Source organism: Virgibacillus salarius (assembly GCF_039521925.1).
Lineage (GTDB): Bacteria > Bacillota > Bacilli > Bacillales > Amphibacillaceae > Virgibacillus > Virgibacillus salarius.
Genome location: NZ_BAAACY010000110.1, coordinates 1 through 57,671 on the forward strand (window position 1 = coordinate 1; position 57,671 = coordinate 57,671).

The window sequence follows — 57,671 nt, forward strand, 5'->3', positions numbered from 1 at the left end:
CCAGCCAATCAGCTGCATAGTATAAACTCTAACTTTTGGGGGTAACCACCTTATCGTTCGTTTTTTGATTAAAGTCATTCATTTAGCACCTGAAATAAGCGAGACTCCGGCGGGAACAGCACGAGTCCGAAGATCCACGTGGTAACGTGTTTTTCTTTACCAAGTTAGCTGAAGCCGTGCCCGCGGAAAGAGCGTATATTTTCACGGTGCGGCGATGATACTGATATTGATAACATGATTATTCGTATTTTGAGTAAAAAAGTTGTGTTTTGTCCCAGACTCTCCTAATACATGTACATTAAATTATTCAGCGGATCCTACATCAGCCCATTTGTATTCATATGTTGCTCCAAACGGATTCACAAAAACACCTTTTACTTTCGGAGAAACAAGCTGTGCTCTCGAAGCCTGATAAATCGGCGCAATAGCTGCGTCCTCAAAAAGGATTTTCTCAGCCTCTAAAAAGTTCTCATAACGAGCTACATTATCTGTAGCTAAGGAGGAAGTAGTTGCATTCACTAAGTTATCGTATTCTTCATTAGAATACCCCATCATATTATTGCCACTATCTGTTGTCCAAAGATTCATATACGTGAATGGATCAAGGAAATCTGGACCCCATCTAGAAACTTGAATTTCATAATTCATGCTTGTATCCAGATCAAGCCGCTGCTCTTTAGGTACTTGCTTTAACGTAACGTTAAGACCTGGTAAGTTTGTAGAAAGCTGATTAGCAATATACTCAACCATTAACTTTGTTGTTTCATCATCGTCTGTTAACAGTTCAAGTTCAACAGAATCTTTACCAATCTCTTCTAAACCTTTTTCCCATAATTTCTTCGCTTCTTCAATATCATACGTCACAAGGTCTCCATTAACTTTTCTGAAGTCTTCACCAGTTTCAGGCATTGGCGTGAAATCAGCTGGAACCAGACCATTAGCAACAATGGATCCATTATTTAAAATTTCGTCAACAAGCGCTTGTTTGTTGAATGCTTTACTGATTGCCTTTCGAATATTTACATTTGCAGTAACATCCGTTGTCGTTTGATTAAATTTAATGAAGTAAACGAATGTATCAGGAGTAATGACATAATCATCATTTGTACTATATTGATCAACTAAATCTGAAGTTAAATCAACACGATCAATCTTTCCTGATTCATATAAATCAACAGACGTTTGAGGATCTTTTACCACTTCAAAGTTAATATTATCCATTTTCACAGTATCGGCATCCCAATAATCTTCATTTTTTTCAAGCTCCCAAGAACTACTAGTACTTTTCCAATTCGTTATTTTATATGGTCCATTAGCTAGAAGTGTATCGGAACTAGTAGCAAAATTATCACCTTGCTCTTCAACAAACTTCTGGTTTAATGGCAAAAAGGTACCGAATGTTGTTAAAGATTCAAAGTATGCTGTAGGATTCTCTAGTTCTACTACTAGTGTATAATCTCCATCAGCTTTAACACCCAACTCTTCAATAGGCTTGTCTCCAGAACTAATTGCAGTTGCATTTTTTATGACACCATTCATCATATATGGACCATATTCTGATCCGGTTTCTGGATTAACAGCCCGCTGCCATGAATAAACAAAATCATGGGCAGTAACAGGGTCTCCATTTTCCCAAACTGCATCCTCTCGTAAAGTAAACGTCCAGGTAAGTCCATCGTCACTTACTTCATGGTCAGTTGCGATCCCTTCTACGGGTTGCGCATTCTCATCTAATCGATAAAGCCCCTCCGTCGTGGCTGCTAAATATATAAAAGATGATTCATCAGTTGCAAGTGAAGGGTCCATTGACGGGATTGCTTCGGGGTTAATAAAATTTAATACCTTTTCTCCTTCTTTTTCTTCATTCGTATCTGCTGTTGCCTCATCTGTTTCCTCTTCAGATGTCGATGCGTCCTCACTCTCACCGGAGCAGGCAACAATTACGCTGATTAATAGACCAAATACGAGGAATAATATCCAGCTTCTTAGCCTCATAATAAAGCCCCCTTTTATTTTTCTAGTGATGCAGAAGCTAGTAAAACTTACTAAGAATTATACCTTTAACTTAAGAAAGTTGTAAAGTATTTTTTAGAAAATTAATTTATTTATGATAATTAATAATAAACTATCAAAACACAAAATTACATTCAGCTGGTAGAATTTCTAAACAACTTATAATAATGTTTGAGAATTTTCACCAAGAGTAACGAAAAAAAGACGTAACATGATGTGGAATTAGAAGAGCTCGTAGCATATGAAAATGACCACTTACTTCGTTCTCGACCAATTTTTTAATTGGGAAAGAAAAATAGAATTGCTACCAAAATAACTGAACAGGTTTCTCTATTGTCACTTGTGTAAAAGCGAAGTGGGAGTCGAACAAACAGAGACATACAGAACAAAAGTGCAAGCGCCCAAAAGAAACGTTGCGACTGGAGTCAGTCAACGGAGATGAAGGAATCACGGTGTGCTTGCGGGGCGATCATGACTTTTCGTAGGACGATTCGTGAAGTCACCTCGTTTCTGGGTGCTGGAGCTGGGCGCGACTCAGCACGCCCCTATTTATCCAGATGGGACAATTTCATCATTTCCTAGACTATAAAAAAGCTTGCAAAGAAACAAAAAAGTTTCTCTACAAGCTTCTGATTTCTTATAGTAATCCGATTTATCATTATATTCACTTGTGATTCGTTTTGTTTACGTAATGACGAATATGCTTGTTTATACCAGCTAAAGTGATATTGGCAGGGTCGGCAGTGATGTCTAATTCTAAACTAGAACCATCTGTCGGTAACGTATTGTTAAAAACTTCTTCGTATGCTTCAACAGATAGCTCTTTTCTTGATGATAGTAGATGATCATGTTGATCTATTAGTAAATGTTCACGAAAATTCGGCTGTATTATCCCTGTAAAGAATTCACCAACAGCTCCTGATCCATAACTAAACAATCCGATTCTCGAACCTGCTTCTAAGCCTTTATTCTGCTCAAGCAGTGAAAGGAAACTTAAATACAAAGAACCGGTATAAATATTACCAACATGCTTATTATACAGCTTACTGTATTCCAGGTTTTCTAAAAGACGTTCTTTATCTTCTGTTGTTCCTTCCTCATATATCGTACGTAATGCTTTTAAACCCATCTTTGTATATGGTAAATGGAAGCAAATGGCTGCAAAGTCAGCTAACGTCAATAATGATTTTTTCTTATAATCTTCCCATACTTCTTCGAAGAAAGAAATATATTTTTCATTAGAAAGCTTTCCATCTACCATAGCTGTATCCGAATATACTGGGCGCCAAAAGTCCATTACTTCAGATGTTAAATATGCGCTTTTGTCCTCTAACGCAAGAATCGCCGGATCAGCACTAACCACTATTGCAACTGCACCTGCACCCTGGGTAGCCTCACCACCAGTATTCAATCCATATCTAGCAATATCAGATGCCAACACTAACACCTTACTATCTGGATTTAAGGCGATATGACCTTTTGCTAACTGTATTCCAGCAGTAGCTCCGTAACAGGCTTGCTTTACCTCAATTGTTCGTGCATGTTGGTTTAATCCGAGTAATTCGTGAATATACACACCTGCTGCTTTTGAATTATCAATTCCAGATTCTGTACCGAATATAATAAAATCGATGTTTTCCTTATCTTTATCATCTAGTATATTCCAAGCTGCATTAGCAGCCATTGTCACTGAATCTTGTGTAATTGGAGCAACAGCCATCTTTTCCTGACCAATTCCAATCGTAAATTTTTCTGGCTCCACGTCTCTAGCCACAGCTAATTTATTCATATCTACATATAAATGTGGTGTGTAAAACCCAATTTTGTCTATACCTATCTTCAATGTTCTACTCCTTTACTAACTAATGTCATTTTTATAACCATCGTATTCGTTACATTAGTGATTCTCTTCACAATCGTTTCCTTTATTATTACCAACACCATAAATGATAATATAATCTAACTACAAAAACAATCATCGTGTATTAACGGTTTCGTATTTTAATGTAGATATATTAATTAATATTCCAACAGAAATTAGCATAAACAGCAAAGAAGAACCCCCATAACTAATAAAAGGAAGCGTAATCCCTGTAACTGGTAACATTCCAGAAACTGCTCCAAGATTTAATATAGCTTGAATAATTATTTGAAATGTCAAGCCCAGAGCTAATAATTTGGGAAACATATGTCTCTGTTGAAAAGCTATATGAATGCCTCTATAGAAAATCATTAAATAAGCCGCTAGCACTATAATTAAACCTACTATGCCGAGCTCTTCCACTATAATTGCCATAATAAAATCCGTGTGAGCTTCAGGTAGATAACCTAATTTTTGAACACTATTCCCTAGTCCATTACCAGTTATTCCTCCTGCTGCTATTGCGATATAGGAGTTTATGAGTTGATACCCATCAGTAGCAGCGGTTTCAAATGGCTGTTGAAAAGATGTTAAGCGTTGCAACCGATACGGTGATGTGTATGCAAAATAACTTACACCTAAGATCGCAATAGTACCTAGCGCGACTAAATGTATAAATCTAACTCTAGAACAGAATACAATAATTCCACAGGAAAATAGAATTAGAGAGGCTGTTCCAAGATCTGGCTGTAATAAGATAAGCATAAATACAGTTGCTAATAGCAGAAGAGGTGGAAGAACACCTTTGCCAAACTTGTGAATATACGATTGTTTTCTCGCATATATATAGGCAAAATATATAACCATTGAAACTTTGATAGCTTCTGTTGGTTGAAAGACAAATCTACCTATTGAAATCCATCTTTGTGCATAATTCCTTTCTATTCCAATACTAGGAATTAATACAAGAACTAAAAAAAATATAGATGATATAACTAGCAATGGAACCATTCTATTTATCCGATGCAGTGGTATAAGTACGGTGACTATCAAGAATAAGAAACCAATTAACACCCAAAGAAACTGTCTAACAAAAAAATGAGTACTATTATGATAAACTTCATACCCAATCGGATAACTAGCACTATATACCATTACTAAACCAAATGCCGATAACAAAAGAACAGTTATTAATAAGAGATAATCCATTTGCTGTATTTTTTCTTTCATTTAATCACCTTGTGTCAATACATTTTTTCCAAATACATAGCGACGATTAGATCTGATTCGGATACTAGCTATTATTCCTAATGCAATTAAATTAGTTAATAAAGCACTACCACCATAGCTGAGAAAAGGAAGTGCAATACCCGTTATTGGCATCAAACCAACTGTCATAGCAATATTTTGGAAAATTTGAAATGCCATTAACCCACTAATACCAATACAAAGATAAACACCAAACAAGCTACCTGAATGAAATGAAGTCCTCATAATTTGGTAAATTAGTAGAAAATACAATAATAGCAATATACTTGCACCTATAAATCCAAATTCCTCACCGATAACCGTAAAGATAAAATCAGTGTGCGCTTCTGGAATTTGCCCATTTTGGACTTGCACACCCTGGTTAAACCCGTTTCCTGTTAATTGCCCAGAACCAATACCTAGGATAGCCTGCTTTAATTGATAACCATAATCGGATGCAAATTCATTCGGATTCAACCAACCATAAATTCTAGATAATTGATGATCTTGAAAAAAACGAGAAAACAACTCAAAATTCAAATAGTATAAGGTTATTAGTAGAATAATTAAAGCAATTAAGCTAACGGTTAACAATAAAAGCATAGCTGTAGAAATATGGGAGACAAATAAAAACGTCAATGTAGAGGCTACGATCATTAAGCCCGAACCTAAATCTGGTTGCATTAATACGAAAAATAATGGTATTACCGTTGCGATGGAAACCTTTAATACAACTGGAATACTAGCAATGAATGATAGACGTTTACTACCAGCCTTCTTTAAAAGAACAGCAATATAAAGAATTAAAAATAGTTTCATAAACTCAGAGGGTTGTAACTGAAAGATCCCCAAATCTATCCATCGCTGAGAACCATTTTTTACTGTACCGAACAATTGGACATAGACTAACATCAAAACCCCAATAAGGTACATTGGAAAAGCCCATTTTTCTAGTAATTCATAGTCAAACCAAGCAACCATGATCAACATAAGAAATCCAACTATATACCAAAACAATTGTCGTTTTACAAAGTAAAACTCATCTGCCACTGCATACTGACCAGACCCACTATACACAGCCACCAGACTAAATAAAAATAAACAGATTAAGATAATAATTAAAAAACGTATACGGCTAAACGTAGTGTCCTTCATGAATTTAGTTACCTTTCATAGATAATAGAGTTTATGTATTCTCCTAAACACCAGTAAATGATTGATGCTCCCTGTCGCTTCCCATTCAAAATAGTTAACATAGTAACCTTATCCATTGTTGACACTTTACTAAATGGGCTAACTGATAGAAATTGATCATGAAAATAATGACCATGCCGAAAATTGCAATTGTCCGCTGCCATGAATTTATTCCTCCCAAGCGTATCTTCATTTAGCTTATCTTCATGATGACATAATGTCAACAAAAAATGACAATAAGTCATCAATATAGAATTTGAGATAAGAATTTAGCCAAAGAGAAAGCCGAACTAGATTCGAAACGTTTTACCCGCTCTCATTTGAATCTAGTTCGGCTTTTTGGTTGTAAAAATATTTTACATATTTATAATTTTTCCCTATCATTTTTCTTTAAAAGTGAAGACTTTAGGATAAGATATATCTCATCTCCATCGTGTTCTTATACACCGCGTTTATTCCCCCAGAGAAAGGTATGTAATTGAGGGAGCACCCGCACATCTTTTAAGATGTTGTTTGTCATTACACGTTCAATAAGCGCTTCGTATTTCTGAAGTAAGTGCTCCATCAATTTATCTGAACTTTCCATACCAATTTCATCATTTCCTACTTGAAGAAATAATTTAGCCTGAGGATACCTTTTATGAATCTGTTCAGCGTATGTTAAGTCACCCTCATCAAATATCACAATTTTTAAGCTATATTCTCCTTTTTGTCGATGTTGTAACGAATCAATTATAAAATCTAACGTTTGATAATTGGTTTTCATCCCTGAGCTAGGAGGCTTTGGTGATAACGTTAGATCATCAATTTTAGTAAACCACGATTGCCATCTACTTCCCTGTGTCTCAATAGCAACTTTTATTTGTTCGTGATGGAGTAAATCAATCAAGCGACTCAATTGGCTAAGTAACGCTGGGTTGCCACCTGAAATCGTTACATGGCCGAATTGATCTCCACCCTTTTGATATAAGGTTTGCATTATTTCCTCTGCTTCCATCATTTTAATGAGATGTTTCTCTGATCCGTCCCATGTAAATGTTGAATCACACCATGAACAGGAATAATCGCAACCAGCAGTTCGTATAAACATGGTCTTTCTTCCAATAACCATTCCTTCCCCTTGAATGGTCGGTCCAAATATTTCAATTACTGGTATTTTCATCTATATTCTCCTTTGGACGATAAACACAATAACTAGAAGGCGTTTCCCGTAAATACACTTGGATACAACGCGGAGAATGCGAAAAACCATCTAAATATTCCTGTACTAATTCATAAATCGTCCGAGCAACAATTTCTGTTGTTGGAAAGGTATTAGGACACACATTTGAAAAAGCAATATCTTCATTCATAACACCGTGATCAAAGCGTTTATGAATCAAATCCTTTATTTCTTTAAAATCAACTAAAAATCCTGTGTGGTTAAGCGTTTCACCAACAATCGTAATATTTGTAAAATATGTATGTCCGTGCATGGACTGACATCTCCCAGTGTCTTGATGTGGAATATAATGTGCTGCTGCAAAATGAAAGTCTTTGTTAATTTCATAGGAATAGTTATGATGTGGAACAGGATAGATTTGTTGTATCATTTTGCTTGCTCCCTCTTCCGATTAGTTTCATATTTTTCTAACCCATTTTTTCTTAATTTACATGCCGGACATTCCCCACATCCACTGCCTTTGATTCCGTTATAGCAGGTCAACGTATTATTTTTCACAAATGAAAAAGCCGCTAGCTGGTCACTTAACTCCCACACCCCTGCTTTATCCAACCACATAAGCGGTGTATGCAAAACAAATTGTTCATCCATTGCTAAATTTATTGTTACATTCAGTGATTTAATAAAAATATCCCGACAATCTGGGTAACCACTAAAATCCGTTTCACAGACACCAGTTACTAAATGTTTGGCATCTATTTGCTTAGCTAAAATTGCTGCGAACGATAAAAACATAAGGTTTCTTCCAGGGACAAAGGTAGATGGTAGCTCTCCCTCATTTTCTGTTATCTCGATATCTTTTCGAGTTAACGCATTTGGTGCTAACTGATTTAACAAACTCATATCCAACAGATGATGTGTAACTTCCAAGTGTTCACAAATATTTCTCGCAACTTGTAATTCTTCGATATGGCGCTGACCATATTGAAATGTTACTGCTTCTACATGTTCAAACTTTCTCAGCGCCCAAAACAAACAAGTAGTACTGTCCTGGCCTCCACTGAATACAACTATCGCTTTTTGGTCGTTCATCGACGCTTCTCCTCCTCGACAAAGAAGAGTGTTCGTTAACTAGCATTTCCCATCAAAAAAACAACACTAAGAAGGGTGTTGTTTTGGTCTCCTTAGTTTTTTATAGAGGGATGGAATTGCGAACCTCTCCTGTATTTTTACAGATTTCTTAATTAAGTTGCAGCTCTAGTTTACCATTCATAAACTAATTATGAAAGATACTTCTTTCTTTCACTATAAATGTAGCTTGAATAGGTTCATTACTATTTGTATAAGTCACAGAAGTTCGGCTATAAAGCAATGCCCACTTCTGAAGAATTTAGAGCTTTTAATTTTCCGTAAGCAATGATCGGTTATTTTCAACGAAGGGATATATGTATAGCAATACTTTTGCATTTTAGAAGATCTTTAATATATTTTATTTCATTAAGCTAGGTAATATCGTTACTATTTGCGGAAATACGATTAACAATACGATGCAAATGATCATCCCAATGATCATAGGCACAGCTCCTCGGAAAATTGTCTGTACTGGAATATTAGTCGCGACTCCTTTAATAACAAAGATACTAATTCCTAACGGGGGTGTTAATGATCCTATATTGATTGCCATCACCATAATAATTCCAAACCAGACACCATCAAATCCAAGTTCCATAATAATCGGATAAATAATTGGAAGCGTTAAAACGATTAAGGATAAGCCTTCGATAAAACATCCTAATATAAATAATACAATTAATATTAAGATCAGAATTACATATGCGTTAAGTTCTAACCCACTCACAAAGGAAGTAAGCTTCACAGGTAGTCTGCTAATTGTGAGAAACTGACTAAATAATGTAGCTCCGATAAGTATTAAAAAGATATAGGCAGTTAACCGTAACGATTCATTAAATGATTGCTTTAGTTTATTCCAGTCAAGTCTTCTAGATAAAAAAGCGAAAATAATTGCACCCATTGCTCCTACACCCGCAGCTTCGGTTGGTGTAAAAACACCTAAGTAGATTCCACCAATACTAATTAAGAATAAGCCTAAAAATGGCCAAACATTTTTTAATGTAAGTAATTTCTCACGAATTGTTGCTTGTTCAGATCTCGCAGGTGCTAATGTTGAATTACGCCGAACAAGAATTGCAATAATAATCATAAAGATAATGACCTGAATGACACCAGGAATAATACCTGCTATTAATAATGCCCCAATTGCTTCCCTTGTTTGAATTCCATATAAAATTAAGATCACACTTGGCGGAATTAATATTCCAAGTGTACCACCTGCTGCTACACAAGCTGTCGATAGACTCGGTTGATATTTAAATTTTTCCATTTCAGGAAGTGAAATTTTAGAAACGGTTGCAGTTGTCGCATTAAGTGAACCAGAAATGGAAGAAAAAATGGCTGCAGTACCAATGGTGGCCATTGCTAATCCTCCCCGAAGATGACCAACCCAACTGTCTACAGCTTTGTATAAATCCTTTCCCAATCCCGTGTATGAAAGAATCATGCCCATCAAAATAAATAATGGAATAACACTTAACGAATAGGAACTCGCCGTGTCAAATGGAGTCCTACCGAGCTGAGCAAATGCCACATCCCAACCTCTTATTAATGTTGTACCTGTCAAGCCTACAAATAAAAGAGAAATACCTACGGGAACCTTTAGTAATAACAAGACAATCAATGCAATAATACTAATAAAACCGATTATTTCAGGACTCATTTGAATGAACCACCTTTTGCAAATAATGAATAGCATGCAGAAATGCGGTTAGCGCGAATAACATTGTCCCTATAACTGCTAACATGGCGATCGGAAAAAGTGGAATACGTAAATCACCTGTTACCGTATGAGCGTAAAAGAGACGAATTGCATATTCACAGGTACTCCATGCTACAAGTAGCATTAAACCCGTGATTAACAAATTAATGACAGATTCAAATATCCACTGTATACGAGTTGAGAATCGCTCAATTACAAAGTCAATTGTAATATGTCCCTCTCTGACATGTGTGTAAGCTAGGCTTAAGAAGATGACAAGTGATAGACCTAGCTCCGTAAAGTCGACCGTACCCGTGATAGGAGCTTTAAGAATCCATCTACTGAGTACATCTAATGTAATCAAGATCGCCATCAATAATAGAATGACTTGAGCAATATAATGAATGACTCTACTTAATTGCTTCATTATGCTGTCCATCTAATCACCTTCTTTCTACTTCTTTAGCTCCGCTTTTAATTGAAATGCTCGATCATAAATATGTTGACCGGGATAGCCCCTATTTTCCATGTCATTTATCCATGCTTGAACAATTGGGTCCAATGCCTTTCTCCATGGAATTAATTGCTCCTCTGTTAAATCAATTACCTCTGCTCCATTTTCTTTTGCTAATTTCCTTCCTGTCTGACCGTCTACATCAAAAACACTTCCACTTTCTATAGACGCTTCTATTCCTGTAGCTTCATTTATGACCTGTTTTTCCGAATCTGTAAAACGATAATATGCTTCCTTATTCATTACCGAAAAGAAAGGAGTTGCAGAGAAGTTGCCAATTGTGATATAAGCCGCTATTTCATGTAGACGATAATTATAAAGCGCTTCCAAAGGAACCATCGCTCCATCGATAACACCTCGCTCTAGTGACTCATAAACATCTCCCATTGGCATAGATACAGGTACAGCTCCTAATGCTTCCAAAATATCATTAGCTAACGGAGATGGAGATCGAACACGTAAACCTTTTACATCTTCAGGTGATTCAATACGGTGATTTTTCGTAATTAACTGAGCAGGTTCTGCGGTAAATAAAAATAATGGTATCGTATCAGCATGCTCCTCCTGAATACTTGGAAATTCTTCATAGAGATTTGCTATTATTTCCGAACCATGGACAGCTGTTTCCGCCAAAAAAGGTAGTTCCATAACAGACATCAATGGAAACCTCCCAGGAGAATATCCATGAACGCTTAATGCAATATCTGCTTCTCCCGTAACAGCCATATCATATTGTGATCCTGCCACTCCCAATGCATTGGAGGGATATAATTCATAGGTTATGTCTCCATCTGTCTTTTTTTCTATTTCATTACCTATACCTTGTAACACCTGAGTCTGAACCGGATGACTCCCGGGTAAAAAATGAGAAATAATTAAATTATGTTGTGATCCAGTGGAAGCTATTCCTTCAGAACAAGCTGTTAGTAAAAGCAATACAATAATCCCAATAAAATATCCAAGCTTATCAAACATCATTTTCCCTCCAAGGAATAAATTCAGCCATCATCCTTTTGATAACGCTTCCATTTGGTATACAAAACTATATATAAGATCATATATAATGTCAATTGTGAATTATCAGAATTTTTTCTCTTTCGATTAGAAACGTAACGACTGGCGAGGCAACGGAGATAAGGAATCACGGTGTGCTTACGAACCGATGATGACTTATTGTAGAGCAATTCATGAAGTCACCTCGTTTCTGAGCGCTGAACCTGGACCCGGCTTGACACGCCCATATTTATCGACATGGGCTAATTTTTTAATTTCCTAGACTATGTAAAAGGAGCTGTCTGTATTCGTCAGCTCCCTACTTACATAACAGGAATATGAGCCTTTTTTACAAGCACGGTTTTCATCTTGTGAACAAGTACATACTCCACCTTATCTGTTCCCATAAGCATTGCCATCGTGTATAATTACCAGCAAAAAAATCGATCCAATAACACCTTGCATATTATATAAAGGCATCTCCATGGATTTGGTTACGTTGATGTTTAAATGCTTCCTTTGTATTTAATTTATGCATACGAGCTACCTTTTCAACCGTTTCAAAATCAGCTTTTCTACGAAGTAAATCTATGAGTTGTTGATGCTCTTGAATAGAAGCAAAAGCACGTTTAGGATGAAATGCAGAACCTGTTCTCCGTATTGAGTCTAACTTTCTCCAAGATTTGCGAATTTCCTCAACCAAAAATCTATTTTCACAATGGGTATAGATTAAATCATGAAACTGCCGATTTAATCTTCCGAAAGCCTGAAAATCAAATGCTTCAATAGCCTCTTTCATTTGTTGATTTTTCGTTGATAACTCCGTTATTTTCTCTTCTGAGAAGCCCTGTTGGTTACTCAATGCAGTCGCATATCCTTCCATAACTGCTAATACGGAAATCGTATCTAAATACTCGTTTTTATCAATTGGCGTAACTACCGGTCCAATATTGTTCTGATAATCAATTAATCCCTCTGCTTCTAATTGCCGTACAGCTTCTCGTATTGGAATTGCACTTGTAGATAGTTCTTTTACTAATTGATTAATGACAATGCGTTGACCAGGTGCATAGTACCCTTCAATAATTCTTGATTTCATATAATCATAAGCTTTTTGTTTTTTAGTAATTGTTTTATTTTCCATAGTGGATTAATCATATACTATATTATATATGATGTCAAAATGGTTACATACCTCCTCTTCAACAGGTTACCCTTTAGGATAACATCAATTGGTGGCAGGCCTTTCCCAGCTATTTGGCATAAATATTTGATCGCTTTGTGCTAGTAACTATTTTGAACTTTCTCCAATACTATTTTTTATAGCGCTGATGAATATTATTTAATTTATACGTAGGAGAGATAAATTCATAGATTTCCATAGATAATGCAAGATAACGATCTTTATAGATCGTAGAAAAATGCTGTTCGATGGCACGAAACAAATCATCACCTAATCGCTTTTTTTCTTCTTCCGTTCGTCCTTTTCCTATTTTTAACGTAGCATGTACAAAAGCGTCATCTTGAGTACCATCAGCGACAAGATAATCACTCAATTCAATAGCTCTGGAACGAAGTCCACCAATCGGAATGATATCTTGATGGTTAAGTAGTGTGGTATTTATTGTTTTCAATAATTTTGGGATACTCGCCGCTTTTAAATTATCTGTGTATTCAATGATTACATGTGGCACAAGCTCTTCTCCTTTCGCCATATTAATTAGATAGAAAGGCTTCCTCCCCAACTATTGTATTGACAAGACGACCGATTTCTTCTATCTCGGTTACTACTTCATCTCCTACTGCTGTATCTATGGAGCCCTTTGGGGTGCCGGTTAAAATAATGTCTCCTGGGAACAGGGTCATAAATCCACTTAAGTATTCAATTAACTCTGGAATTCCTAAAAGCATATCAGCAGTTGATCCTTCTTGTGTTTTTTCTCCATTGACGTATGTACGCAATGCTAAATTCATAGGATCCTTCACATCGGCTTTATCTACATACCATGGTCCTATTGGTGTACAACCGTCACGATTTTTCACTCTTAAGTTTGGCCGGTAATAATTCTCTAAGTAATCACGTAACGCGTAATCATTTGCAATTGTGTATCCTTTAACATAATCATATGCAACTTCTTTTCTTATCTGTTTCGCTTCCTTGCCAATGACGACCGCTAATTCACATTCATAATGCATAAATGCAACATCACTTGGACGCATGGTGCTGGCTTTGTGACCAATTAGTGTATTTGGACCTTTAAAGAATACAAGTGGGTCTTTTTGAGTTGGAGAAAACGATAATTCCTTCGCATGATCGGCATAATTCAAACCTAATGTAAAAATTGTATTTGGCTTAACTGGAGGCAGCCACACTGCCTGATCTTCGCTTACCATTCTTCCATCATTTAGTTGGATACCATCCTCTGCAACAACTGCTTCATGGACAAGTCCCTGATAAGCAATTCGTGCATGCTTCATGCTCTCCCTCCTACTAGTGCTTCTTCGGTAGTTATCGTATTTTCTAATATACCTATCTTGTTAATTTCAATCTGTACAACATCATTTATTCTGGCAACAGGTGGGTCTTCTGGTATGCCAACTAATAGCACATCACCTTTTGCTAATGTCATAAACGCGGTCACATCAGCAATTAGTTTCTCAACGGAACGAATAAGATTTTTCGTATTATTTTCTTGTTTCAACACACCATTAATCCTTACTCGAATCTGTAAATCATTAGGGCTATCTACAGAGTCACGTGTTACAACCCAGGGTCCAATTGGACAAAAACCATCGCGAGCCTTTTCTTTAATAGCTGGTCGATAAACACTATCATGTGGAATAGTAACATCATTTACAATCGTATATCCTTCTACGTACGATAATGCTTCGACTTCATTAACCTTGGTTGCTGATTTACCTATTACAACACCTAAGGCTGCACCCATCTCTAGTTCTGAAATGTCCTCAGGTAGGACAATCATCGATCCTGCAGAAGCAAATGTATTGACAGGTTTAATATATAAAATCGGTGCTTTGGGAGGGGCTAGATATGGTGTTTCATACATAGCCTTTTCTAGTTGTTTGTATTCGCCCTGATAGTTTAATAACGTACCGTAAACTGTTCCAGACACAGGGATATCATACGAAACCTCCTCTTGCTTATACGATGTTCCAGCAATTTCGATTTTCCCATTTTCAACATCGACCTTGGCTTCCCTATAATGCTGTATACCTGACATCTTTAAGCGAACGGTTTTCATGATTCATCATCCTTTTTTCTGAGCTATATACCAAGCTTAAGCAATACCCAATCCTGTTACAAAAGATTATTGCTTAAGCTCGAAGTACTATGAAAAAATATACCCATAAGCCTCATTGCCCATTGACTAGCTTACTTTTGCTCTTATGTTGTTCTCCTTAAGTGGGCTGTAAAAGTTTCCCGTATTCAACCAAGGTTTCACGAATTTCGTTTTGAAGCGATTTTGAAGGTAAATCCATCGGCAGTCGTAATACGGGTTCGATTTTCCCCATCATCCCTAAAGCTGTCTTTACTGGTGCAGGGTTTGTATCTTTAAATAGGACATCATTTAATTTCATTAATTCAAAATGCAAGTCTTGTGCACGCTTCACATCCCCCATTGTCCATGCATCATGCATCTCCGCTACCTTTGCTGGTTCTACATTAGCTGTTGCACTGATTGATCCTGCACCACCAATAGTCAACATCGGATAACAAAGTAATTCAATACCTGAATATAATAGGAAGTCTCTACCACAACGAAGCATTACTCTGTTCACATGTTCAAAATCCTTATTTGATTCTTTAACACCCACAATATTTGGACAATCCTCATTTAATTTAGCTAATGTTTCTACTTCCATATTTAATGCAGTGCGACCCGGAATATTATATACAATAATTGGTATATCCACCGAATCTGCTACCGTCTTGAAATGCTTATATAATGCTTGCTGATTCGGTTTATTATAATATGGAACAATAACCATGGCTGCATCTGCACCAATTTCTTGTGCCTTTCTTGTTAAATACATGGTTTCATCGTGGTTCGTTGAGCCAGTACCTGGTGCAAATGGTAATCGACCATTAATTGTTTTCTTCGCGTTATCCATTACTTTGACCCGTTCTTCAATGGTCAGTGAACTTGGTTCCCCTGATGTACCTGTAACAGAAATCGCATGTGTACCATTGTTCAACTGATATTCAATCAGTTCCGATTGTTTATCGTAATCAATTGAAAAATCAGCTTTGAACGGTGTAATAACTGGAGTGATTGACCCCCTTAAACGCTGCTTTATTTCCTCATATGTCTTGGTCATTTTGCTCATCCTTTCTTTTCATTAAACGATTTGAATTAACCTATAGTACAAATTGCGGTTTTCTTTTTTTCAATTTCGGTTCATGTAGCGGCAATTTTCTCTCAGTTTGTACATCCAAAACTCTAGACGCTTCTTCAAACCAGCTGTCCGGCGCTTCATGTCCCCAAAATGTTTGTCGCATTGGATCATCTAAATCCCACTTAATTGGTTTGAAGTCGGGGTCACTCGTTAAATAATCTCCATTATATAATTCAATTCGATGACCATCTGGATCTCTTAGGTACAAGAAGAAGGCATTGGATAATCCATGACGACCTGGCCCACGTTCAATATTTGGTCCATACCCCATAGCCGCAAGCACATCACAACCATCTATTAAACTCATTGGGTCTTTTAGCCAAAAACCAATGTGATGTAGCCGTGGTCCTTGCCCATTCATGAATGCAACATCATGAACGGATGGCTTACGATGTAGCCAAGCAGCCCATATTTTATCTTCTTCTCCAACGGTATATTCTGAACACATAAATCCAAGTTGGTTGATATAAAAGTCATATGCTTGCTCCACATTTGGTACCATACAGTTAAAATGATCAATCCGCTGTACTTTCGCACCTTTATACAGGTCATAGCGTTGTAATAGGCGGTCAACCGTCTCCATTTCTGCGTAAAATTCTAATGGTAAACCAGAAATATCTTGAACTCGTAATGCACGCCCAAGTGCTCGTTGTGTCCCTTTTTCTAACCACTTCGCATCATTGCCTTGGCTAAGAAAGAATTTCTCCAGTTCATCGAGATCTTTTTCAGAGGTAACTTTATAGCTTATTGCTTCCACAGCAGCCTCCGGTTTCTTTCTTAACCAGAGGCTGTGATGATTGTGTTCTTCCAGCCCGCGGAAAAAAATATTCTCATCATCCGCTTCTGACTCGATAAATCCGAGCGCTTCATAAAAAGCTTTAGACTTTTTTAAATCGGTTACGTGTAAAATGGCACGACCTGAACGAATAATATCAAAGTTCATGCTGGCATTCCCCTCCCCATATAAAATCATGACAGCTATTACTTTCCAAATTGCGGAATAGGATGATCCTTTAAAGCAACATGGATAATTTGTGTTTCCGTATAGAATTCAAAGGCATAATGTCCACCTTCACGACCAATTCCACTGTGCTTTGATCCTCCAAATGGTGTTCTTAAATCACGTACATTCTGTGAATTCACCCATAACATACCAGAATCAATCGCTTGAGCAACACGATGCCCCCGTTGTATATCCTGTGTCCAAACGTAACCAGCTAAGCCGTAGCGAACATCGTTAGCTAAGTCAATAACTTCTTGTTCATCTGTAAATGTCATTGCAGCAATAACTGGTCCAAATATTTCTTCCTGTATCACACGCATTTGATTAGTTGCATTCAGAATAAGGGTTGGCGCAACGTAATTACCTTTGCTGTCTGGAACATTTCCACTAATTACTTCGCATCCTTCTTTTTTAGCAATTTCAAGATAATTCCTGACATTAGCATAATGATTTTTATGAATAAGTGGACCAACCTGTGTATCTGCTTCTAACGGATCTCCTACTTTTATCTTGTTTATACGTTGTTTTAACTTATGAATAAACTCATCAGCTATATGTTCATGCACATACAAGCGCGAATTCGCCGTACAGCGCTCTCCATTAAACGAGAATATCCCCCATGTACATGCATCAAGTGCACGTTCAACATCAGCATCGTCAAAAACAATAATTGGTGATTTTCCACCTAACTCCATAGAAAAGCTCTTCAAAGCGTCCGCACCATTTTTTAAGATTTCTGAGCCAGTAGTCGTCTCTCCAGTAAATGAAATCAACTCAACATCGGGATGTGCTACAAGGGAAGCACCTGCTGTTTCTCCATAGCCGTGAACTACATTAAATACGCCTTTAGGAAGTCCTGCCTTGTCTATGATTTCTGCCAATCGATTAGCAGTCAATGGAGACCACTCCGCCGGCTTTAAGATAACGGTATTCCCAGTAGCCAATGCTGGTGCTATTTTCCATGTTTCTAACATAAATGGTGCATTCCATGGTGTAATTAACCCAGCAATACCAATTGGTTTATGAATGGTATAATTTAAAAATTCATCATCCACTTGATATGCTTCTCCTACCATACGCGTAGAAACCATTTCAGCATAAAAACGGAAATTATAGGCTGCTCTACTCACCATTTTCTTGGTTTGACTTATTGGTAAACCAGTATCAAATGATTCTAGAGGGGCTATCTCTTCAATATGCTCATCAATAAGATCTGCAATTTTGTAGACATATGCAAGCCGATCTTTTACTTTTAAGTTGCCCCATTCTCCGTTAAAGGCAGCTCTTGCTGCCTGTACAGCTTTCTTAATATCAGCTTGATCACCTGATGCAACCTTGTTTATGGTTTCATTTGTATATGGACTTATATTTTCAAATGTGTGCTGACTTTCGGCTTCAACGAATTCTCCATTGATATAGAGCTTGATATCTTTTGTTTGCTGTTTCATTTTCAAATGCTGATCAGCTACTTGATTAGCCATGTGATTTCCACTCCTTTGAATATAATATATTAAATCATATATAATAATTTCGATCGTTAACTATACATATTCAACGGGTTCATGTTTTCCGTATTTTCCACCGAAGAATGTTAACGGATTTCCATCTGTTACATTCATATCGATCACTTTACCAATAAACAATGTATGATCTCCAACTTTTACGCTACGATCTAAATCACATACTATGGAGGCTAGAGCGTTTTGGATTACCGGAACTTGTTGTATATAATCAAATTCTATTTCCTCGTCAGCATTTGCTTGACCAGCAAAGTGCATGGAAATATCCTGCTGCTTATCAGACAGAAAACTAACAGCAAATTTCTCAGACTGGTTTATTTTATTTAACATATTAGCTCGATTGTCAATGGAAACCGTTATCAATTGAGGATCTAGTGAAACAGACATAAACGCATTCGCTGTCATGCCATGATGATTATCTCCCGATTTTGTTGTAATTACCGTAACTCCAGTGGCAAATCTCCCCATTGCATTACGAAACTCTCTGTTTTCCATGCTAATTCTCCTCCTTTATTGTAAGATGGAAACTGACTCTACGGAAATCATGGAAATTACTTAGAACATCTATCTTGGTAGTCTTACTCATAACGCATTCGATTTTACTACCACCAACCATTGGCTATCACCGTTATATTGCAATATACCACTTGAGAACCTTATAGCTTCCTTCATGTGGCTGCCTGTTGGCTTAAGTAAATTACAATTTATAACTGTATTAGAGAAAGTAATTTTCATTTAATAATGAACACCGAGCCAATTTCTAGGCTCAATGTATTACCATCAATTTTATTTGGCTTTTATAATAAAATATCGCTACATTTCTGATATAAAAAATGAAAATTTTATAATTTCACTTGCCCCATGTGCTGACTACTTAAAAAGTCCCGAACTTGGGCTTTATACACTTCTTTATCATATTTATCAAAATACGCCATGCCCATTTTAATTGGATCGCCAAAAAAGTAGTATTCATAATGCGTTTGGCGACTACCAAATGCACTCATTGTCAAATCCCAAGCTAAACGAAAAATCTGTACGCGCTCATAACCTTCAACGTTTTTTCCTTGCATAGCACGATGAAGAATTGGACCAATTTCTTCATTTTCGAAATCAGCATATGTTGGTATTCCCATCATGCCTGATGCCCCTAAAATCCTTAGTATTTCAGCCATTCTCGGATAAACACGAGGAAACCAATTTCTAGCAGCATCTAAAGCTTGGAAATTAGGTGTCATCATCCCCCACCTATCCAATTTAGCGCTATGCTCAGCTCGAAATAGATGAGATTTCATTGTTTCTAAGGTAAGCATGATTTCTGTGCCTTTATCTTTTACGTGCTGGAATCCATCAATGCCAATCGAATCCATTAGTGTAAGAACAACCCCAAGCAGGAATTCAGTTTTAGCGATATCCTTGACAATCACTTGATGTGTCATATGCACAACTGCATTCGTCTCAGAAAATGCCCGATTACATATGGATGAATTTTCTAAAACGAAGATTCGGTCCCACGGTACAAGTACATGATCAAATGCGACAATGGTATCCCCTTCTTCAAATTTAGAACTGAGTGGATGATCATATTGATTCTTTCCATAGTCAAACGACTCACGACTCAAATACTTTAGTCCTGGTGTGTTATTCGGAATTGCAAAAGCTAACGAATAAGGATCGTCTAATTCACCTGATTTTTTAACTGTAGATGGAAATACTAGAATTTCATCCGTAATACCACCTTGCGTTGCTAAAAGGCGAATCCCATCAACTACGACACCTTCATCATTTTTTTCTACTACATGAAGAGCGACATTTGCATCTTTCTGCTCAGCCTGAATCTTTGCACGATTCACCTGTGGGTGAATTAATGTATGGGTCAAACTAATGTCTTTTTCCCTTGCAAAAGTAGCAAAGTTCCTTGCGTTTTCAGCAAACATTGGGTCACCCTCGGCATAGAATTCACTTGCTGCTCCCATTGCCATAACATCAGCATTTAAATAATCAGGAGATCTTCCCATTAACCCTTTCGTAAAACTTTGCCATTCCATAATTGCCTCACGTCGCTCGATTAGTTCATCAATGGTGGTTGGTACCATAAATGTCTTCCCTACTTGGTCTCCTGTAGTAGGAGAAGTGTAAAGCATTTTTTTTGGTTTTTCATATTGAATATCATATAGTCTTGCCATGGACTGAACTGCATTTTTAAATACCGGATGCTCTGTTACATCTTCAACACGTTCTCCATGAATATACACATTATTATTCGCTTGCTTTAAACGATCGATATATTGTTTTCCTGATTTTGCTGGCATATACTTTCCTCCTATACTTTATTGTTGTAAGCGGTATCATTTCGGTCCAATGCACAAACTTTTTTTCTGAATAATACCTTTAATTAGAATAATAGCACGATTATTTCTATATTAATAATATCTATTTCATTAGTAATCTATATATATAATATATATTTGTTTTAAAAGATATTGTTTTTGTACATCAAATCATATATAATCCAATGAAAGTAAGCGTTACCAACTAAAAAAGGATGAATAGCTCAATGGAAATAAGACATTTACGGTATTTTCAAGCTATAGCTAATGAAGGGCAAATTACCCGAGCAGCTAATAAATTACATATGGCCCAGCCACCACTAAGTCAAAGCTTGAAGTCATTAGAAGAAGAACTAGGAGTTAAATTATTGGAACGTAACGGGCGTAAAATGGAATTAACAGATGCAGGAACAGTACTCTATAATAAAATTAACGAATTGTTCGATACATTAGAAGAAACAATTACAGAGGTAAAAGAAACTGGGACGGGTACGAAGGGAAGTATTTCGCTCGGTTGTGTGAAAACTTGCTTCTCTCACATACCAAGGCAAATAAAGCTATTTCAGGAAAAATACCCTCACGTACACTTTTATTTAAAAGAAGGAGATTCCTATTCGCTTGCTGAACAACTAAGTAATCGAGATATTGACATTGCCATTATTCGTTTACCATTAGAGATGCAAGCCTTTAATTCCCTTTCCCTTCCGGATGAAAAATATATCGTAGTAATGCCAGAACAATGGTGCGAATCTTCCATGATAGCTACTACAATGAGACAACTAAGCACATTTCCATTGTTACTATTACACAGAATTAGCGGCATTGGACAATATGAATTAATCCTTGATCAATTTGAAAGTTTTAATCTACACCCTAAAATAGTCTGTGAATGTCCAGATGTAGACATGATTCTCCAACTTGTTAGTGAGGAGGTTGGAGCAACAATTGTTCCTGAGTCGACACTATCTGGACATCAATTACGTGGGCTAAAAACATTAACAATAGAAGATAATACAATCATTTCTCAGTCATCTCTTATTTGGTTAAAGGACCGTTACCTTTCTAAAAGTACAAGGCGATTTATTGAATTATTTCAATCCGAAAAGCTTGAGAAAGAAACTATCTTCGAATGACCGATTGGATGATACGCATAAGATTTGTCAGTTTCAACCATTTAAATCATTCCTCCAGGATGAATCGCATACATTTTACCATCTAATGCAAAGGAAGCTTTACCTGTTTCTTCTGATACAACAAGTACAACTGCGTCACTAATTTCAGATAATCCTAATGCAGCCCTATGTCGTGTTCCCATTTTTTTATCACCTGCTACCTGTTGAGAGAGAGGAAGAACATTTCCCGCAGAGATTATGGTATTCCCTTTAATTAGGACAGCGCCATCATGAAGTGGGCTTCCAGGGTAAAATATGGATTCCAATAAGGCATAACTAAGATTTGCACCAACTGGAATCCCAGAATGTAGGAATGTTTCCAACATATCATTTCGTTCAACAACCATGAGTGCCCCGTGTTTACGCTCGGAAAAATGTTGTATGGCTGTTGATAAGGCTTGATAGCGATCAGTGTATGAGGATAAGTATGAATTTAAATAATACGAAGCAGCTGTCTTTTGTAAATCATGAAACGTATGATGGATATGCTCAAACTCATTTAATATACAGCAGTCTTTTCTTTCAATTGTATCAAGCACATGATTAATATCAGATGTAATTTGTGTTAAATATTTGCTTAAATGGTTCTGCATTTCATCAGATAGCCCTAGATTAACATTATCCATTTTACACACCTCTATCTTTTTTATCGGTTCTACTTACTTTTTCCCTTTAAAAGAAAGGTATACGGACATCTATTGTTTTATATTATTTATTGAAGTATATATCGTTAATTAACATCCCCAAGATAAACGGGAGGCTTTACTTCAGCCATATATTCAATTAAATAGGGACGAAGTGCTTTTGGATATAGCCGATAGTTCTCAATGCTTGAAATAGGTAGCCAAGCTACATCAATTTGACCATCATCAGGAAGAACGCCATTCATTACTTGGCTTCTATCTCCCTCTAAACTAGCAATAAACATATATTCGATTTGATGCGTATCCCCATCATATGTGCCATGTTCATGATTTTTTCCGATATATTCACGTATGCACAATAATTCACCAATTTCTACAACTGCACTTATCTCTTCTAATACTTCTCTTTTTAAGGCCTGATGTAAATTTTCACCTTTATTTTGCCCACCTCCAGGCAACAAATAATAATAGCCATCTCTATCTTGCTTCATTATTGTTAAAATTTCACCCTCATGAATAATAATTGCTTTGGCAGAATTTCTAATCCCCATAACTTTCCCTCCTACGCTTTTTTACGCTTGTATTCTCATGTGCAAAGTTATTGATTAATTAACTTAGAGTAATGAATCGTTTATCATTACATATAAAATTAATCTAATTAAACCTAGATGAATAATTAGTCTTTTTATACTTTTCAAAACTGTCTGTAACGTAAGGCAGTGTATTATTCATGCGGAAAAATTACTCATCCTCTATGCTAATCTATTAATAAGGGAGCTCTATTTCTTAACATAGACTCCCTCTTGTTGAGATCACTTTGACTGGAGCTTCTGCTGGAGCAGACGTAATTCCTGATTTAGTTCAGCTAACATAACTTCCATTCCCTCTTTTTTAGTCAAATCTGTTGACAGATAAATTGGTTTGCCATATATAATTTTCGGTTTCACACGCGTCAACAGATCTTTAAAATTATTTGGCCCACTATAAGCCACCGGAATAATTGGAACATTCGCATGTCCTGCAATCGTAACTGCACCTCTTTTTAAAGGAACTTCCTCACTCGTTCTCGTACCACTTGGAAAAATCCCCACAACCTTTCCCTCAGATAGTAAACGTCTGGGAATTTTAATGGTACTCGGACCAGGATTTTCTCTATCAACTGGAAATGCGTGGAGCCCCTCCATCAACCATTTTAAAAATCGAGTTTGAAAGAGCTCTTTTTTTGCCATATAATGGATTTTTGTTGGCAGAACAGATACTCCGAGCCATAATATATCAACCCAACCTGTATGCGTACAAGCTATAACATAGCCACCTGATGTCGGTACATTTTGCTTTTCGTATACACTCAATCTTCCAAACAAACGTAATATTATTTTTAAAGCATGTGCTGCGAAATAATACATATCCTGAAACCCCTTCACTTTATAAATAGATTGATTTATTCTTACGACTTCATTCTAACATAAAGTATTAATACCTGATACTAATATTGTATAAAGCTCAACAATTTTTTTAAGCTTCTCTCAATAATATTCGTTCTCATTGCTAAGAAGATAGTAATCGGTTACGATAATCTTATGCTGCATAAGGTATAGCTAATATTATCCTTCCATTATTTGCAGTTGAACGACGCTGGTTCTTACAGGAATGGAGCAAAATTATCTTTTTCTTCCTGTGAGAGCGGAATAAAGGTGATAAGATGAATGAAAGAAAGCGACAAGTTTTAGTTACTGCACAACAACTTTTCATCGAGAAAGGGTTCTCTGCTACTTCCATACAAGATATTTTAGAGGAATCAAACATTTCAAAGGGAACATTTTATAACTATTTTTCCTCGAAGAATGAATGTCTAATAGCAATATTAGAATATGTTAATGAGGAGACATTTGTTAGGCGAAGAGAAATTCTTATTGGACAAAACCTTTCTGATAAAAAAGTTCTTGCAGAACAAATAGCAATTCGTATGCACATTAATCGCGAACAGAATCTATTTCTTCTGTTTGAAGCTATTTTCCATTCCGGTGACGATGAACTAAGAGATTTTGTCAAAAAAAATCATTTAGCCGAATTATTTTGGCTAAGAGATAGACTAATTGATGTATATGGCAAAGCATCTGCTCCCTATGCACTTGATTGTGCAGTCCTTCTACTTGGCATGATGCAACATATTATTCATATTTGGACTGCCTCATCAAAGAATTTAAGTGATATTACTGAGCTTGTAGCCTATGTGATTAGAAGAATAGATGCGATTGTACCACAATTGATACATTCAAAAGACCTGCTTTTAGATGACGATGTACGAAGCACATTAGCGAGAAACATAGGTGATAAGAAAGGATCCAAAGACCAACTTTTAACTCAATTAAATGGCTTCCACCAAAAACTTGATACGAATACTACATCAAGCGGTCTGGAGTACTTGCTATTTCTACTTGAAGAATTAAAAAAAGATGATCCTAGATATTTCCTGATCGAGACAATTTCGCACTCATTTAAAGAAGTATTTAAAACAACGCCCCATGAAGTAGAGGCCAGAGAAATAGCCTTCAAGCTATGGAATTTTGTAGATTCTACAAACACAAAAGAATAAGATGATCTGTAACTAGGAGCAAGCTCGATAGATTGAGATTGCTCCTTTTTGTTTTCTAAATATAGATTATCCAATTCAGACTGCCTTTTCACGTTTGACTTTCACATGTTCTCTATACTTTCTCATAAAATAAAACAATTGAAATAATTAATTCTACTACTAAACAGAACATATATTTTGTTGTACAATGTAATAGTCTTTTTTTCTATAATCTCGTATAGGATGGAGGGAGTACTACTAAATGAATGGTACAGCACATGCAACAATTGGAGCAGCAACAGGATTTATTATAGCAAACAACCTTCAATCTACTCCTTCTCAAACACTTTTACTAATCGGGATCGGTACCGTATCAGGTTTACTTCCTGATCTTGATATCGATGGTAAATTAAGAGGAAAGATAACCTTATCTCATAAGATGTTTCGAGCGGTTGCACAATTAATTGGTGTTTTGCTTATTTGCTATAGTTTCTATGAAGGAGCAAATAATGAAAGGTACATTGGGATGGGAATCGGTTTAGCACTGTTGGCATTATCTTCATCGATCAAGCAAAAGCATATGCTAACCATTACCGGGATTGGTATACTAGCGGGTGGACTATCCTTACAGGAAATGTGGTTACTATTGCTAGGAATCTATATTCTTATTGCTTCCTTTGTAGCACACCGTACATATACGCATTCTATCTTGGGGGTTATTTTCTTTGGGTTTATTGCTGCTAACCTAGAATCCTCACTTGCTGTTGACGGCGTTTACTATACCTGCCTCATTGGGTATATTAGCCACTTAGTTGGAGATAGCAAGTTCCTCCCGTTTAACAAACGAGGCATTAAGCTTTTTCTACCAATTTGGTCCAAGGACATGTAAGTAAGTTAGGAGTTAGTGATAGCATTTTCTCCAAATGCCACTAACCTCTTGCTCTTCATCCCATGAAGTTCAGATTCAGTCGTAACTAGGTACGGTTGCTTCAAACCAACCTATGTATCTTCTACCAGTTCTCTATTAATATAGTGTTCCCACATGCTTCCATATGCTTTGTTTTCCCTCATGTCCCTTCTTGTTGATGGAAAATTAGATCAACAAATAATTGCTACTATACTTTTTTCAACTCAGTCAGTTTTCAGTTGTTTCCAAATAGAATTGCACTAAAGCTCCCATAAATTAGATTTAATGCCGCATGGCCATCTCTTCAGCCTTCTTTTTTGCTTTAAATTACGAAGAAATAGTATTTGTCTTCATCATCGTGTACGATGATGAAGACATAATTATTTTTATTACGGAGTGATTACATGAAAAAGGTATTATATATTCTATTGATGGGGGCTGCTGTTACAATTTTTCTCATATCGAATAGTGCTAATGCAGGGCAGGAAAAGGTCATATATGTATCTATAAATGGAAATGATCAAAATGATGGTACAAAATTAAAGCCATTTCGCACGCTAAATAAAGCCGCTACAAAAGCTAGTGCAGGAACTACTGTCTTCATACGAAAAGGAACTTACAACGAAAAGCTTGTCGTTAAACATAGTGGTACAAAAACAAAACCAATTACTTTTAAAGCCTACAAAAACGAGAAGGTAGTTGTTAGTGGAAAGGACCTAAAGGATGCTGAAGAGAATACTTCGTTAGTTACAATAAATAATAAAAACTATGTTACAGTTAGTGGTTTAATCATACAGGATTTAACTAGTAATGTAACAAATGAAACAGTAATGGGAATTTATGTTACAGGTTCTAGCAGTCATATTACTTTAGAAAATAACCATGTGCAGCGTATTGAAACTCATGCAAATGATGGAAATGGGCATGGAATTGCGGTATATGGAACCTCTCCAATGGTAGACATAAACATTTTAAATAATACAGTGGAAGATTTAAAGCTGGGCTCAAGTGAATCGATTGTACTCAATGGTAATATAAATGGCTTTAAAATAGAACATAATCTTGTTCGCCGAAATGATAATATAGGCATTGATATTATCGGTTATGAAGGAATATCTAATGATAAGAAAAATGACTATGCACGAAATGGCTTCATAAAGAATAATCAAGTTTATGATATTTCCTCTTACGGAAATCCAAGTTATGGAGAAGATTATAGTGCAGGTGGTATTTACGTAGACGGCGGAAAAAATATAACTATTGAAAAGAATACCATCTATCATTGCGATATCGGTATTGAAGCAACCTCTGAACATGCTGGGAAATATGCGGAGCATATTACAATTAGAAATAATATTATTTATGAAAACTATTACACAGGCATATCAATTGGCGGATATGATAAAGAACGAGGTGGTACGAAAAATTCCATTATCTCCAAAAATATTATTTATCGAAACGATACGAAAGGGTTAGACGGGGGACAGCTTTTATTACAGCATAATATTAAAAAAAATGTGATTAAAAAAAACATTTTAACTGCTGGACCATCTCGTCTATTTATTGCTAACCATTTTACAACAAATTATGCCAACAAGTTAATAATGAATGTATTTCATAAGGAAGTAGGAAGAACAGGTATTTGGGTATGGAAAGAAGAAGCATACACTTCTTTTCCTGAATTTAAAATTACTTCAAAAAGCGATTTAAAATCCAGTTACCTAGACCCAAAATATGAAAATGAAAACCAATATAATTTTAATTTAAAGAAGGATTCACCTGCAAAAAATATTGTAGAGAACTAAGTGCTATAAGTTCCTGTAAAAGAGGCTACATAGTAAGGGCTGTCACCAAAAAGCCAGTTTAAATTTCGGGAACAGCCCTGTTCGTCTATCAGCTATCAGCAGATTTACTGCATCATTATTGTGTTTCCAGTTCAATCCGTTGTTGTATCGCCATCATCTCTTTCGTGAGCAATGTGATCCTATTTAAAATGGAAGGATCTACGATTTCATTATCATCATTATATGAGTCATTATGAATAAAAACACTACAAGACGGTACGATCCCTTTTAAATAAGAAAGTATCGGTTTAAGCTGGTATTCAGACACAAGAAAATGCTTTTCAGATCCGCCCGTTGTTATAATTCCTGTCACTTTAGATTTGAAAGCGTCCACAGGAAAATGATCGAGCAGGTTTTTTAACACACCTGAGATCGAAGCTTGATATATTGGGGAGCCAAATACAATGATATCTGCTGCTAAGACTGTATTTACAACATACCAAGTATCTTCGTTATAATAAGCTAAAGGGGTTCCACGAACAAATTCAACTTCATAGTCTTTTAAATCGATTAACTCTGTCTCGACATCTTTTTGCTGGCGTTTTGCAGCAAGTAAAACCTCGTGCACAGCTTGTGAGGTTTTCTCTCCAACTATTGATCCGGAAATTCCAACAATTTTCACTGGTTTCCCCCCTTTTTTATATTCTGTATATGTATGGAATAATGCGCCAGAATAGCACATCATTCCATTTATTTGCATTATTTCACAGCTAACTCATATTTTTCAGCAACTACGTCCCAATTAATAATATTAAAGAAATTCTCAATGTATTCTGGACGTCGGTTTTGATACTTAAGGTAATAAGCATGCTCCCACACATCAATACCTAAAATCGGTGTTTTTCCTTCTGAGATTGGGTTGTCTTGATTTGGTGTACTTATTACTTCTAGCTTACCAGTTTGATTAACAACTAACCATGCCCATCCAGATCCAAAGCGAGTTGTCGCTGCATCAGCGAATTTTTGTTCAAAACTGCTAATACTTCCAAATGCTTCTTTTATCGCTTCTGCCAGTTTTCCAGCAGGTTCAGCTGCTTCTTTACCTGGTGCGATAATTTCCCAGAAAAGCGTATGGTTTAAGTGTCCTCCACCATTATTACGTACCGCTGTGCGGATATCTTCTGGTACTGCTTCCAAATTACTAATAATTGCTTCTAATGATTTGTCTGCTAATTCAGCCTTACCTTCTAGTGCAGCATTTAATTTGTTTACATATGTTTGATGGTGCTTCCCATGATGAATCTCCATAGTAGTTTGATCGATGTACGGCTCCAATGCATTTGTTGCATACGGTAGTTCAGGTAATTCAAATTTTGCCATAAAAAATTCCTCCACCCTTTTTATTTTGTACTTATTATACTTATTGGTATAATAAGTATGTAAAAAGGATATCGCATCAATTTGTTAAAAGCAATTTATATGCTCAAAAAACCCTAATAATTTTGTTGGTCACATAGTTTCTTTTTGCTTTTAACTATTGCTACTTTTTTATACAATAAAGGAAATCTATATTCTGCCATATCAATGACCAGGTTTAGTATGAGCCTAGACTTGTTGCTTCTTATACAGACAGTGACCGTAATTTCCTAAAAAGAGGTGTTAATTAATTATGGAAAGGATTACTACGAAAGATAAGATACTTCATCTATTAAAAAAAGAGGTTAAATTGACTGTTGGTGAACTGAAAAGGCATTTGAATATCACAGATATGGCAGTTCGAAAGCATCTTTCTATTATGGAAAAAGACGGGCTTATCTTTTCAGAAGAAGTAAAACAATCGATGGGAAGACCGATGCAACAGTATTCGTTATCGGAAAAAGGCGAATTATTGTTTCCAAAAAGCTATGAAGGGTTAAGTGTAGAATTTTTAAACGATATTAGAGATTTGCATGGAGATGATTCCATTCAGCGATTATTTCAAAGACGAGAAAATCGTTTAACGAACGAATATAATATTCGGATGTACCAAAAATCCCCATCTGAAAGAATAAAAGAAATGGAAATGATTCAAAATGAAAAAGGTTATATGGCGGATATCACAAAGATTGACGCAAACACCTATGAGCTTACTGAATATAATTGTCCTATTATGGCAGTTGCTAAAGAATACAAAATTGCATGCCGATGTGAAACCTCCCTGTTTCAAAAGGTATTACAAACGGATAATGTTACACGAACAAGCTGCAAAACAGAAGGAAATGATCACTGTCGGTTTTTAATAGCATTTTAATACCGATTGTAATCATTTCCCTTTTCATTCAATAGAAATATAAAGTGAAACTTCAATCAGTGGGGGGTGGTTTATCAACCCACTGATTGTTAGGTGAACCGCTTGGAGCGGCGATCTTATTGCTAGTTATATGCGGGATAAAAATGTTAAAAGACTACTTTTACACTTGTCGTTTATACCATGCTAATAAATATTCTGCGAGTTTTTTTGGTGTATTGCGAAAAGCATCATTCGTACTTCCAGCCATATGAGCAGTAATTGTCACATTATCTAATTGTAAAAATGGACTACTATCTCCTAATGGTTCATGATCAAATGTATCAATCGCTGCTCCCGCAATTTCTTTATGCTGTAATGCTTTAATAAGGTCTGTTTCCTTCATAAGTGCTGATCTAGCAGAGTTAATGACTACAGCCGTATTCTTCATTTGTTGGAAATGCTCATAGCGAATCATATGCTTCGTTTCATTCGTCAATCGACCATGCATAGAAATGATATCTGATTCGGTAAGCACCGTATTTAAATCAACCTGTTCAAACGTTGTTTGCCCATGAAAATACGGGTCGTAGAAAATAATTCGAGCATCAAATCCACTTAAGAAGCGACCAACTAATTGGCCAATGTTTCCAAATCCGATTAAGCCAATTGTCCTCTCTTCAAGTTCAGGTATAAAGGAACTATTCGGAAAGTCTTTACGCCATTCACCTTGTTTTAGAAAAGCATGAGATCTTGCAATATTACGAATTTCTGATAAGATGAGTCCAACCGTAAACTCAGCTACACTTCGCGCGTTGCGTCCTGGTGTATTCACCACTTTAATATGCTTTTCTCTGGCTATATCATTATTTACGTTTTCTGTTCCCCCACGAAGTACACCTATTACTTTTAAATTGGTTGCAGAAGAAATTACCTTCTTATTTATAGGAGCAAATTGTGTAATGATCATATCAAACGTATCCATATCTTCTAGTAAGTCGTTCGGTACGTCAACAACCTCACTCCCGCCTTGTTCAATCGCTAGATTATCCTTTTGCAACTGCTCTAAATTTTCATGTTTCCATTCACGTATCGTAACTTCGATACCAGCTTCCTTTAATTTGGTTAGGCCTTGTTCCATCATTTCTTTTGTAATAAATAAGTCAGCAATGGCTAAACATTTCAATTTCCATAACCCCTTTTTTGTTTTATGTTTATCGCATCAACATGCCACCTGTAGCATCAATGGTTGCACCAGTAAGGTAGTTTGCCTTCTCTGAGACTAAGAAAGTTGCTATATCAGCAATTTCTCTTGGTGATGCAACTCGCCCCAGCGGAATACGATTCATGTAGTATTCTTTATTTTTTTGTAATGAGTCTTTAATCATATCTGTTTCCACTATCCCTAAAGCAAGGTTATTTACATTTATTTCGCTTTTTGCTAATTCACGTGCAAGCGAAATCGTAAAACCAACCATTCCAGCTTTACTTGCTGCATAGTGAGCATGACCAGTCGTCGATCCATGAAATGCTGCTTGCGAGGTAATATTAAGAATCTTTCCTGATTTCTTTTTGTCTAAGCAATGATTAGAAAAAGTTTTACATGTTTGAAATACACTGGTTAAATTAATATCAAGAGTTTCCTTCCAATCCTCCAATCGCATATCTTTCACGTAACTTGTCGGCCATACACCTGCATTATTAATCAAAACGTCTACATCACCGAAATACGCAATACTTTTAAGCACTACTTCTTTTGCTGCATGAGCATCCGCAAGATTCACTTGAAAAGCTACGGCTTTGCAGCCCAAAGCTCTAATTTCACTTACTACATCTTGGGCTTTTTCTTGACTTCCTTGATAGGTAATAGCTATATTAGCACCTTCTCTTGCTAAAGCTAGTGCTGTTTCCCTACCAACGCCTCTTGAACCTCCAGTAATAATGGCTACTTTTTCTTTTATCCCTAAATCCATCGCTACTACACCCCTACCTTCCAAATTTGCTCCATCTTCTCTAGCGTTTCTTTATAAAGCTTATATTTTGTTGCATACACTTCGGCTCTGTTCGGATTTGGCTTAATGATATGTTCTACATGTACCATATTTCTAGCAGCTTCATCGATTGATCGGTAATATCCAGTCATTACCCCTGCACACATTGCTGTTCCAAGCGTTCCATGTTCTTTGACTTCAACAATTTCCAGTGGGATTTGTAGACAATCAGCAAACATTTGTAACCAAATAGCTGATTTAGTTACACCGCCAGCAATTCGCGATGATTCAAGTTGGTCATTATATTTCGTCAATCGTTCAATATGATATAAATGACTAAAAACAATACCTTCATACACCGCTCTTAAGAAATGCTTCAATTGATGCCAGCTATTCATTCCGATAAAACAAGAATTGGCATTCGGCACTGTATTGGAACCGAATAAAAATGGAAAAAACAAAAGATTACTCTCCTCAGGCTCAGTTGAAGCTACTAGTTCGTTACAAAGGTCATATATAGAACTTCCTTGTTTTTCAGCTTCTTGTTTTTCTACAGACATAAATTTTTCAATAAACCATTCCAAATTACTTGCTGAAGTTGGGCTTGCTTCTGTTGTAAGCCAATAATCAGACAAACAATAAATAGAAGTCATAAATAAATCCTTGTCTACAATTGGTTTCCTAGTAATATATTCATTTATACTCCAAGTCCCCGCTACAATGCATAATTTATCTTCTTCAACCAAGCCTGATGCTACAGCCGACGCCGCGATATCAAATATTCCTCCTGCAATTGGCGTCCCCTCCTTCAGCCCTGTTGCTAATGCAGCTTCTTTCGTAACATATCCGCAAATATCGGTTGATTGCTTAAGAGGAGGTAGCTTTGGCAACATTTTACTTAAACCAAAAAATTCAAGTAAATGCAGATCATAGCACTGATCTTTTACATTGATTAGATTCGTACCTGAGATATCAGTCAATTCCAAATAGGCTTCTCCAGTTAATTTAAACCTAATGAGATCTTTAACCATGAATACATAATCCGTTTTTTCTATTACCTCGGGTTTATTATCTTGCAACCACGCTAACAACGCTACCGGTTGGCCTGCCCACACAGATTGCATTGTTTTCGGCAATATTTCTGATTCAAACCTCGGATTAGCGTACCATTTCTCAATATAGCTTTTCGCACGGTTATCGGTAGAGATAATACCATTGTAAGTAGGGTCACCACTTTTGGTTGTTAAATATAAACCGTTACCATGTCCAGTAATGGAAACTCCAGCTATTTGTTCTGAATCAATGTTTGATTTCTTTAGTACCTCTTTAATAACCGTTACGTTGGCATTCCATAACTCATTAATGTCACGCTCTGTATGAAATGGCTTTGGCATAATCATCGTTGTCTTTTGAGAAGCAATTGCCACTTCTTTTCCAGATAGCGAATAGAGTGCTGCCTTTGTAACTGTTCCCCCATTATCAATACCTAGTAAATACTTATTCAAAAAAATCATTCCTCCCTATCCAAAAAATGATGCAATTTTAATTAATAACCAACCTAGCGGCGTTGAAGCTCCACCAACAAGATTTGCAAGCTCTGTTGTATCGCTTATGTTGTCAGGTAAAGTAACGTTTGCTAGATTAGCAGCTTCCGTAAAAGCTGTAGCGATATCTGTTCCGATATATAACACCATCGTCATAATTACCAGCCCTGTAATGTATAACCGAACCATATTTTGTTTTAAATAAGGTGCACACATCGCAAACAAAAATGAAAGCGATGCCAAGTCAGTGAATGGTAATAATCGGTTGCCAGGTAGGATAATTGCAAGTAAAAGCGTAGATGGTATCATCAACAAACCGGTTGCAAGTACAGCAGGATGACCAATTAACAACGCTGTGTCCATAGCAATGTAAAACTCTCTATCTGGAAACTTTCGTTTTAAAAACGATTCTGCTGCTTCACGAATTATTGATAATCCCTCTACAAGTACGTCAACCATCTTAGGTAAAAGTACCATTACCGCTGCTACTGTTACAGCTAACGTTAAAACAGAGCTTATATTAAATCCCGCTAAAATCCCTAACAGTGCTCCAATGATCGCCCCCAATGTAAGGGGTTCTCCCAATATCCCGAATTTTTTAGTAATCGATTCAGGATCTGCCTCCACTTTACGTAATCCGGGTATACGCTCGATTATCCAATTTATAGCTATTCCAAATGGCACAAAAACTGCTGTAGTCCCGTGTGGGAATGATATCCCTTTTAAATTATAGTCTGATTGGATCCGTGGAGCAGTTACATCGCCAATGATCAAAACCACTATAAAATGAAGCAGTGATGCAACAACAGCTATCGATATACTCCCAGTTATACTATAAACGAGTGCACCTGTTATCATGAATATCCAGAAGTTAAATATATCAATATTGACTGTTTTTGTTATATTAAACACTAATAGAATTATATTTACTAGGATGATGCTAATTACTGCAAAAGGAACAATCGGTGTTCCCCAGCCAATTGCAGCTGCTACTGGCCACCCCGGATCGATCACCGTCAGTTGCAAATCAAATCGCTTTACCATTGCTTCTGCTGCAGGTCCCATACTCTCAAGAAGAAGTGTAATGATTAGATTTATACCCATAAAACCAATTCCTACAAGCATGGCAGCTTTAAAAGCACGACCTAACCTAATCCTAAAACATAGTGCTAAAATTAAGAAAATAATTGGCATCATAACTGACGGACCTAGATCAATAACCCAGTTTATTATTTCCATCCTTCTATTCCCCCTTTTTTTGTGCATGAAAAAACCCCCAAAGAAGACAGCCCTTTGTCTGTCAGCTTTGAGGGAATTATCACCTAATCACAAATACCCCTTCGCTATTTTGTTTTACCAAAGCTCTCTATTACTTGTCGTCACAGCAACAAATCCCCCATGAAGAATTTTATTTATTTTATCTTTTGTATCTAGAAAACCACCCGCAAGCAGGCTTGCTTCTGGGACGATGGATTGAATCCGTTCGACAAAATGAATAGCAAACGGTCCTGGTAAAATTTCAACACCATCAAAATGCGTATTTTTTAACGATTTCAATGACTGATCCAACGAACGAGAATCAAACAAGAAGATACGATAGATTGTCAGCATTCCCATTTTACTTGCAGCGTTTAATACACGTTGATTCGGAGAAATAACCCCATCGACTTTAAACATCTCTTTTAACCATTTAACACCCTTCGTATCTTTCGTTAACCCTTCAACCAAATCTAAATGTACGATGACTTTTTTACCAGCTTGGTGACAACGATTCGTTAGCTCTTTTAAATTGCCAATATGCACTTCAGAGAGAAATATATATGTTGACTTACTTGAAAGCGCACTTTGCAAATCCTTTAGTTGTCTTATAGAAGGGATTACAGTCTTTTGCGAAAACATCGCCCTCACCCCTTTTTTAAAGCGCTTGCAACTATTACTCTAGAAAACTTCAAAAAAAGTGTCAAGCTCTACGTATTTTACTAGCTATTATGTCTGATAAACTTCATACGCTTCTTCAGCTGTACCATTTTTATGAATAATTGTATTCAAACCAGCTACCACTTTTGATGGGTGTTCATTTTGCGTAATATTACGTCCTACAGCCACGCCTTTCGCTCCAGCATCCATACAATGCTTAACAAACTTAAAATAGGCTAACATGTCATTTGTCTTAGGTCCACCTAAGGCAAGCACAGGTCGTTGAGCAGCTTTCACAATCTCTACGTCACTAGCTTCACCAGAAAATCTAGTCTTAATAATATCAGCACCGAGCTCCGTCCCCATTCTTCCTGCAGAGGCGATGACTTCCGGTTGATTGGAGGCTTCACTACTTATCGCATAACCAAATGGTAATGTTTCGCACATAAATGGCATATTCCACTTATCTGCTTCACGTGCCAAATTAGCAGCTATTTGATGTGAACTTGCTTCATTCGTAGTTCCTGGAAACGTCATTGAAATCACACCATCAGCACCGAGTTTTAATGCATCTTCAACTGTAATTAATCCAGTTGTATTTGGAACACTTGCATCAAACAGTTCTGTCGATATATCCGCACGTACTACCATGCCGACATTGGTAAAAGTATCAGCATATGTTTTAGCCATGCCATATGTCACAAGTACTGCATCTAGCCCATTTTCAATCATGCTTGGCAATTGAGCGATTGCCTTATCAATACCGGTCGTTTTCGTTGAAAAATAATACCCATCAAGAGCCAACGTTATTGACTTTCCATCTTTTGCAAATAGATTTGCCATTCGTCTAGTTTTTTGCATGCTATCTCCCCAATTTCTATAATATAGACAACAAAAAATCCCCACAACCAACTGACAGTTAACTGCCAATTATTGCAGGGATTCACCTAAGCACATACCCAATTGTTAATGCTATTTTGTTGTCGACTTTCATTAATTTTATCATATAGGATGGAGAACTATCTGTCAAGACTATTTGAATGCGCTTTCCTTAGGCGTTAGCAACATATAGCCTTAAAAAGGCAAGATGCTTTTGTAAGGGAAAGCTTTTACCTTAATGAATTAAAAGAAGTATTCTGCTTCTTTCTTTTCGCGAATAGCTGTATATGTTTCGGTTAATGCAATTGTATCTTCCACTAAACGGTCAACTCGGAATCGCACATCATCATTAATTATTTCTTTTTGATAAAAGTCCTGTTCCTCAATAAATACATAAGACGGAACTATCTGTGCTTTCATATACGTTAAAATTGGTTTCAGTTGTTGTTCAAGGACCAAATAATGTTTTGGCGAACCAGCAGTTACTAGCATACTTACAACTTTATGAAGAAATGCGTTTACTGGAAGTAAATCAAATATATTCTTTAACGTAGCTGGAATCGATGCTTGAAATATAGGTGTTCCGATAATAATTGCATCTGCCTCCATAATTAATTGGGTAACATATTTTGTATCCCCTTCATAATCTAAATAATGACGGCCGTCACTGAACTGAACGTCATATTCTGCTAAATCCATGAAAGTAACGCCTACATGTGGATACGTATTCTTAATTGTTTTCATCGTATACTTTATAGCCGTGCTCGTTTTCGTACCAATCTTTGACCCAGACATCGCAACAATTTTCATTTTTTCCTCCTATTTTTCTGCTGTATATTTTTTAATGGCTGGTAGAATTTCAGCACCAATGATCTCGATATTTTTCTTTAAACGATCAAATGGAACACCACCAAAATCAATTTGGGCAATATAACGTTGATGCCCAAATAATTCATGCTGGTATAAGATTTTTTCAATAATCTGTTGTGGACTACCTATATTCATAACATTATGCGGATCTGCTCCTTGTGCAAAATGCTGTTTAGGAAATCCTTGTCCATTCGTTAGCTTCATTCCTTCATTTATATGAGGATACATTTCACGTAAAGCTTGCTGGGAAGTTTCTGCTGCATAAAAGAAGCCAGCAGTCGCGACTGGTAGCTTAGATGAATCGTGCCCACTTTTATTAGCAGCTTCACGATATGCATCAATCGAACGTTTAAAGCTTGTAGCTGGACCACCTAAATGAGCAAGAAACATTGGAACTCCAGCGTAACCAGCCTTGATGGCGCTAGCCGAAGAACCACCAACAGCTCGCCAAATTGGCATAGAATCATTTTTCGGACGTGGGAGAACTTCAGCGCTATTTAACGGCGCACGAAATTCACCTTGCCAATTAACTATCTTCTCTCGATTGATTTTTAATAACAATTCGAACTTTTCCTCAAACAATGCTTCATAATCGTGTACATCATAGCCCAATAAATCAAATAATCCAATCCTTGATGCACGCCCAGCTACAATCTCAGCTCTTCCCTTTGAAATGAGATCAATGGTTGCAAAATTCTCATATACTCGTACTGGATCAGATGTGCTTATAATCGTCGAAGAACTTGCAAGCTTTATCTTTTCTGTTGCTTGGGCAATTGCTGCTAATACTACGGCGTGTGCCTGCGTTGCAAAATACTCCTGATGGCTCTCCCCAACACTAAAGAAATCGATACCTGCTTGTTCAGCTAACTTAGCAAATTCAATTATTTCATGTATACGTTCTTGTGCAGAGATACGTTCTGCTGTTTTAGGATTTGGCAGGTGGTCCCCTAGTGTATAGATGCCAAACTCCATTCCTTTACGTCGATCAATGCGATAAGTTTCCATTGTTCATCCACCTTTCCAATTACCTCTTATAGTGTTATTGTAGTTTATAACCATCACAAATATAAGTACGCACTTTAAGGTGACCTAGTATACAAAATGATACTTAGGAGGAATAGAATGGATAAAATACCAGAAGAATGTCGTGTAGAAGATGCTTTAGGTATACTTGTTGGTAAATGGAAACCAATAATCCTTTTATATTTATTACAAGAAGGAACGAAACGCTTTAATGAGCTAAGAAAAAGGATGCCCGAGATTACCCAAAAGATGTTAACGAAGCAATTGAGGGAATTGGAAGAAGAAGATATTATTCAGCGGGTGGTTTACCCACAGGTTCCCCCTAAGGTGGAATATTCCATTACGGAGTACGGAAAAACCTTAGAACCAATTTTGGAAGCCATGCATGAATGGGGAACTAAACATACATTGCATAAATTAAAAAAAGAGGAACATAGAATGAAATAACCACTATTAACGAAAGCTTGAAGACAAGCGTATTTTAATTAAAGAATAGTACGCATAACTAATATGATAAAGTGAAACTTCAATCAGTGGAGATATTGTATATTCTCCCACTGATTGTTCGTACCACAAGGGTATGACCTAAAGGCCCTAGAATCAATCGGACATTTACTGGCAGTCAATCCCCTCTTATTCATATTGGTTCCACTTTATTGAAATGGGATCTTACTGCCAGTTAGATGTGGGATAAAGTTTCTCCGGAAATATACTTCGTTTTCCTTAGGTGGCTAGAGAGCCTCCTCGTGCTGGCACACTGTAAGGTCTCACCGGTATCTTTCCTCTTTAGGATTAAGGAAAGCTTCGGCAGCGATACAGAAAAAGCGCTCTTCTTTTTCAAGAAGTCTCGTATATCTCCGGAGATAGAGTAGTGCCTTAGGTCCATAGAATAGACCCGCCTGTAATAATCGTAATATTTACTTATCTATTGAAAAGGCATAAAGTCTATTCTTTTAATGCTGTTATTAGGACATCTAGGTTTTGATACATAAGTGAAAAATAATCCTGCTCATTTTGTATATCTTCTTCAGTAAGAACAGATAAATTATGCAGGTCAAGCGACTTTACATTTGTTTCATTTTGAATAACTTTCGCTACTTTTGGCTCTACATTCTGTTCAAACAATAAATAGTTAATCTCATGGTCATCGACAATATTTATAACATCCACTAGCTGCTGTTGAGATGGTTCATTGGATGGAGATAATCCAGAAATAGCAATTTGCTTAATCCCATAAGCCTCTTCCCAATATCCATATGCTGCATGGGTAACTAAGATTTCATTTCTACTTTGTGCTTGAATTTTTTCATGATAACTTTTGTTTAGTTCTTCTAATTTGGATTTCAAATCCGTAAAATTATTTTCAAATTCCGCTTCTGCTTCAGGCTGTAATTCTACTAATAAATCTTTAATATTTTCAGCAATCGTGATAGCTCGATTTGGATCTAACCAGACATGCGGGTCTTTGTCACCATGATTATGGTGATGTTCCTCAGGTTCCTCGTCATGATTATGGGACTCTTGTGTATGCTCTTCTGTTTCATGGTCTTCCTGTCCATAATCGTGATGGTGCGTTTCTTCTTCCTCTTCCATCTCATTATGATGATGTCCATGGTCATGGTCATTTTCTTCGACATGACTGTGATGATGCTTATGCTCTAATAAAGGTATTCCTTTAGATGCTTCTAGTACAGTAACACCTTCGTCTTTTAATGCTTCCTTGATACTTTCCGCATAAGCTTCCATTTGGGCTCCGTTGTATATAAATCCATCCGCCTTAGCAATCTCAACCATTGTCTTGGATGTAGGCTCATATGTATGAGCATCTGCACCTAAAGGTAGAATCGATTCCACTTCCACATGCTCTCCACCTATTTGCTCTGTAAAATAGGTCAAAGGATATAACGTTGTATAAATTTGTAACACCTTATGATTTTCACCAGCTTCCGACACAGATACTTCCTTCGCTACATTGCAGCCAGTCAAAAATAAAATAATAAAAGCAATATAGATACTAAACTTATAATATTTTTCCAAGTCGCTTCTCCTCCTTCATAAAAAACGTAATCATTACGATTTATATGCAAGAGGTAACCAATCAATGTAGGATATAGTTATTATTAATTTTTCCATCCTACCAGCTTGATTTCTTGACTCCTGGTAGTTGCCCCTTATGGGCATAATCTCTAAATGCGATTCGTGACATACCAAATTTCCTTAGGTACCCCTTTGGTCTACCGGTTACTTGACATCGATTTGTTAATCTTGTTGGTGAAGAATCTCTCGGTAGCTTTCGTAATGCTTCATAATCACCTTTTGCTTTTAATTCTCTACGAATCTCAGCATACTTTTTTACCATTGCCTGACGTTTTTTCTCTTTGACTACTTTTGCTTTTTTAGCCACCATATCCCTCCTTTCTAAATTTCATGCTTCAATATAAGAAGTCGCACATTAAATCGTAATGATTACGATTAAATATTATACTTATAATCGTTGGTTTTGTAAATAGTAACGATTACGTTTTATGAAAGATTAGTTCAAATAGTTGGTTTTCTACCTATAAATGTGTAACCTTGAAATAAGAATAAGAAGGGGTGAATCGAAATGAACCTATCTATACCAGAAGTCACTTTAAATGATGGGATGGCTGTACCTTTTGTCGGTTTTGGTACATATAAACTAAATGGGAATCAAGGTGTAACAGCAATTAGCAATGCGATACATGCAGGTTATCGATTAATCGATACGGCGTATAATTATGAGAATGAAGGAACAGTCGGAGAAGCAGTGCGTCGAAGTTCTGTCCATAGAGAGGATTTAATAATTACATCGAAATTACCAGGTCGTTACCAAGCCTATGACAAGGCTATAACTACTATTCAAGAATCCCTATATCGAGCGAATTTATCTTATTACGATTTATATCTTATACATTGGCCAAATCCAAAGCAGAATACGTATATCGAAGCATGGCAAGCATTAATAGATGCCAAGAAATGGGGACTCATTCGTTCAATTGGGGTATGTAATTTTCTACCTGAGCATTTGGAACGTTTAGAAGAAGAAACTGGTGTGCTGCCAAGCCTCAACCAAATTGAACTACATCCATTTTTCAATCAGGAAGAACAGAGAAAATGGCATGAAAAGCATAACATTCGTACACAATCATGGAGTCCATTGGCGCGAGCAAATGAGGTATTACAAAATGAAATAATTAATGACATAGCGAAAAACCATCAAAAATCTAATTCGCAGATTATCTTACGCTGGCATTATCAGCTTGGTTCTATTGCAATTCCGAAGTCTGCTGCATACGAGCGACAGCTTGAGAATATATCCATTTTTGATTTTTCTTTAGAAGAGTCGGAAATGGAGGCAATCGCAACCCTAACTCGACCGGATGGTAGAAATAAAGACCAAGACCCTGCAACCTATGAAGAATTTTAAGGAGAAACATTGATTAGTCAGAAATAAAACAAGTACTGTCTGACCCTAAAAGAGACAAATACGTCTCTGAGATCAGACAGTATAACCTTTCAAACATTCCGACGTTACCATTGTCTAGCTTTCGAACTCTTTAATTCTGCTATATTCATCCATCATCCATGCCATAATTTATGAATTTTAGATACATCCGGGTATTACTGATCTGAAGAATGCAAACTGTCTTTCAAAAAAGTTTATGTAGCTACTAATCAGCACCAAGTCAACATGCGGTTAGCAACTTATATCGTTGGTATTCGAAAAATGGCAGAGGCTTCTCTTTTAGAGGCTGGGTGTAATTATTAGGAAAATTTCTGAACGACTTCGCTTACAGTATAAACAAAATAGCCGGGATATTTTCAAACGCAGAGTAGAAAGATACATACATTAATTGAGGCTGAGACAAAAGAATGAAGAAACAATTAAAACTGAACGTTGATTAGTTGACATTAATCCGTGCACGCGGAAAGCGGGTATATTTTCACGGGGCGGCGATGATACTTCTATTTATAACATGATTATTCGTATTTTGAGTAAAAAGTTGTGTTTTGTCCCAGCTTCTTTTATTAAAAATAGCATACAGCATATCCCCTAATTGGATTAGTAAAAATAAGGATGTAGATAAAGCTATCATTGACAAATTAGGATACAAAAAACTATGTTTCTCAAAATAAGTAGACATAACATATTCATTTGTAAGTAAGCTTAAGCCTACCGTCCTCACGGAGAAGAATTGTTTTTATACGAACACACTTTGTATACACCCACTATATTATTAACAAAAATAGATTGACAATTTTATAATTTCTAATTAAAATAATTTTTATTCTTTTAAAAAATGTTATTATTGTTACGACTTTACTAGATGGGGGATACAATATGAGCATCGCTATAAAAAAACGAAAAATCAATATTTGGTGGTCACTCGTTCCATTAATAGTTATGATTATTGCAATGCTTTTAACCATTGTTGTTTTTGAAGGTGAACCTCACATACCACTCATTATCGGTACAGGGGTTGCTGCTTTGATAGCTTGGAAACAAGGTTATAATTGGAAAGAAATCGAAGAAATGATGTTTCAAGGAATTAAACTCGCTCTCCCGGCAGTACTTATCATCATGCTTGTCGGACTGACTATTGGTGCTTGGATTGGTGGTGGCGTGGTAGCTACAATGATTTATTTTGGCTTAAAAATTATTTCACCATCCATTTTTTTGGTAACGATTACAATCATATGTGGTATTGTTGCATTGACAGTTGGAAGCTCATGGGCAACAATGGGGACAATCGGTGTTGCCGGCATGGGTATCGGTATGAGTATGGGAATTCCCGTACCGATGGTAGCAGGTGCGGTTATTTCTGGATCCTATTTTGGCGATAAAATGTCGCCACTATCTGATACAACAAACCTTGCATCTGGTTTAACAAACACAGATTTATTTGTGCACATTAAGCATATGTTTTATACAACTTTCCCTGGACTACTGATTTCTCTGTTTGTTTTCGCTTACTTGGGAAAAGATTTCGGCAGGAATACCATTGAGAATGCTAATATTCAACAAACCATTGCAGATATGCAAGCGAATTTTGTTATCTCACCATATCTTTTGTTGATTCCATTACTTGTGATTATTTTGGTAGCATTAAAGGTACCAGCGATTCCTTCAATCGCTGTAGGAATTATTATGGGATTCCTATCTGAAATTATCATTCAAGGAGATACCATAGCCAGCGCACTAAATGTGTTACAAAATGGCTATTCCATTAACACGTCAAATGAGATGGTTTCTGAACTATTTAATCGCGGTGGATTAATGTCAATGATGTATACTGTATCCATGACAATTGTTGCCATGACGTTTGGTGGTATACTGGAATACTCTGGTATGCTGCAAGCTATGATGGATCAGCTTTTGAAAATTGTAAAATCGACTGGTTCTCTTATTGCATCAACGATCGGTGCTTGCTTTTTGACTAATGCTACTTGTTCAGAACAATATATCTCCATCGTTGTACCATCGCGAATGTTTGCCAAAGTATATTATGATAGTGGACTACATTCGAAAAATCTATCCCGATCATTAGAGGATGGCGGTACGTTAACATCTGTCTTTATACCGTGGAATACGTGTGGTGTGTTTATATATGGCACATTAGGTGTACATGCTTTTGCCTATGCACCATACGCTATTTTGAATTTTACAGTTCCATTAATCGGACTACTCTATGCCTTTACCGGATTTACGATTGCAAAAATGGATAGAAATCAAGCTAATGATATCAATACCTTAGAAAATGAAGAAACTAGAGAAAAGAAAAGTAAACATTATATATAGGTAGAGATAATTATGAAAATAACTGCTATAGAAGTATTGCCAAGTAAAATATAGGCTTGGAACGTATCAAGCTGTCCATAAACATGTCGGCAAAAAACTGCTATTCATGCTGATGTCAACCAAGGCTGGCATTCTTCTGCAGCTACCTTACAAGCTTTAGATAAATTACAACATGTGTCTTTAAACTAGCTTGAGCAGCCAGTTATAGCTGATGATATGGATTCTCTAGCAGAAATAAAATTGAAAACTACTACTCCAATAAGGATTGATGAAGGATTACATGGTTTTAAAAAAATGCGTGAAGTAATAGCCAAGCGCTCACCAGATAAAGTGAATATTAAACTGATGAAATGTGGTGACATGTACCTGCTATAAAGTTAGCCGCGATGGCAGAGACGGCTCGGATAGACTGTCAGATTGGTTCTATGGTAGAATATTCCATCGGGTCTGCTGCCGGCTTTTATATAGCTTTTTAGAAAAAGACAATTACAAGCGTAGAATTAACAGGTCCATTAAAGTTTTCAAAAGACGTTGGCAATTTACAATATAATGTTTCCATTTATTCAATTGAACCAAACACATCGGCCTAGGAATTGATTTGATGAATCCACACTACTTACATTGACAGCATACAAAGAAGGTGTCCATATGAATCATAAGATTATTGCTGAAGGAAAGCTTCCAAAGTCTAAGCAATCCTTTTATGTTAGATTCTTAACCGTTGATGATATACCACAAATTTTAGAGCTTCAACAAATAGTTGAGCAAGCAATGGAAGTACCAGCGGCTTTACAGACGCTGAGCTATGAAGAATATCGCCATATTTTAACTGGAAATGGCTCAATGATTGGTATCTTCATTACGAACAAAATGATTGCTTTTCGAGCAATGCTCATTCCAAATATTGATGAACATGAACATTTAGGCATAGATGCTGGACTTTCGAAAGAAGAACGGTTAAAAATGATCTATCCAGAAATATCTAATGTACATCCTGACTTTCGTGGGAATCGACTACAAACGTATATGGGGGAATTACTATTTACAGAAGTAGACAAAGAGCGTTTTCAATATGTAGCAACCACAGTTGCACCATTCAATATTCCAAGTATTAAAGATAAGATTGCCTTAGGAATGGAAATAATCGCACTCAAAAAGAAATATAACGGAAAACTTCGTTACATACTACTCCGTGATTTCACAAGAGAATTTAATACTACTATAAAGAAAAAAATCGTTCGAATGATGGATTATGAAACACAGAAAAAACTACTGGAAGAAGGTTATCGAGGAGTTTCTATCCAAATAGATAATGACACGTATGTTCATTATAAAAAAAACTGAGCAAAATTCGCTCAGTCCTTATCACTACATGCTCAGATTTTACGCTTCCTCTAGTAGCTATTATGGAATAGCTACTGCTTGACCACAACTCCGGCTACCCACTTCCCTTTCCGTGGGGTTTGTCCTTCAGCTAACTTTTTTAGCAAAACCCGCTCAAAAAAGTGGATCTTCAGGTCAAACATTTCCCACAGGAGTTGAAGTGGCCGGCCTTCGCTATTATCAGGCTCTACAACGCTAGCATGAAGTAACACAGCTGCTTTTATACTCACGGATAGCGATTTTAACTTTACCCATTGTAAAAAAAGTCAACCTATTACTTATGACAAGAATTGTTGCACCTTCGCATAGCGGAGACTAATTACGTAGACTCCTGCGGGATTAGCGCGAGCCGAAAATCCACTTTGCAACGTGTTCTTCTTTGCAAAGTTAGTTGAGGCCGTGCCCACGGAAAGCGAAGTAATTAGTCGGAGCATTGCCAATATACATCTAACATTTCAAAATAACTACTTGGCTTAACGCAGTCATTGCACTAATTTTATACTTTCTTAACTTATAAAAAATAAACAATATAAAAAAAGAACGGCATTTTGCAATGATCACATAAAGTTAGATACAGTTATTTCATTAGGTAACTGTTTGGGCATGAGCACGATATAGTAACCGGGCTCATGCTTTTTAATTAGTGTATTTAAAATCACAAACTATGCTTGTGTGAAAATAACCTTTAAGAGCTGTAACAAAAGAATCGTAAAATCTCTGTCCGTTCGGGAATGCGAATAGGATTTTTACTTACGATGATGTATTACTCTCGTAAAATTAACAACAATATCCCATCTATCTACCCTTTGCTTATCCGAAGTAAATAGATCATTCACTTCTATCATTTCCAACGAATGAATGAGAAATCTACTAGATAGACAGCTGCGATTGCCCCTCGATCACGAAGTATACATACTGGATCATACCATTTAGTATGACAAAGCGAATAGCAAATGGTGTGGAATGCCTTCTTCTATACATTAGCGATTCAATGGATTCATTTGTCTATTTTTTAGCATATGATTAGGTTTTATATCATCTATCATCTTACACATTACAATACTAAAAGTAAAAGGTAGCTGTTCCCGAATTTTTGTTATGACGGAATAACATGGTTAATATAGTAAAGTTTCATTAAACTATCAAAATTATAAACAGCTAGATGGCTACTGTGACTTGTTGCTAACAGGAACCAATCCTATTGACTAATTAAACAACCTCTGATACAACTGCCTCATCGTCATGGATATTTTTCCCTCTATCTATTTTCAGACTCATCATGACAATGAATGAGATGCAGTATAGCGCTGCTAAGTATGTCATTGCTAATGACATACTGGCGTGTTCGAGAATAAAACCTACTAAAATTGGAGATAGTCCACCAACGGCCCTCCCAAAATTAAAAATGGTGTTTGTTGCCGTACTTCTAATATCAACACGATAGAAACGGCTTATTAAGGCTCCATATCCAGCAAACATCCCATTTGAAAAGAATCCAACAATCGCTCCGCCGATGAGTACACCAGTACTTCCAGTTGCATATGCGTACATAAATACAGCAGCCGCAGAAGCAAGGAGGAAAATACCATAGGAAACCTTTAAACCAAATCTATCTATAAACCTACCAAAAGTCAGCATCCCCGTAATCATTCCTACAGCAGTACTGATTGTCCAGATTGCTGAGCTTGAAACAGATAATCCTTGAGATTGCTGTAGCATCGTTGGAAGCCAAATCATTAAACCATTATAACCAGCGATTTGTACAGTTGCCATCACAGCTAAGCCGATCGTTGTTAATGCAACACGTGGCGAATGAAACAGTTGCTTTAGCTTACCTTGTTTTTGAATTGCCGGTTTTTGCTTCTGTGCTGCTAGCCATTCTGGTGATTCTTGCAAATTTCTTCTAACAAAATAAGCAAATATAACTGGAATGATTCCAACTAAAAACAAGCCCCTCCAGCCAAAAATTGGTAAGAGCACAGAACTTAAAACAGCGGCTATAATAACTCCGAACTGAGCGCCAATACTGACATAAGAAGAAGCGCGCCCTTGCTTATTTTTCGGCCATGCTTCTGCGACAAGCGCCATACCAATACCGTATTCTCCGCCAGCCCCAAGTCCTGCAATAAATCGGAAAATATATACTTGTTCAATGTTAGTTGCCAATCCAGTTAGCGCCGTACCAATCGCAAACAGGAAAATCGTATACGTAAAAATACGTACTCTACCAAACTTGTCCGCTAATATACCAAAGATTATGCCGCCGATAAGCATACCTATATTTGTAATAGATGATATAAATCCACCCGTAGTTAAATTAATTTGAAAATCAGCAACGATTAAAGACATAGCAAAGGAAATGAACATAATATCCATGCCTTCTAATGTTAAACCAGTTACGGAAGCTACCACTGCTTTGTTACGATATTTCATTTTTTGTCTCCTTTCAAGCCTCACTGGACTTCGTTTAAAGGTATTGAGTTTTCATCCGAAGCTTATTTAGTGTTAATATAAAATAAAATACCCTTTATCCAGAAGAGGAAAAGGGCATGAACGGTTATTTTAATAACTATAATAGTCACGTCACTACCCTTTTTGGTCTCTCTGGACCATCTTAAAGGAATATGCTGTTATATATATTAGCATATTGACGAAAAGCATGCAATATTGTTAATTTCTAAATTTAGTACTAATGCATCGCATTCACTCTCTTTTCATTTACTTACCTAAAATCTCCCTTGTCTTCTCCAGAATTTCCTCATCTTTTAATCGAAATTTGAACTCAACTCGTCGAGATTTCTTCGCATTATATCCACCCTTATCATCTGTGCGAACATCAGAAAATGACTTGCTATTAACGGTCAGCTTTTCCTCTAAATGCTGTTGAATATTCTTATATGGAAAATCCGCACTTAAAATATATGCTGCAACACTATATGCCCTATCTTGTGAAAGCTTTAGATTATATAAATAAGTGCCATCTCGATCAGTATGCCCTTCAATAATAATCTCCGCGATATATTGTTCATAACCACTTTGCAAAAGTATATCTAAGTATTTTGGCACGAACTCATCTAAAAAAGTAAACGATTCTGGCTTTAATTCATCTTTGTTGTATTCAAAGAGAATTTCCGTGTTAAAAATAATGGCGCCTGTCTTATCATCGACTTCAACCCCGAGTTCTGAACCGCTAAATTCTTCTTTTAAGTCATTCACCAATTTCGCACGCACTCCCATAATTTGATCTAGTGTTTCCTTCATTTCTTCAATCTGTAATGATTTAATGACCATCATACAGATAAAAATTAGCATAAAGCAGAGTAAAATGGTTGTCAGTAAATCTGTAAAAGATGGCCAGAAATGACCTTCATCCTGATCCTGCTTAAATAATCGTTGATATTTAGTATTCATTCTGACTCAACCTTATCGGATTATTCGGTGTTGTTGTTCGCTGTACAAAAGCTGTTAGCTGTTGGTTAAGTATTTGAATCTCACGGTTAAGATCTTGCAAGGTTTGTTGAATTAAACGGGCATGACTCTGTTCATTAGCTTCAGATGTTCGACGTAGGTCTTGAAATTCCTTGCGAATCCCATCATTTGCTCCTTGCATATAATCACGAATCGCCTGACCAACTTTATCCAATTTACTTCCAAGTGACCCTTCAAGATTTGTCACATAAGTTGATAACGTATCCTTTAAGACGCCTACACTTGTCTCTAACTGGTTTTCTCGTTGTTGAAATGCTTGGTTCATTTGTGAAATGGTCGTATTCATTTCCTGAATTAACTGGTTATTTTTCATTCCCAATTGTTCATATGTGCTGGAAGCTTCCTGCATATGCTTCTCAAAATTCATCGAATCAGCTAAATGTGTCTTCAAATGTTGATTGAAGGTTTGATTAAATTCTTTTAGTTCTGTAAAACGATCCGACAATAAATGCTTATATTCTGCCTGTGTTTGATTAATAACATCCAATGCTTCAGGGAGCTTCACAATGGAATGCCCCATCTTATCAAAACCTGTAGAAAGCTCTCGTAGCTGTGTCATAATCCCAGTCAACTTGGTAGAAAGATCTTCGCCGAAGACTTGCTTAAATTCCTTATTATGACTGGCCATCCGCTCGACTAAATCCTTGGACTTACCATTAATACTTTCAAATATCGTATGCAACGAGCTTTGCTCTTCTAACAGATCAGAAGTAAATTGCTTCATATCACCTACCGATTTATCAAATTGTTGGAGTGTATCTAATTGAGCACGGGAAACTTCTTTTACCTTTTCATAGGTATTTTCAAATGCTTTCAACATTCGTTCATTTCTGCCGTCAATACGCTTAAAATACGTAAATAATGCTTCGAAGTTTTCATTCAGATTTTTAGTTCCTTCAGAAAACCCATCTGTTACATCCTTCATATAATCAAAAAGTTGTTGAAAATGACGAAGATTTTCAGAGAGCCCATCATTAAATGAAGCTAAATCCTTTGCTGACTGCTGAAGTCCTGTTGTATATTCTTGAAACCCAGTAAATGCAGCTTCTATCCCCTGTAACGACTCTTGGTTCGTTTCCTGCAAGCTTAGAATAGATTCATTAATGGTTTCAGATACTTGGATTAATTGACTAATACCGTGCTGTTCATTCTCTTCAAATTTTGATTCAGTCATCAGCATAATATCTGTGAGCATAAATTCCGTATTGAGTACTTTAATCAATACCGTCATCACCAGTGAGAAGCCCATCCCTGCTATACTCGTATAAAAGGCAACATCAATACCTGCTAAAACACCCGCTACCCCTTCGACTAAATCACTTCCTTCGATATTAATGCTACTTAATGATGACGTTAAACCTATAAATGTTCCTAATACCCCTATCAAAATAAACATCGAAACAGTCATTTGAATTATTTTTATTAAACTAACCACAGGTACATTAAACAAACGCCAACTAGAAAACTTCTCCTGTACGAATGTTTCTGCTTTTACAGCCTCTCCTTGCTGCTTCTTATCATATTGTTGTTTAAATGAAGCTAGTGGTTCTATCTCCATTTGACTGGTATCTTTTAAGAAATCCCTTATTTTCTTTAGCTTGTTAAACAACGCCAAATGTACCAAAAGCGCGACCATAAATGTGACAAACAAAACGATAAAGATAAGCTCTATCATCGGGTTTGCTAAGATTGCCTCTGCTTTTTGTTCGCTAGTAAATAGTTTTAATATCGATTCAATCATTCATCTTCCCCCTAATGTAGAGATTCAACAGCTGCTTTGTTAGGTCTTAGTGAATGTTTATGCTGTATACATCTTACTATATAGTTATTCATGGCATGGCCAATTCATGTATAGTTGTTGAAATATAACCAGCTGATGCAAGAACAGGAAAGATGTTTGCAAAAAAATCTTCTGTAACAACGATATAAGACGATAACTGCGTGTTGCTACGGAGAAGTGCACAACAATACAAAATTTAAAGCAAGCCAAAAGGTGCTCCTCTGTCTTTCCTACGAGAAGCACCTTTTAGTTTCATAATTAGTTATTTATACGTTTGATTTTATTTTTATTTAACTGATGTAACAGGAAAGATGATTGTATTCAATAATGCACCCATAATAATGATCATAGCGGAAAAATAAAACCATAGCATTAAAACAACAATACTACCCAATTGACCATAAAAAGCAGTATAATTATTTTGGCTAACAAATGATGAAAAAACGATAGAAACAATCTGCCAGCCAATCGTTGAGAAGATTGCTCCTGGAAGCACATTTCTCACCTTGAGATTAATATTTGGAGCAAAATAATACAATCCGATAAAGAAAACCATTATAAATATGCTTCCGACACCCCATTGAAATAAGAACCAGTACCCTTGAAATCGCTCAATAAACTGGACATCCTCTAAATAATGTCGCATGAATCGATCCACTAACGGAATCACTACAGTGAATAAAATAGCGAACATTAACCCAAGTGTTAATACTAAACCCTCGATAACTTGTTTAATAAAATTCTCCTTCGCTTGAATACCATAAATTTCATTAAGAATTCGTTTCAAGCATTGCACACCCATAGAAGAAAGCCAGATACTGATCAGAAAACTGAAAAAAGCCATCTGTTGATTCGCTAAAATATTCGATATCGTATTTTCGATTAAGCTATACGTACCTTCTGGGGCAAATGGACGTACAAGTTCAATAATATAATCTTCGCTTAAAGGTAAATATGGAAGCAGCGAATAAATGACTAAAAGAAACGGGAAAATAGAAAGCAGAAAATAATAGGCCATTTGCGCAGACAAATCATAGACCTTGAAGGTAAAATATCGATTTACCAACTTTTGAAGTACTCTAATAATAGCCATGAAGAAGACTCCTTACATACTCGTATAAAGTGAAACTTCTAACCGTAGGGTTTTGTTTTTCCTCACGGATTGGTAGTACAACATGGGTATGGCCTAAAGGCCCTTAAATCAATCGGTAATTACTGGCAGTCGTCCACCATTTAACCATATTGGTTTCACTTTTTTGCTGAAATGGGGCTTACTGTCAGTTATATGCGGGATACATTTATATGCAAATAAGAATTTGTTTTCATTCTCATCCTCTACTTTATACTATTATTCTTCCCCGCCCTTTAGAAACATTATTTAAACTATTTATCGACTCTTTGCTTCACAATATTTCCCACTCTATTTCGTGTATAATTAAAATGCCAGTTATATGCGGGATACATACAACAATACACAAAAAAAGTGTGTAGCTGTCCCAGCTATAACAAACAGATGCCACACTGCATGGTGATAACGAAAACCTCGCCATACATAGAAAATAGCTCCAAACGTGTAACAGAGACCACCGATCACAAGCAGTGTCACACCATTAGGATGTAGATTAGTAACAATCTGATCCCATCCTAATGTAACCATCCAGCCCATTGCAATATAAAGTATCGTTGAGGTTATCAGATATTTTTTCACAAAGTACGCTTTAAATACGGTTCCGGCAATTGCAAGTCCCCAAATAATACCAAACATTGTCCATCCTAATGCACCTTGTATAACAAGAAAAGTAAACGGTGTATATGTCCCAGCAATAAATAGATAAATGGACGAATGATCAAAGATTTCAAATAGATCTTTCGCCTTACCTGGCGGAAATGCGTGTACCAGCGTTGATGATAAATAGAGAATTACCATCGTTGTACCGAATATCGTAAAGCTAACAACTTGCCACGCTGTCCCGTACAAGGATGAATATACAATTAGTACAATCAACCCTGCAATACTCCCTAATGCTCCTATCCCATGCGTTATCGCATTGGCTATTTCCTCACCTTTTGAAAAAACATGTGTTTGTGCCAATTGATCATTCCTTACTGTTCTATATTTACAAATAATTTTTCTACATTACTACCTCATTGATCACTAATTATAGTATAACAATAAGATATATATAATACCTTAATAAGCTTACTCCATATTTTTTCTTATTAGAAGCTGGAACCTCTCTCTATAATCAATTTAAATTGGTAGAAGTAGAGAAGTAGACCCTATGCAGGTTTAAATAGATCCGCCTTTAACCTATCTACTATCTTTAGCTATCTTTGAAGGATAATTGCCATTTCTTGTCGAATAACTTAGTGAATAAGTAAGAAAGGATGAACAAAAGTGCATGATTCATTTATTTCATTATTTGGATTTATACCACCATTATTTTATTTAGGTTTTATCGTATTTGTCATTTGGTTTCTGACCCAAATTATTCAAATTCAGAGGCAGAGAAATGAAATTCTAAAAGAAATCCTACAAATGATAAACAAAAAGTCTGATTAGATCGAGGCATGAACATAACTAAGCTGGTCTTTTCTAAAGACCTGCAATACACTACATTATCTTCGGAAAATACGAAAACTCCTTGAATAAGAAGAATGTTTTTCTCGTGGGTTGTATCGCTACCGAAGTTTCCCTTATCCTGTGAGTGGATACACATCTGCGACTTAAAGCTGTGTCAGCACGAAGAGGCTCACCAGCGACCACGGGAACTCCAGATCAGCTTCGTTACACGAACTATCATTCTATTTATTCGTTATTTCTCCGATTAAAATACTTTTTACCCATCGCTATTGGAGAACATATATTTTCCATACAACAACGGTTCACACTCCTCATAAGTAAATAGCTTTTGTAGCTCTTCCAGTTGTTGCATGAACGTCAATCGTTTTACGACAGCCTATGTTATTTAAATACCTTCTTTACCTCTAACTGGTGTTAGCGTGCATATCCTTTCTACACTGTTTATATAAGGCTTAGCTTTTTGAACGAGTGCTTGTGTTACGTTCAAAGTTAACGAATCCTGATGTGCTTCCTGACTTTCCCACAATTCATAAACATAGATATCTGTATCCCTTTCATTTGCTAAGTTAACTATATAGAACTGACACTCCTCTAATTCTTCCATTTCATCTCCTGCATTTACAAGTATTTCCGCTAAGTATTCCTGCCTTCCACGAAAAGCAGTAAACTTTGTAATTAATCCAAATCTACGCAAACCAAACCCCTCCTTTTATTTATTCGTTCGGCAAATCATTGTCATTATCCTGCTTGGCGAAAGCATTAATTTCACTTAAAAAAACTTATAAATAATTACATTTACTTATATTTATAGTATAATGAAAACAAAGCACAGAATGATGGAGGCGGATCTGTTTGTATCAAGAAGAAAGATTGATTGGCATACTGGAGTTTCTTCAACTTAATAATAGGATATCTGTTGAGCAAATCTGTTCCTTGTTTGCCGTTTCCAGAGACACAGCCAGAAGAGATCTTGTCAAATTGGAAGAAGAACAAGCGATTATCCGTACACGAGGAGGCGCTATTCTCCCAGCATATCATAATGAAGTAAAAAGCTATTCCAATCGCTTAACGATGGTGTCTATTGAAAAAAAAAGTATTGGAAAAAAAGCGGCTATGCTCATTTACCCAAGAGACAGAATCATTTTAGACGCATCAACAACTGTTCAATCCTGTGCTGAGCAGCTCAATAATATTGACTGTACAATCATTACAAATTCAATTAATCAGGCAGATCTATTATCTACTAAATCTGAAATGAATATTCAACTACTTGGAGGAACCTTGGAAAAGGATCACCGTTATTTATATGGTCCATCAGTCATTAGTAAACTTTCAGAATACCTTGTTGATAAAGCGTTTATTGGTGTAGTAGGAATATCTGAACATGGATTAACCGTCGCTCATGAAGAAGATGGGATTGTAAAAAGAAAAATGATGCAACAGGCAAAGCAAGTTATTGTTTTAGCCGATAGTACGAAGTTAGGAAAATCAGATTTTTTCCGCTTTGCTGAGATACGTGATATCGATTTATTAATAACCGATCGAACTCCTTCACAAGCGTTTAGAGAGTTACTAACTAAGCATAATGTAGAGCTATTAACCACAGATTTGCATGAAATAGGAGATGACTAACATGACAAAATTAATCGCCATTGATTTGGATGGAACCTTGCTAAACGAAAACAACAAGATAAGTATAAAAAACCTCGAAGCGATAACTTCTGCTCAGTCGAAAGGGATAGAAGTCGTTATCGCTACTGGGCGTGCGCACTTTGATGTTCAAACACTTTTTAAAGACACGGGTATTAACACGTGGATTATTGGAGCGAATGGAGCAACCATACACAGCCCAGATGGTAAATTATACCGATCAAAAGCAATTCAAAAACAGGATGCAGTCAACATACTGAACTGGCTTGAAAAAGAGGACTATTATTATGAAGTATTTAGTAATCATGCCATCTACACACCACAGCATGGCAGAGAATTACTAGCAATCGAAATAGATAGAATGAAAAGTGCGAACCCAGAAATTAATGTAGATCAGTTATCCGATGCTGCAAATAAGCAGTTTAGTCAAACTGGCTTTTCATTTATACGTTCCTACCGAGACTTCATTGGTCAGGATTTGGATGTTTATAATGTTCTTGCATTTTCGTTCAATAAAGAAAAGTTGGAAAAAGGAAGAAACCACTTTAAAAATCTAGCCAATTTATCGATTGTTTCTTCAGCAGAGCATAACTTTGAATTAGAGCACATTGATGCTTCCAAAGGAAATGCATTAAGCATGCTAGCAGAGGAATTTAGAATTGAGCTATCAGAAACAGCGGCCATCGGTGATAGTTTTAACGATTTATCGATGTTGGAAATCGCTGGTAAAAGTGCAGCAATGGGGAATGCCCCTCAGAAAATTAAAAATTCGTGTCAAGTAGTTACTTTGCCTAATACAGAAGATGGCGTCGCTCACTTTCTTCATTCATTACGTTAAGAAAATTACGGAATGATACTCTGTTTGGCGTGACGTCGAAGATGACGGCGTAACATGCAGCGTATTTTCTGAGCGTGTCCCTTATTGGACATGCTTTAGCTTGTAGAAATCCTAGTCTCTACAAGCTTTTTGATTAGAATAAAAATAATATAGCCACTGAATATGCGAGACGCCTTTAAAAAGAAGCATGCTTTTTCTGCGTGCAATTTATCGCTGCCGGAGTCATTTTATTCAAGAAAAAACTCCTTTCTATAAAATTCTTTTTATTCATTTCCCAGTACGTATAAGTTTAAAACTTTATAGCATTTCAAAAAATATGGAGGTGGACAATAGTGACCAAAAGGAATTATAGAATAGTAGAAATTGCTCCTATACTTACCATTAGCAAAATAATACCAAAAAAAATGGTAGCTATCGAGAAGAATAACACTCGCTCTTTTCTTATAACAAAAGATAGACAGAACAGAAACGCAGGTACTGGAAACAGAATACTTAAAGGTTCCCATTTGGTGACAAAATAGAACATTGCTAATAGGAAAGCACTATATCCGAACACGGATCTAAGTAGTAGTATTAATTTTTTATTTCCAGTTTCATGAACGCTCCACAAACCAACATAATGCTCCGTCCTATCTTTTAATGGTTGTTCATCTTCATAATAGAAATAAATAGGCTGGAGATATGGTATTTTTTGTTGCACTAAATCTTTCCCCCAAATAAATGACTTTCCCGCTATATCAAACGTGTTGTAGATATTCCTATTCTGTACAGATACTTTTGGATAAGCGGAAGTCGGGGTATGTTCTGTGTCAATGGAAAAAGTAATTCGCTGATTCTCTGTTTTCCCATAGTACGCTTTCCAAGATAAAGTTTGAATAGGAGAGAAAATGTATCTCCAGAACTGTTTTTTTACTGTAGCAGCCATACTTGTATCAACTGGTATCCAACCTTCTTGTTCCAAGTAAATTTCATTCCATACATGCGGCTGATGTTTTCCACCTGTAAACGCCCCTACCATTACACGGCAAGGGATACCAATAGCACGACAAAGGGCTGCATATAGAAAAGAAAATTCACCACAATCTCCGTTCTTATCTTTGAGGAAATGTGTAACCCCCCTAGCTTTTGGAGGAAATTTATAGTTATAATGCTTGACGATATAAAAAAACAGTAATTTTGTTTGTTCTTTTGGATTTGTTTCACTTCTAATGACATTGAAAGCGATGTGCCTTACTTCTTCGTTTACACAAACCATAGGTGTCGACCTTAAAAAGAAATTTTTTTCTTCTTGGGTCAATTCTGGCAGAATATCTTCTGTTTTGCTTAACAGCTCTATCTCGTAAGATGCTTTCATTGTTTCACCAGATTCAATTTTATAGAAACTAATCTGATTACCAATCATATCTTCATTTTCTTGAACGGGTAATGATTTCTGCTCGTTTATTATTTTCTGATACCTCGTCT

Annotated in this window: 55 protein-coding genes, 1 pseudogene and 1 riboswitch (1 of these 57 running past the window's edge); of the genes and pseudogenes, 13 read left to right on the forward strand and 43 right to left on the reverse strand. The window is 36.4% G+C overall.

What is annotated here, in order from left to right; genetic code table 11:
• Positions 1-303: 303 nt before the first annotated feature.
• From ABDZ84_RS14230 to hpaB, 20 genes are all read right to left on the reverse strand, one after another.
• On the reverse strand, positions 304-1,995 hold the full coding sequence (locus ABDZ84_RS14230; RefSeq protein ID WP_026681721.1) for a peptide ABC transporter substrate-binding protein: 1,692 nt from the start codon (positions 1,993-1,995) through the stop codon (positions 304-306).
• A gap of 682 nt (positions 1,996-2,677) precedes the next feature.
• Positions 2,678-3,856 (reverse strand): hydroxymethylglutaryl-CoA synthase, encoded by a 1,179-nt coding sequence (locus ABDZ84_RS14235; protein WP_026681720.1) that lies wholly within the window; start codon positions 3,854-3,856, stop codon positions 2,678-2,680.
• Positions 3,857-3,988: 132 nt separating this feature from the next.
• A complete protein-coding gene (gene ftsW / locus ABDZ84_RS14240) occupies positions 3,989-5,104 on the reverse strand; it encodes a putative lipid II flippase FtsW (RefSeq protein ID WP_026681719.1) in 1,116 nt (371 codons plus the stop codon).
• A complete protein-coding gene (rodA, locus tag ABDZ84_RS14245) occupies positions 5,105-6,277 on the reverse strand; it encodes a rod shape-determining protein RodA (protein ID WP_026681718.1) in 1,173 nt (390 codons plus the stop codon).
• 8 nt (positions 6,278-6,285) lie between these two features.
• Entirely contained in the window at positions 6,286-6,480 is a 195-nt protein-coding gene (locus ABDZ84_RS14250) for a hypothetical protein (RefSeq protein WP_026681717.1), read from the reverse strand.
• A 275-nt stretch (positions 6,481-6,755) separates the two neighbouring features.
• Positions 6,756-7,478 carry a 7-carboxy-7-deazaguanine synthase QueE gene (gene queE, locus ABDZ84_RS14255; RefSeq protein WP_026681716.1) on the reverse strand — a complete coding sequence of 241 codons (723 nt, stop codon included), beginning with the start codon at positions 7,476-7,478 and terminating at the stop codon, positions 6,756-6,758.
• The gene (queD, locus tag ABDZ84_RS14260) at positions 7,459-7,908 is read right to left on the reverse strand and encodes a 6-carboxytetrahydropterin synthase QueD (RefSeq protein WP_026681715.1); all 450 of its coding nucleotides are present in this window, start codon (positions 7,906-7,908) and stop codon (positions 7,459-7,461) included. Before queD ends, queE begins: the two co-directional genes overlap by 20 nt.
• Positions 7,905-8,570: a 7-cyano-7-deazaguanine synthase QueC gene (queC, locus tag ABDZ84_RS14265; protein WP_026681714.1), complete on the reverse strand. Its 666-nt coding sequence runs from the start codon at positions 8,568-8,570 to the stop codon at positions 7,905-7,907. Before queC ends, queD begins: the two co-directional genes overlap by 4 nt.
• A gap of 86 nt (positions 8,571-8,656) precedes the next feature.
• A riboswitch (PreQ1 riboswitch) is annotated at positions 8,657-8,703 on the reverse strand.
• 264 nt (positions 8,704-8,967) lie between these two features.
• Complete coding sequence (locus tag ABDZ84_RS14270) at positions 8,968-10,272, reverse strand: TRAP transporter large permease (RefSeq protein WP_026681713.1); 1,305 nt, start codon at positions 10,270-10,272, stop codon at positions 8,968-8,970.
• The gene (locus tag ABDZ84_RS14275; RefSeq protein ID WP_026681712.1) at positions 10,262-10,750 is read right to left on the reverse strand and encodes a TRAP transporter small permease; all 489 of its coding nucleotides are present in this window, start codon (positions 10,748-10,750) and stop codon (positions 10,262-10,264) included. The genes ABDZ84_RS14270 and ABDZ84_RS14275 overlap by 11 nt, the downstream gene beginning before the upstream one ends.
• A gap of 15 nt (positions 10,751-10,765) precedes the next feature.
• Positions 10,766-11,800: a TRAP transporter substrate-binding protein gene (locus tag ABDZ84_RS14280; protein ID WP_246484698.1), complete on the reverse strand. Its 1,035-nt coding sequence runs from the start codon at positions 11,798-11,800 to the stop codon at positions 10,766-10,768.
• Between the two features lie 484 nt (positions 11,801-12,284).
• Complete coding sequence (locus ABDZ84_RS14285) at positions 12,285-12,962, reverse strand: GntR family transcriptional regulator (RefSeq protein WP_026681710.1); 678 nt, start codon at positions 12,960-12,962, stop codon at positions 12,285-12,287.
• 169 nt (positions 12,963-13,131) lie between these two features.
• A complete protein-coding gene (locus ABDZ84_RS14290) occupies positions 13,132-13,512 on the reverse strand; it encodes a 5-carboxymethyl-2-hydroxymuconate Delta-isomerase (protein ID WP_026681709.1) in 381 nt (126 codons plus the stop codon).
• Positions 13,513-13,534: 22 nt separating this feature from the next.
• Positions 13,535-14,296, reverse strand: a complete 762-nt coding sequence (locus ABDZ84_RS14295; RefSeq protein ID WP_026681708.1) for a fumarylacetoacetate hydrolase family protein — start codon at positions 14,294-14,296, stop codon at positions 13,535-13,537.
• Positions 14,293-15,081: a fumarylacetoacetate hydrolase family protein gene (locus tag ABDZ84_RS14300; protein WP_026681707.1), complete on the reverse strand. Its 789-nt coding sequence runs from the start codon at positions 15,079-15,081 to the stop codon at positions 14,293-14,295. The genes ABDZ84_RS14295 and ABDZ84_RS14300 overlap by 4 nt, the downstream gene beginning before the upstream one ends.
• Positions 15,082-15,238: 157 nt before the next feature.
• Positions 15,239-16,159: a 2,4-dihydroxyhept-2-ene-1,7-dioic acid aldolase gene (gene hpaI / locus ABDZ84_RS14305; protein ID WP_026681706.1), complete on the reverse strand. Its 921-nt coding sequence runs from the start codon at positions 16,157-16,159 to the stop codon at positions 15,239-15,241.
• 40 nt (positions 16,160-16,199) lie between these two features.
• Positions 16,200-17,180 carry a 3,4-dihydroxyphenylacetate 2,3-dioxygenase gene (gene hpaD / locus ABDZ84_RS14310; RefSeq protein WP_026681705.1) on the reverse strand — a complete coding sequence of 327 codons (981 nt, stop codon included), beginning with the start codon at positions 17,178-17,180 and terminating at the stop codon, positions 16,200-16,202.
• 38 nt (positions 17,181-17,218) lie between these two features.
• Positions 17,219-18,721 carry a 5-carboxymethyl-2-hydroxymuconate semialdehyde dehydrogenase gene (gene hpaE, locus ABDZ84_RS14315; protein ID WP_200862554.1) on the reverse strand — a complete coding sequence of 501 codons (1,503 nt, stop codon included), beginning with the start codon at positions 18,719-18,721 and terminating at the stop codon, positions 17,219-17,221.
• Positions 18,722-18,781: 60 nt separating this feature from the next.
• A complete protein-coding gene (locus ABDZ84_RS14320) occupies positions 18,782-19,255 on the reverse strand; it encodes a flavin reductase family protein (RefSeq protein ID WP_026681703.1) in 474 nt (157 codons plus the stop codon).
• 347 nt (positions 19,256-19,602) lie between these two features.
• A complete protein-coding gene (hpaB, locus tag ABDZ84_RS14325) occupies positions 19,603-21,069 on the reverse strand; it encodes a 4-hydroxyphenylacetate 3-monooxygenase, oxygenase component (protein ID WP_343781999.1) in 1,467 nt (488 codons plus the stop codon).
• A gap of 245 nt (positions 21,070-21,314) precedes the next feature.
• Between hpaB and ABDZ84_RS14330 the strand changes: the two genes are divergently transcribed.
• Positions 21,315-22,220 carry a LysR family transcriptional regulator gene (locus ABDZ84_RS14330; RefSeq protein WP_026681701.1) on the forward strand — a complete coding sequence of 302 codons (906 nt, stop codon included), beginning with the start codon at positions 21,315-21,317 and terminating at the stop codon, positions 22,218-22,220.
• A gap of 41 nt (positions 22,221-22,261) precedes the next feature.
• Here the strand turns inward: ABDZ84_RS14330 and cdaS are convergent, their stop codons facing one another.
• The 3 genes from cdaS to ABDZ84_RS14345 all read right to left on the reverse strand — a co-directional run bounded on the left by cdaS (position 22,262) and on the right by ABDZ84_RS14345 (position 24,309).
• A complete protein-coding gene (gene cdaS, locus ABDZ84_RS14335) occupies positions 22,262-22,885 on the reverse strand; it encodes a sporulation-specific diadenylate cyclase CdaS (protein ID WP_026681700.1) in 624 nt (207 codons plus the stop codon).
• A gap of 104 nt (positions 22,886-22,989) precedes the next feature.
• Entirely contained in the window at positions 22,990-23,454 is a 465-nt protein-coding gene (locus tag ABDZ84_RS14340; protein ID WP_026681699.1) for an NUDIX domain-containing protein, read from the reverse strand.
• Positions 23,455-23,715: 261 nt separating this feature from the next.
• Positions 23,716-24,309, reverse strand: a complete 594-nt coding sequence (locus tag ABDZ84_RS14345) for a lysophospholipid acyltransferase family protein (protein ID WP_026681698.1) — start codon at positions 24,307-24,309, stop codon at positions 23,716-23,718.
• 296 nt (positions 24,310-24,605) lie between these two features.
• Between ABDZ84_RS14345 and ABDZ84_RS14350 the strand changes: the two genes are divergently transcribed.
• From ABDZ84_RS14350 to ABDZ84_RS14360, 3 genes are all read left to right on the forward strand, one after another.
• Positions 24,606-25,499: a TetR/AcrR family transcriptional regulator gene (locus ABDZ84_RS14350; protein WP_026681697.1), complete on the forward strand. Its 894-nt coding sequence runs from the start codon at positions 24,606-24,608 to the stop codon at positions 25,497-25,499.
• A gap of 241 nt (positions 25,500-25,740) precedes the next feature.
• Entirely contained in the window at positions 25,741-26,367 is a 627-nt protein-coding gene (locus ABDZ84_RS14355; RefSeq protein ID WP_026681696.1) for a metal-dependent hydrolase, read from the forward strand.
• A gap of 422 nt (positions 26,368-26,789) precedes the next feature.
• The gene (locus ABDZ84_RS14360; protein WP_026681695.1) at positions 26,790-28,190 is read left to right on the forward strand and encodes a right-handed parallel beta-helix repeat-containing protein; all 1,401 of its coding nucleotides are present in this window, start codon (positions 26,790-26,792) and stop codon (positions 28,188-28,190) included.
• A gap of 115 nt (positions 28,191-28,305) precedes the next feature.
• Here the strand turns inward: ABDZ84_RS14360 and ABDZ84_RS14365 are convergent, their stop codons facing one another.
• Both ABDZ84_RS14365 and ABDZ84_RS14370 read right to left on the reverse strand, forming a co-directional pair.
• On the reverse strand, positions 28,306-28,851 hold the full coding sequence (locus tag ABDZ84_RS14365) for an NADPH-dependent FMN reductase (RefSeq protein WP_026681694.1): 546 nt from the start codon (positions 28,849-28,851) through the stop codon (positions 28,306-28,308).
• A 77-nt stretch (positions 28,852-28,928) separates the two neighbouring features.
• Positions 28,929-29,549 (reverse strand): superoxide dismutase, encoded by a 621-nt coding sequence (locus ABDZ84_RS14370; protein ID WP_026681693.1) that lies wholly within the window; start codon positions 29,547-29,549, stop codon positions 28,929-28,931.
• 289 nt (positions 29,550-29,838) lie between these two features.
• Here ABDZ84_RS14370 and ABDZ84_RS14375 point away from each other — a divergent pair, with 289 nt between their 5' ends.
• Positions 29,839-30,459, forward strand: a complete 621-nt coding sequence (locus ABDZ84_RS14375) for a helix-turn-helix transcriptional regulator (RefSeq protein WP_026681692.1) — start codon at positions 29,839-29,841, stop codon at positions 30,457-30,459.
• Between the two features lie 160 nt (positions 30,460-30,619).
• On the opposite strand, the gene ABDZ84_RS14380 is transcribed toward ABDZ84_RS14375, so the two are convergent.
• The 8 genes from ABDZ84_RS14380 to ABDZ84_RS14415 all read right to left on the reverse strand — a co-directional run bounded on the left by ABDZ84_RS14380 (position 30,620) and on the right by ABDZ84_RS14415 (position 38,644).
• Positions 30,620-31,621: a 2-hydroxyacid dehydrogenase gene (locus ABDZ84_RS14380; protein ID WP_026681691.1), complete on the reverse strand. Its 1,002-nt coding sequence runs from the start codon at positions 31,619-31,621 to the stop codon at positions 30,620-30,622.
• A gap of 28 nt (positions 31,622-31,649) precedes the next feature.
• Positions 31,650-32,408: a 3-oxoacyl-ACP reductase family protein gene (locus ABDZ84_RS14385; RefSeq protein ID WP_026681690.1), complete on the reverse strand. Its 759-nt coding sequence runs from the start codon at positions 32,406-32,408 to the stop codon at positions 31,650-31,652.
• Between the two features lie 5 nt (positions 32,409-32,413).
• A complete protein-coding gene (locus ABDZ84_RS14390; protein ID WP_205601731.1) occupies positions 32,414-33,931 on the reverse strand; it encodes an FGGY-family carbohydrate kinase in 1,518 nt (505 codons plus the stop codon).
• Between the two features lie 15 nt (positions 33,932-33,946).
• Positions 33,947-35,209, reverse strand: coding sequence for a PTS galactitol transporter subunit IIC (locus ABDZ84_RS14395; protein WP_026681688.1), 1,263 nt, complete (start codon positions 35,207-35,209; stop codon positions 33,947-33,949).
• Positions 35,210-35,323: 114 nt separating this feature from the next.
• The gene (locus tag ABDZ84_RS14400; protein ID WP_026681687.1) at positions 35,324-35,869 is read right to left on the reverse strand and encodes a glycerol-3-phosphate responsive antiterminator; all 546 of its coding nucleotides are present in this window, start codon (positions 35,867-35,869) and stop codon (positions 35,324-35,326) included.
• Positions 35,870-35,956: 87 nt separating this feature from the next.
• Entirely contained in the window at positions 35,957-36,748 is a 792-nt protein-coding gene (locus ABDZ84_RS14405; protein WP_026681686.1) for a class I fructose-bisphosphate aldolase, read from the reverse strand.
• A 261-nt stretch (positions 36,749-37,009) separates the two neighbouring features.
• Positions 37,010-37,576 (reverse strand): NADPH-dependent FMN reductase, encoded by a 567-nt coding sequence (locus ABDZ84_RS14410; protein WP_343782005.1) that lies wholly within the window; start codon positions 37,574-37,576, stop codon positions 37,010-37,012.
• 9 nt (positions 37,577-37,585) lie between these two features.
• Positions 37,586-38,644 (reverse strand): LLM class flavin-dependent oxidoreductase, encoded by a 1,059-nt coding sequence (locus tag ABDZ84_RS14415; RefSeq protein WP_026681684.1) that lies wholly within the window; start codon positions 38,642-38,644, stop codon positions 37,586-37,588.
• A gap of 117 nt (positions 38,645-38,761) precedes the next feature.
• On the opposite strand from ABDZ84_RS14415, the gene ABDZ84_RS14420 reads away from it, so the two are divergent.
• On the forward strand, positions 38,762-39,109 hold the full coding sequence (locus ABDZ84_RS14420) for a winged helix-turn-helix transcriptional regulator (RefSeq protein WP_026681683.1): 348 nt from the start codon (positions 38,762-38,764) through the stop codon (positions 39,107-39,109).
• Between the two features lie 498 nt (positions 39,110-39,607).
• On the opposite strand, the gene ABDZ84_RS14425 is transcribed toward ABDZ84_RS14420, so the two are convergent.
• Both ABDZ84_RS14425 and rpsN read right to left on the reverse strand, forming a co-directional pair.
• On the reverse strand, positions 39,608-40,699 hold the full coding sequence (locus ABDZ84_RS14425; protein ID WP_026681682.1) for a metal ABC transporter solute-binding protein, Zn/Mn family: 1,092 nt from the start codon (positions 40,697-40,699) through the stop codon (positions 39,608-39,610).
• Between the two features lie 97 nt (positions 40,700-40,796).
• Entirely contained in the window at positions 40,797-41,066 is a 270-nt protein-coding gene (gene rpsN / locus ABDZ84_RS14430; RefSeq protein ID WP_026681681.1) for a 30S ribosomal protein S14, read from the reverse strand.
• A gap of 201 nt (positions 41,067-41,267) precedes the next feature.
• Here rpsN and ABDZ84_RS14435 point away from each other — a divergent pair, with 201 nt between their 5' ends.
• The 4 genes and pseudogenes from ABDZ84_RS14435 (at position 41,268) to ABDZ84_RS14450 (ending at position 45,827) form a co-directional block, all read left to right on the forward strand.
• Positions 41,268-42,110, forward strand: coding sequence for an aldo/keto reductase (locus ABDZ84_RS14435; protein ID WP_026681680.1), 843 nt, complete (start codon positions 41,268-41,270; stop codon positions 42,108-42,110).
• 915 nt (positions 42,111-43,025) lie between these two features.
• Positions 43,026-44,483, forward strand: a complete 1,458-nt coding sequence (gene nhaC, locus ABDZ84_RS14440; RefSeq protein ID WP_026681679.1) for a Na+/H+ antiporter NhaC — start codon at positions 43,026-43,028, stop codon at positions 44,481-44,483.
• A 67-nt stretch (positions 44,484-44,550) separates the two neighbouring features.
• Positions 44,551-45,084, forward strand: a pseudogene (locus ABDZ84_RS14445) (enolase C-terminal domain-like protein); the annotation flags it as partial.
• A gap of 47 nt (positions 45,085-45,131) precedes the next feature.
• Positions 45,132-45,827: a GNAT family N-acetyltransferase gene (locus tag ABDZ84_RS14450; RefSeq protein ID WP_343782011.1), complete on the forward strand. Its 696-nt coding sequence runs from the start codon at positions 45,132-45,134 to the stop codon at positions 45,825-45,827.
• Between the two features lie 71 nt (positions 45,828-45,898).
• Here ABDZ84_RS14450 and ABDZ84_RS14455 read toward each other — a convergent pair whose 3' ends face one another.
• The 6 genes from ABDZ84_RS14455 to trhA all read right to left on the reverse strand — a co-directional run bounded on the left by ABDZ84_RS14455 (position 45,899) and on the right by trhA (position 53,227).
• A complete protein-coding gene (locus tag ABDZ84_RS14455) occupies positions 45,899-46,096 on the reverse strand; it encodes a hypothetical protein (RefSeq protein WP_121604330.1) in 198 nt (65 codons plus the stop codon).
• Positions 46,097-47,075: 979 nt separating this feature from the next.
• On the reverse strand, positions 47,076-48,299 hold the full coding sequence (locus ABDZ84_RS14460) for an MFS transporter (RefSeq protein ID WP_026683025.1): 1,224 nt from the start codon (positions 48,297-48,299) through the stop codon (positions 47,076-47,078).
• Between the two features lie 285 nt (positions 48,300-48,584).
• Positions 48,585-49,277: an OmpA family protein gene (locus tag ABDZ84_RS14465; protein ID WP_026683024.1), complete on the reverse strand. Its 693-nt coding sequence runs from the start codon at positions 49,275-49,277 to the stop codon at positions 48,585-48,587.
• Positions 49,267-51,096, reverse strand: a complete 1,830-nt coding sequence (locus ABDZ84_RS14470) for a MotA/TolQ/ExbB proton channel family protein (RefSeq protein ID WP_026683023.1) — start codon at positions 51,094-51,096, stop codon at positions 49,267-49,269. The genes ABDZ84_RS14465 and ABDZ84_RS14470 overlap by 11 nt, the downstream gene beginning before the upstream one ends.
• Before the next feature lie 325 nt (positions 51,097-51,421).
• Positions 51,422-52,228 carry a YihY/virulence factor BrkB family protein gene (locus ABDZ84_RS14475; protein ID WP_026683022.1) on the reverse strand — a complete coding sequence of 269 codons (807 nt, stop codon included), beginning with the start codon at positions 52,226-52,228 and terminating at the stop codon, positions 51,422-51,424.
• A gap of 354 nt (positions 52,229-52,582) precedes the next feature.
• Positions 52,583-53,227: a PAQR family membrane homeostasis protein TrhA gene (gene trhA, locus ABDZ84_RS14480; RefSeq protein ID WP_026683021.1), complete on the reverse strand. Its 645-nt coding sequence runs from the start codon at positions 53,225-53,227 to the stop codon at positions 52,583-52,585.
• 306 nt (positions 53,228-53,533) lie between these two features.
• Here trhA and ABDZ84_RS14485 point away from each other — a divergent pair, with 306 nt between their 5' ends.
• Positions 53,534-53,698, forward strand: a complete 165-nt coding sequence (locus tag ABDZ84_RS14485; RefSeq protein ID WP_161629302.1) for a hypothetical protein — start codon at positions 53,534-53,536, stop codon at positions 53,696-53,698.
• A gap of 406 nt (positions 53,699-54,104) precedes the next feature.
• On the opposite strand, the gene ABDZ84_RS14490 is transcribed toward ABDZ84_RS14485, so the two are convergent.
• A complete protein-coding gene (locus ABDZ84_RS14490) occupies positions 54,105-54,413 on the reverse strand; it encodes a putative quinol monooxygenase (protein WP_026683020.1) in 309 nt (102 codons plus the stop codon).
• 158 nt (positions 54,414-54,571) lie between these two features.
• On the opposite strand from ABDZ84_RS14490, the gene ABDZ84_RS14495 reads away from it, so the two are divergent.
• Together ABDZ84_RS14495 and ABDZ84_RS14500 are read left to right on the forward strand one after the other, a co-directional pair.
• Positions 54,572-55,351: a DeoR/GlpR family DNA-binding transcription regulator gene (locus ABDZ84_RS14495; protein WP_026683019.1), complete on the forward strand. Its 780-nt coding sequence runs from the start codon at positions 54,572-54,574 to the stop codon at positions 55,349-55,351.
• A gap of 1 nt (position 55,352) precedes the next feature.
• Positions 55,353-56,207, forward strand: coding sequence for a Cof-type HAD-IIB family hydrolase (locus ABDZ84_RS14500; protein WP_121604917.1), 855 nt, complete (start codon positions 55,353-55,355; stop codon positions 56,205-56,207).
• Between the two features lie 346 nt (positions 56,208-56,553).
• Here ABDZ84_RS14500 and ABDZ84_RS14505 read toward each other — a convergent pair whose 3' ends face one another.
• A protein-coding gene (locus tag ABDZ84_RS14505) for a transglutaminase-like domain-containing protein (protein ID WP_166530761.1) crosses the window boundary here: on the reverse strand, positions 56,554-57,671 show its 3' portion. 82 nt of this gene lie beyond the right edge of the window; only the last 1,118 of its 1,200 coding nucleotides appear in the window; the start codon falls outside the window, past its right edge — the gene reads right to left on this strand; the stop codon is at positions 56,554-56,556.

Coding starts and splice junctions, on each gene's coding strand:
- ABDZ84_RS14435 (WP_026681680.1), top strand. CDS start 41,268: ATGAACCTATCTATACCAGAAGTCACTTTAAATGATGGGATGGCTGTA.
- ABDZ84_RS14475 (WP_026683022.1), bottom strand. CDS start 52,228: ATGGCTATTATTAGAGTACTTCAAAAGTTGGTAAATCGATATTTTACC.
- hpaB (WP_343781999.1), bottom strand. CDS start 21,069: ATGCCAGCAAAATCAGGAAAACAATATATCGATCGTTTAAAGCAAGCG.
- ABDZ84_RS14415 (WP_026681684.1), bottom strand. CDS start 38,644: ATGGAAACTTATCGCATTGATCGACGTAAAGGAATGGAGTTTGGCATC.
- ABDZ84_RS14450 (WP_343782011.1), top strand. CDS start 45,132: ATGAATCATAAGATTATTGCTGAAGGAAAGCTTCCAAAGTCTAAGCAA.
- ABDZ84_RS14250 (WP_026681717.1), bottom strand. CDS start 6,480: ATGGCAGCGGACAATTGCAATTTTCGGCATGGTCATTATTTTCATGAT.
- ABDZ84_RS14500 (WP_121604917.1), top strand. CDS start 55,353: ATGACAAAATTAATCGCCATTGATTTGGATGGAACCTTGCTAAACGAA.
- ABDZ84_RS14360 (WP_026681695.1), top strand. CDS start 26,790: ATGAAAAAGGTATTATATATTCTATTGATGGGGGCTGCTGTTACAATT.
- queC (WP_026681714.1), bottom strand. CDS start 8,570: ATGAACGACCAAAAAGCGATAGTTGTATTCAGTGGAGGCCAGGACAGT.
- ABDZ84_RS14355 (WP_026681696.1), top strand. CDS start 25,741: ATGAATGGTACAGCACATGCAACAATTGGAGCAGCAACAGGATTTATT.
- ABDZ84_RS14460 (WP_026683025.1), bottom strand. CDS start 48,299: ATGAAATATCGTAACAAAGCAGTGGTAGCTTCCGTAACTGGTTTAACA.
- queD (WP_026681715.1), bottom strand. CDS start 7,908: ATGATACAACAAATCTATCCTGTTCCACATCATAACTATTCCTATGAA.
- cdaS (WP_026681700.1), bottom strand. CDS start 22,885: ATGGATAATGTTAATCTAGGGCTATCTGATGAAATGCAGAACCATTTA.
- ABDZ84_RS14330 (WP_026681701.1), top strand. CDS start 21,315: ATGGAAATAAGACATTTACGGTATTTTCAAGCTATAGCTAATGAAGGG.
- hpaE (WP_200862554.1), bottom strand. CDS start 18,721: ATGGCTAATCAAGTAGCTGATCAGCATTTGAAAATGAAACAGCAAACA.
- ABDZ84_RS14285 (WP_026681710.1), bottom strand. CDS start 12,962: ATGGAAAATAAAACAATTACTAAAAAACAAAAAGCTTATGATTATATG.
- ABDZ84_RS14410 (WP_343782005.1), bottom strand. CDS start 37,576: ATGAAAATTGTTGCGATGTCTGGGTCAAAGATTGGTACGAAAACGAGC.
- ABDZ84_RS14275 (WP_026681712.1), bottom strand. CDS start 10,750: ATGGACAGCATAATGAAGCAATTAAGTAGAGTCATTCATTATATTGCT.
- nhaC (WP_026681679.1), top strand. CDS start 43,026: ATGAGCATCGCTATAAAAAAACGAAAAATCAATATTTGGTGGTCACTC.
- ABDZ84_RS14470 (WP_026683023.1), bottom strand. CDS start 51,096: ATGATTGAATCGATATTAAAACTATTTACTAGCGAACAAAAAGCAGAG.
- ABDZ84_RS14230 (WP_026681721.1), bottom strand. CDS start 1,995: ATGAGGCTAAGAAGCTGGATATTATTCCTCGTATTTGGTCTATTAATC.
- hpaI (WP_026681706.1), bottom strand. CDS start 16,159: ATGACCAAGACATATGAGGAAATAAAGCAGCGTTTAAGGGGGTCAATC.
- ABDZ84_RS14300 (WP_026681707.1), bottom strand. CDS start 15,081: ATGAAAACCGTTCGCTTAAAGATGTCAGGTATACAGCATTATAGGGAA.
- ABDZ84_RS14385 (WP_026681690.1), bottom strand. CDS start 32,408: ATGGATTTAGGGATAAAAGAAAAAGTAGCCATTATTACTGGAGGTTCA.
- ABDZ84_RS14340 (WP_026681699.1), bottom strand. CDS start 23,454: ATGGGGATTAGAAATTCTGCCAAAGCAATTATTATTCATGAGGGTGAA.
- ABDZ84_RS14420 (WP_026681683.1), top strand. CDS start 38,762: ATGGATAAAATACCAGAAGAATGTCGTGTAGAAGATGCTTTAGGTATA.
- ABDZ84_RS14375 (WP_026681692.1), top strand. CDS start 29,839: ATGGAAAGGATTACTACGAAAGATAAGATACTTCATCTATTAAAAAAA.
- ftsW (WP_026681719.1), bottom strand. CDS start 5,104: ATGAAAGAAAAAATACAGCAAATGGATTATCTCTTATTAATAACTGTT.
- ABDZ84_RS14280 (WP_246484698.1), bottom strand. CDS start 11,800: ATGTTTGATAAGCTTGGATATTTTATTGGGATTATTGTATTGCTTTTA.
- ABDZ84_RS14320 (WP_026681703.1), bottom strand. CDS start 19,255: ATGGAAAACAGAGAGTTTCGTAATGCAATGGGGAGATTTGCCACTGGA.
- ABDZ84_RS14345 (WP_026681698.1), bottom strand. CDS start 24,309: ATGTATTATTTCGCAGCACATGCTTTAAAAATAATATTACGTTTGTTT.
- hpaD (WP_026681705.1), bottom strand. CDS start 17,180: ATGAACTTTGATATTATTCGTTCAGGTCGTGCCATTTTACACGTAACC.
- ABDZ84_RS14295 (WP_026681708.1), bottom strand. CDS start 14,296: ATGAAGCATGCACGAATTGCTTATCAGGGACTTGTCCATGAAGCAGTT.
- ABDZ84_RS14400 (WP_026681687.1), bottom strand. CDS start 35,869: ATGTTTTCGCAAAAGACTGTAATCCCTTCTATAAGACAACTAAAGGAT.
- ABDZ84_RS14350 (WP_026681697.1), top strand. CDS start 24,606: ATGAATGAAAGAAAGCGACAAGTTTTAGTTACTGCACAACAACTTTTC.
- ABDZ84_RS14395 (WP_026681688.1), bottom strand. CDS start 35,209: ATGGAAATAATAAACTGGGTTATTGATCTAGGTCCGTCAGTTATGATG.
- queE (WP_026681716.1), bottom strand. CDS start 7,478: ATGAAAATACCAGTAATTGAAATATTTGGACCGACCATTCAAGGGGAA.
- ABDZ84_RS14465 (WP_026683024.1), bottom strand. CDS start 49,277: ATGAATACTAAATATCAACGATTATTTAAGCAGGATCAGGATGAAGGT.
- ABDZ84_RS14370 (WP_026681693.1), bottom strand. CDS start 29,549: ATGGCAAAATTTGAATTACCTGAACTACCGTATGCAACAAATGCATTG.
- rodA (WP_026681718.1), bottom strand. CDS start 6,277: ATGAAGGACACTACGTTTAGCCGTATACGTTTTTTAATTATTATCTTA.
- ABDZ84_RS14270 (WP_026681713.1), bottom strand. CDS start 10,272: ATGAGTCCTGAAATAATCGGTTTTATTAGTATTATTGCATTGATTGTC.
- ABDZ84_RS14405 (WP_026681686.1), bottom strand. CDS start 36,748: ATGCAAAAAACTAGACGAATGGCAAATCTATTTGCAAAAGATGGAAAG.